The following is a 57,671-nucleotide window of genomic DNA, read 5'->3' on the forward strand; positions in this document are numbered from 1 at the left end:
GACCGCGCCCCCACTCCTGCCAGGGCAATCGCGGCTGCACCGCCAAATCCGGCAGGTCGCCCACCTCGACGGTGTCACCATCGCGCGCCAGACAGCGACCGGCCGCTGCCACCAGATAGTCACGCAGCCCGTTGAAATTATCCGGCCAGTCGTGCCGTTTTAATATCGCCAGCGTTTCTTCACTCAGGTTCAGTGGTCTGGCCTGCGGCGTCTCCTGCCGCAGCATGGCCAGCGTGAAGCGCGACAGCGCCGGGCGCATAGTGCGCAGCGGCGGCAGTGTAATCGCGAGTGACGAAAACAGCTGTGCCAGGGCCGGTTCGAGTTTTTCGGCACTGCTACAGGTAGCGATGGGGCGCAGCTCCGGCGGCAGATCGCGCAATTGCCGCAACAGCGCGAGTTGCGCCGTCGCGGACAAGCGGTGCAGATCCTCGAGGATCAGCGTGCCGGCACCGCGCACATGGGCCGGCACTTGTAGCTGCCCGTCGCGCGGCAACAGGCGGTGACAATCGCCTGCGGCCGCGACCGGCGACAGGTGGTGGAGCGCCGCGGCAAAGGTGCTCTTGCCAACACCGCGCTCTCCGGCAATTAACAGTGGCGATCCCAAGCCGGCCAGCTCTTGCAGCCGCAGACAGCTCTCGCGGCGCCGATCGAAATCCCACAGTGCCACCAAACGCGGCAACTCTGCGGCATACTGATCCATCTCCGACGGCTGCAGCGTCAGCACGGCGCCAGCCAGGGAATCCACCGCCCCGGGGCTCTCTTCTACCGGAATCGGCGACCACTCCATGCGAAAGGCGCGGCCACGCACGCGCACCGGCAGGCCGTAACGGGGCACGGTAAAGTCTCGCAACAGCTCCGCCACCTGCATCAATGGCAGGAAGCGCTGCAGCTGCAGCCCCGGCACCCTGTCCAGACTGACGCCAAACGCGCGCGCAGCGGCCAGGTTCGCCGCTATCACGCGCCCTTCGCGATCCACCGACAGCACCGGATCGGCCACATGGCGTAATAGCGTGTCCAGTTCAAAGTGCCGTCTTTCCGACGGGATCAGCGCTATGCGTCGCACCCGCTGTACTCCCGGCACCTTCAGCAGGGACTTCTCGATGGCCTGATACTGTGTAGCCAGCATGTTCGGCGCCGACAGATAGACTTTGTCACCACTGTCGCCGCCGAGCTCCCCGGATGTCACATTTATCCGGTATTCACCAAAAATCTGCATGATTTCATGCAAAATGCCGACACGGTTAGCACAAGTTATCTCTACTCTCATCGATCATCTGTAAAGAATTATTTACAGAAAGTGTATCGCCGGCACACGCGCTACCGCAAGAGTGCGCATAACGCCCTCCCTTATCGCCGCCGCACTGACTAAAAATACGGGAGAGATAACAACAAAACAGAGCGGTAGACCGGCACCGCCCCTGGCGGGCAACTCGCTGCGCAACCGCAGGAGCAACTGAGTCATGAAAAAAGACGCGAAGAAACCCAGTAAATACGTGGCACGCCAGCCTGACGAGCAGGGTTTCATCCACTACTCCGAAATCGAGCACCAGACCTGGCAGCGCCTGATCGAGCGTCAGCTGCAGGTGGTTCCGGGGCGCGCCTGCGACGAATACCTGCACGGGCTGGAGCTGCTCGACCTGCCCCGTGATCGCGTCCCGCAGCTGGAAGAGATCAGCAGCGTACTGCGCCGCGAGACCGGCTGGGAAGTCGCGCGGGTACCGGCGCTGATCGGCTTCGAGACCTTCTTCGGCCTGCTCGCCGATCGCAAGTTTCCGGTGGCCACCTTTATCCGCACGCCAGAGGAGTTCGACTACCTGCAGGAACCGGATATTTTCCACGAGATCTTCGGCCACTGCGCCATGCTGACCAACCCGGCATTCGCCAACTTTACGCAGAAGTACGGCCAACTCGGCCTGAATGCGACGCCGAAAGAGCGCGCCTATCTGGCCCGCCTCTACTGGTTCACCGTGGAGTTCGGCCTCCTCAATACCAAAGACGGCCTGCGTATCTACGGTGGCGGCATACTGTCATCCCCGAAGGAGACCCTCTACGCCCTCGGCAACGAACCCGAGCGCTACGACTTCGACGTCCTCGATGCGTTGCGCACCCCCTATCGGATCGACATCGTTCAGCCGATCTACTACGTATTGAACGACCTGCAGCAGCTGCAGCAACTGACCGAAATCGACCTGATGGCCAAGGTGCGCGAGGCCATCGAACTGGGCCTGTTCGAGCCGCGCTTTCCGCCGAAAGACGCCGCATAAGGCACGACTGCCGGGCGGGCCAGCGGCCCCGCCCGGAATTCCCGCGGCCCCAATCCCCCCCTTCCCTACCTGCCTCCAATCCCGATACATAGCGAAGGAAATTCCACTACCAGCAGGAACATTCGGAGCCTATCGTTACATCAGTGGGTGAAGTGAGAGCCCAACTATCCCCGCGAGGCGGGTACGGCCACTACACTCAAGGCATAGGACTATCACAAGGGGTAACCGCGCCATTGATGGCGCACAAATCGTCGCTCAGGGATACACGGCCCCGCGGTTTTGGGAGCTTCGTAGAATTATGTCCTCACTCGATGCGATCGATAGACAACTTCTTGCCATCCTGCAAAATGACGTCAGCCTCTCTATCGAGGAACTGGCTGAGCGCGTGGGCCTCACCAAAACCCCCTGCTGGCGCCGGGTGCAGAAGCTGGAAAAAAGCGGCATCATCCGCCGCAAAGTGGCGCTACTGAATGCGGAGATACTGGGCCTGCCGGTATCGGTTTTCGCCCAGGTCAAAACGGACCAGCACACACCGGAATGGGCGGACTCCTTTGCCGCCCATATGGCGGAGCTACCGGAAGTGGTGGACTGCTACCGGATGGCGGGTGACTACGATTACCTGCTGCGCATCGTGGTCGGCGACATCGCCGCCTACGACCGCTTCTACAAGGAGCTGATTCGCCATGTGGGCATCAGCGACATCATTTCGAACTTCGCGCTGGAGCAGATCAAGAGCACCACGGAACTGCCAATTCCCCCCGGCGAACAGTGAAATTGCGGTGAAGGTGCGGGCACAGCTGTTCCGGCTGCGCCCGCATCTATGGATAATGGACCCGGTGCCTCATTACGCAAGGATGTCCAGTGGCAGAAACCTCTCTCTTCCAGTCGTTTTTCCTGATTTTTAGCGGCGCGGCCATCGTTGCCTCACTGGCACTCTTCGGAAGGCAGCCGCTGCTGGTCGCCTATATCGCCCTGGGCCTACTCCTCGGGCCATCGGGGCTGGCAGTTATCGACAATGTGCAGCTGCTGGCGGAAATGTCCAATATCGGCATTATCTTCCTGCTGTTCCTGCTCGGTCTCGACATGCAGCCGCAGGCGCTTCTCTCCGTATTGCGCAAGGCCACCTTCGTCGGGCTGGTAAGCTGCGCGATTTTCCTCGGTCTGGGTTTTGCCATTGGCCAGCTATTCGGTTTTACCAACACCGAATCCTGGGTCATCGGCATGGCGATGATGTTTTCCAGCACCATTATCGGTATCAAGTTACTGCCGACCACGGTTCTGCACCACAAGCACCTGGGTGAGATGATGGTGGGCCTGCTGTTGTTCCAGGATTTCGTCGCGATTACCTGCCTGATGATTCTGCTGTCCGGCAGCACTGGCGAGGTGGATGTGGCGCAGTTGGGGCTGTCCATTGCCGCCCTGCCGCTGTTGGTGTTTTTTGCCTGGGTGGTGGTGAAGTATCTGTTGCTGCCGCTGTTTACCCGCTTCGACCGCTTCCACGAGTACGTCTTCCTGCTAGCACTGGGCTGGTGCATGGGACTGGCGGAGCTGGCGGAAATACTCGGGCTGTCGCGGGAAATCGGCGCCTTTATCGCCGGTATTACCCTGGCGACCAGCCCGATCTCCCAGTACATCGCCCTGAGCCTGAAACCGCTGCGGGATTTCTTCCTGATCCTGTTCTTCTTCAGTCTCGGCGCGCAGTTCAAGTTGTCGATGGTGCCGGAAATTGCCCTGCCCGCGCTGATTACCGCGGCGGCAGTGCTGCTGGTCAAACCGGTAGTATTCCGCTACCTGCTCGGCAATCAGAGTGAACACAAGGTGCTGGCCTGGGATATCGGCTTCCGCCTCGGCCAGATCAGCGAATTCTCGCTGCTGATCGCCTTCCTCGCTTTTAACCAGCAGCTGATTGGCAGCGGTGCTTCGCACCTGATCCAGGCCACGGCTATCCTGACCTTCCTGGTGTCTTCCTACATCGTGGTGATGAATTTCCCCAACCCGATCGCGATCAAGGACGAGCTGCGCAGGGATTGATCGGAATGCGGAATGCGGAATGCGGAATGCGGAATGCGGAATGCGGAATGCGGAATGCGGACAATATTGTAGCCCATCCGGCGTAGGTTGGAGTGAGCGCAGCGATGTGCCCTTTTTTTGATCGGCACGCGGAGCTCAGCGCTACCTACGCCTTGGCGACTTTCCGATTGTTTTTCAGCATGCCGAACAGTCGTGGAATATCCTTGGCAAACATCAGGTACAGACACGGCACCAACAACAGTGAAATTGTGGTCGCCGCGAGGATGCCGTAACCGAGTGAGATCGCCATCGGAATCATAAACCGCGCCTGCACCGAAGTTTCGAAGATCATTGGCATCAGGCCGCAAAACGTTGTCACCGTGGTCAGAATGATCGGGCGGAAGCGCCGTGCCGCCGCCTGCTTGATGGCGTCGGTCAGGTCGGTGCCCCCTTCGCGCAAGCGGTTGCCGTACTCGATCATCACCAGGGTATCGTTGATCACCACCCCCGCCAGTGCCACCATGCCGAGCAGGCTGACCATGCTGAGTCCGTAGCCCATGATCAGGTGCCCCAGCAGCGCGCCGATAACACCGAAGGGTATTGCGACCATCACGGTCAGAGGCTGAATATAGCTTTTCAGCGGAATCGCCAGCAGCAGGTAGAGCGCGGCCATTGTCAGGGAGAAGGTCAGCCCCAGGGATGCCAGCCCCTCGCGCTCTTCGGCCTGGCGCCCCTCATAAGTAACGCTCAAACCGGGAAAGTCGGCCTGCAGTTGCGGCACCACGCTCAGATCGAGTTCGTTGGTCACCAGCGTGGCCTGATCCGGCGGGTCCACATTGGCCGTCACCGTCATGACACGGCGGCCGGCACGGCGGTTGATCGTGGCGTAGGCCCGCCCCTGCTCAACCTCAACCAGATCCGGCAGCGGCAGCCAGAGTCCATTGCCGGCGCGGATCATAATGCTGGATATATCTTCCAGTGTTACCCGCTCCTGCTCGGGCAGGCGCACCATCACCTTGACCTGATCGCGACCGCGCTGCTGGCGCATTGCCTCGGCGCCATAGAGCGATGCGCGCAACTGCCGGCCGATATCCTCCGCGGAAAGCCCGAGACTCTTGGCGGTCTCGGTCAGGGTCAGGTCCAGCTGCTGTTTGCCCAGCGACACACCCGCATCGATATCGCTGACATCGGGGAATTTTTCCAGCTCCGTCGCCAGCTGCTGGGCGGCCTGTTCCAAAATCTGTGTATCGGTATGGCGGAGCTCCACCGTCAGTGCGGCGCCGGCACCCGGGCCGCCGCGGTCGGACACGAAGCTGGAACTGAGGGCGCCCGGAACCGGCCCCACTGCACGGCGCCAATTGCGCACAAAGTCCCCGGTGGAGAAATCGCGCTGGTCCGACGGCACCAGGTAGACATCCACCTGCACCGAATTGTCCCGCACCAGGCCGCGGACACCGAGCACGACGTTTTCCCGATCCACCTCGGCGAGCACCCGATCAGCCGCGCCCATTATCTGCCTGCGCGCCTTCTCCAGCTGCTGCTCGGCAGTGCCTGCGGGAAAGGTGACTTCAACGCGCCCGGTATCCCGTTCGACCTTGGGCATCAGCGTAAAACCCATACGCCCACTGGCAGCGTAACCAGCGACCACCAGCAGGATCGCTATGGCAATCGCGATGGTGCTGTAGCGGTGGCGCACACAGAGATCCAGCAGCGGCTTAAAGCGCACCTCCACGAAGCGGTCGAGACTGCGCGCGACCATTTTCTGTCGCGCCGCGAAGCGCCGCGCCCAGCCATTCTTGTAACCGCGACGCGAGTGGGCCAGATGCGACGGCAGGATAAAAAGCGCTTCCACCCAGGAAATAATAAAAACTGAACCGACCACAAACGGAATAATGCCGAAGATCTTGCCCATGAACCCCGGCAGTTCCATCAGCGGGATAAAGGCGACGATATTGGTCAAGATCGCAAACGTCAGAGGCACCGCCACCTGCCGCGCACCGGCGACGGCCGCCTCCAGGTTGCTGTATCCGAGCCGGCGCCACTCGTGAATATTTTCACCGGCGATAATCGCATCATCGACCACGATACCCAGCGCGATAATAAAGGCGAACATGCTGACCATATTCACCGAAATATCGAGCGCCGGCAGGAACAGCAGTGCGCCGAGGAAGCTGGTGGGGATGCCGAGGGTCACCCAGAATGCCAGGCGCAGCTCCAGAAACGCGCCCAGCACCACAAACACCAGCAGCAGGCCGATAAATCCGTTTTTCAGCAACAACGACAGGCGCTCCTTGAATATCTCCGAATCGTCGTCGCGAATACTGATGTGCACGCCCGGTGGCAAGTTGCCGTCGAGATCGGCCAGCACTTCGCGCGCCGCATCACTGACACTCATCGGCGTCTGGTCGCCGACGCGGAAGATATCGATACCGACCGCCGGCTCACCGTTAAACACCATGTTGCGGGGTTCATCCACCAGCGCATCGCGAATAGTGGCGATATCGCGCAGGTACACGTTGCCGCCGCCGACACCCTGCACCACAACGATATTGCCGAATTCCCTTGCCCAGTCGCGCCGCTCGGTCACTCGCACGAGGATTTCGCCCGCTTCGGACTTCACACCGCCGGCCGGTACATCCACGGCGGCATTGCGCACTAGCTGTGAAACATCCGGCAGCGACAGGCCGTAGCGGCGCAGATCATCGCGCTGGACCTCGATCGCCACTTCAAAGTCGCGCACGCCGGAAGTTTCCAGCTGGGTAATTTCCGGATGCGCCTCCAGCTTGTCGTAGATCTGCATGGCAATATCGCGCAGGGTGCGATCGTCCAGGTTGCCGTGGATCACCAGATCCATCACGTCGCGCTTGCGCTCGGCCAGGCTGACCTGAGGTCGCTCGATATCCGAGGGGAAGGTGGTGACGCGGTCGATCGCCTGCTGCACGTCCTGATAGACCTGGTTTGCGTTGGCGTCCTCGTCCAGTTCCAGCGTCAGGCTGGCACTGCCCTCGGCGGCTGCGCCACGCATTTCCTTAATGCCCACGATCCCCTGCACTGCCTGTTCCGCGGCCACCAGCACGCCGCGCTCGACTTCCTCGGGGCTGGCACCGGGGTAGCTGATCTGTACGCTGACCATGTCCAGGCTGAACTCCGGAAAGACTTCCTTTTTCACCGTCAGCGAAAAAATCAGCCCGCCGACGATGAACACCAGCATCAACAGATTGGCCGTGACATGGTTGTGCGCCATCCAGGCGATCGGGCCCGAACGCGTATCCACAGTCGGCCGGGTTCCGCTACCAGAGCTCATCCGCGCTCTCCTTTTTCCGGCGCTTCAGCCGGATTCTTACCACCCGGTCTGTCACCTCGACCCGGTCGGTCCGGTTTCTCGCCATTGCCGCCGCCCGGCTTCTCCCGGCCGGCAATCTGCACCGGCATGCCTTCGGTTACCGCAGTCAGGCGCGTGGTGACGAGAGTCTCACCGCCGCTGAGGCCAGCCTCCAATACGGCGAAGTCCCCGTTCAGGAAGGCAACTTCTACGGGCCGGATGACAAGGCGGTTGTCCACCACCTGCCACACCCTATTCCCATCCTGGACGGCAGTGAGCGGAACGCGCACGCGTTCGCGCAGTGCCCGACCGGTAATTTCCACCCGCGCGAGATCGTTCAGCAGCAGCTGCGGTTCAGCCGGTTGCTCGATCGACAAGGGATCCGCCAGCTCGACGAGAACCCGCGCGAGCCTGCCCTGCTCCTCCAGCACCGGAATAACACGCACAAATTCACCACGCCGATACTGCCCCTTGGGCCACTGGCTGCCGTGTATGCGCACTTCCGCGTCCGGGCTGTTCAGGCGCTCCAGTTGCGCGGCCGCCACCTCCACTTCGATCTGGAAGCGCTCCGCACCGGCGAGCGTATACAGCACCGTACCCGGCGCCACGCGATCTCCGACATCGACGCTGCGACTGACCAGCAGCGCGGTAAAGGGGGCGCGAATCTGGGTCAGGCGCAGATCCCGCTGCGCCAGGCGAACCTGGGCTTCGGCGGAGTCGACCCGCGCCTTGGCGGCAGCCAACTGGGGCTCCCGCAGAACCAGCGCCAGGTCGGTCTCCGGTAGAGAGCTGCCCAATAATTCATATTCCTCCTGCGCCACCAGGCCCTGGCCCTGTTCCTGCTGCAACTCCGCGCGCCGTTCGGCCAGGGTACTGCGGGCGGTCTGCAGGGCCAGCTGGTAGGGTTCGGATTCGATACGCAGCAGCTGCTGGTTTTTTGCCAGCGTCGAACCCGGGCCAAGATCATAGTCCAGCCACTCGACGATCCCATCTACCTGCGGCTGCAACTCGGCGAGTTCGCGTGCGGTCACCTTGCCCAGCGCACTGACGGTCAGCGGAAACTTGCCGCGTTCGGCGACCACAACCTCGACGCTCGGCGGCGGCGCTTTGCGTTCGCCGCGACTCAGGGTCGGCTTCTCCCGCATCAACCAGTTTGAAACCAGCAGCGCGAGCACTATCAACGCGACCGGTACGACAAAATTCCAGTTGAGTTTTTTCAGCATTAACTTCCCCCCTCCCGGTACAACTCCAGCTCCACCGGCTGCGCCGCCGGAAGGTCTTCATAGGGCAGCCCCCCTGACAGTGCGCGGTAGAGGGCTACGCGGTTCTCAATCAGTTCGCGCCGCGCGCTCAGTATTTCCCGCGCCAGCGATTGCTGTTCATTGGTGGCTGCAAGCACATTGAGAAAATCGAGGCTGCCGCGCGCATAGGCTCGCCGCTGGCGCACCAGAATCAGGTCCGACAGGCGTTCCCGCTCGCGCAGGTGCACCAAGCGGTCTTTCACGGCGCGCTCGCTGATCAGCGCCTGCTCCACTTCGGATAGCGCCTGCATCACGGTGTTGCGATAGAGCGCCCAGCGCTCCTGTAACACAGCCTCCTGCTGGTCCTGCGCCGCCGCCAGCTGCCCACCGTCGAAGATGACGCCCTCCGCGGCCGCAGTGATCGTCAGCAGCCAGTCCTTGGTAATGGCACTGATGGAGCTGCCACCGCCACTGGCGATCGCCGACAGGCTGATAACCGGCAGTCGCTCGGCCCAGGCCTGGTCCGCCAGGTAGTAGCCCTGCAGCAGATCGCGCTGTGCCCGCTGTACGTCGGGACGGCGCAACAGTAACTGGGCCGGCACGCCTGTATCCGGCAGTGCCGGCAGATTCGGCATATCGGCGACCACCTGCAACTGCCCCTCCAGCGCCTGTTCGGCAACGCCGAGCAGTGCCGCGAGCTGCACCTTCAATGTTTCGATATTGAACTCGACCTGCTGCAGCTCCTGTTCAGATTGCTGCACGAGCTGGCGCTGCTGCAACACATCGGCGGCGACGGTAACACCGCGCCCGAAGCGCAACTCCAGCACCCGCAGGGTCTTGCGGTTGGTATCCAGCTGCTGGCGCAGCAGATCCCGCTGGCCCCACTGCTCCCGCAACTGTAGCCAGGCGACGGAAACTTCCGCCGCCAGGCTGAGGGCGGCGGTCTGTAGATTCTGCTCCTCGGCCAGGCGCCCGGCCTCGGCCGCCCGCGCGCCGGCGCGCACCCGACCCCAGAGATCGATTTCATAGCTGGCGGCCAGCCGTCCGCTCCAACTGTTGCCCTCATTCTCGCTGCCGGAAAAATCGAAATCACCCGAAGAGGAGCGGCGCTGTTCGGTATTTTCCAGGCCCGCGGTCAGGCGCGGCCAGAATCCGGAACGCGCGCCTTTTGCTGCGGCCGCCGCCTGCTCCAGACGCCACAAAGTGGCCTGCAGATCGGGGTTGTCGCGCAACGCCAGCTGCACCAGCTGATCCATTTGCGGATCGCTGAAACTGCGCCACCAGCGAATCTCGACCGCGCCGCTGCCGGACGCGCGAAACCGGTCCGGCAACCCCAGGCTCTCCTGCGCCAGATCCGGTGGCAGGGTCTGGCTCGCGCAGGCGCTCAACAGTGGCAAACAAATGGCTACAAGACGGAAAAAACGCAAGGAAATATCACCAAAGTCTCTGATTTAGCGTCAAGTTGGAAAATTATTGCGCCTATTATGGAATCCGTATTTGGACCTGCAAGGCAATTTACGGTTGTTTACGCTAAAAGCGGGAACCGGGAGGAAATTTTGCCTCCGGCGGGAGTGCTCCGACGCCCCTACTTAGGTATGATGCGCCACACTAAACTGATCGGTCACAGGGTACTGTCGCGAGGATCACCGGCGGCACCACTCCAGAAGCTGATCCGGGCCGCGCAATCGGCGCCGCCCGCACAATCGGACCGGCTGGACACGCCGGTTGAGATCAATAACGGAAGTAGACGAGACACACCATGAGTAAACATCAGCCCCTCGCCCACTGGGACGACATTCTGCTGCTGGACCGCCAGCTGAGTGACGAAGAGCGCATGGTGCGCGACACCGCGCGCGAATACTGCCAGAGCAAGCTCATGCCGCGCGTTCTGGAGGCGAACCGCCACGAAATTTTCGACCGCGAGATCATGCGCGAAATGGGTGAGCTGGGCCTGCTCGGTTCCACCATCGAAGGTTACGGCTGCGCCGGCCTGAACTACGTGTCCTACGGCCTGGTGGCCCGCGAGGTGGAGCGCGTGGACTCCGGCTACCGCTCCGCCATGAGTGTTCAGTCCAGCCTGGTGATGTATCCCATCTCCGCCTATGGCAGCGAAGCGCAGAAAGAAAAATACCTGCCCAAGCTGGCCACCGGTGAGTGGGTCGGCTGCTTCGGCCTGACCGAACCGGATGCCGGTTCCGATCCCGGTGGCATGAAGACCCGCGCCAAGAAAGTGGACGGCGGCTACCGCCTGAGCGGCTCCAAGATGTGGATCACCAACAGCCCGATCGCCGACGTGTTCGTCGTCTGGGCGAAAGATGAAGAGGACATCATCCGTGGCTTTATCCTCGACAAGGGTATGGAAGGCCTGAGTGCACCGAAGATCGAGGGCAAATTCTCCCTGCGCGCGTCCATTACCGGCGAAATTGTCATGGACAACGTGTTCGTGCCGGAAGAGAACAAGTTCCCCGACATCGGCGGCCTGCGCGGCCCGTTTGGCTGCCTGAACCGCGCCCGCTACGGTATCTCCTGGGGCGCCATCGGCGCAGCCGAATACTGCTGGCACGCCGCGCGCCAGTATGGCCTCGACCGCAAGCAGTTCAACCGCCCGCTGGCACAGACCCAACTGTTCCAGAAGAAGCTCGCCGACATGCAGACCGAAATCGCCCTGGGACTGCAGGGTTCACTGCGAGTCGGCCGCATCATGGACGAGGACAAGCACTTCGACCCGACCATGATCTCGCTGATGAAGCGCAACAACTGTGGCAAGGCACTGGACATTGCCCGCGTATCTCGCGATATGCACGGCGGTAACGGTATTGCCGACGAGTTCCACGTGATTCGCCACGTAATGAACCTGGAAGCGGTGAATACCTACGAGGGCACCCACGATGTCCACGCCCTGATCCTGGGGCGCGCACAGACCGGCCTGCAGGCCTTCGTTTAAGCCCGCCAACAGCGTATCCGTCAGCCACGACGGATACGCTGCACCCTACCCGCCAAGCTGCATATTGCATTCAAGGCCTGCTCGCATATAACCTCGGCAGCCGGGCCCACCTGACTCCCGGACACAAAAAGTTATGGAACATCTGCTGTACTGGTTCGATCTAATCGGGATAGTGGTGTTTGCCTTCACCGGTGTGCTGGCGGCAGGTCACAAGCAGATGGACCTGTTCGGCGCAGTGGTGCTGGCCTGTGTGACCGCGACTGGCGGTGGCACCACCCGCGACATGATCCTGAATATTCCGGTATTCTGGCTGCAGGACAGCTACTATCTCTGGATTGCTGCCGCCACCGGGGTTGTCAGCTTCTACCTGATTCGCTACCTGCAGGTGCCGATGCGCCTGCTGATGATCGCCGACGCCATGGGCCTGGCGGTCTTTGTAGTGATCGGCACACAGAAGGTACTGGAATTGGGCCACTCACCGGCAATCGCCATCGTGATGGGGGTGATGACCGGCACTTTTGGCGGACTGATTCGCGATATCCTGGCCGGGGATATCCCCCTGCTACTGCGCCGGGAGATCTATGCCACAGCGGCACTCAGTGGCGCCGCGGTGCTGGTGATACTCGATGCCAGCGGCAAGGTGCCGGGTGAAATAGTAGTAGCCATCGCAGTTTTGGTGACCCTCACGATTCGGCTCGCCGCCCTGCGTTGGAATCTATCCGCGCCCATCGCGCGTTTCGGCAACAACTGACCAGCCAGTATTCACAGGTATTACCGCAGTGTGTGATTTCCGTCTTCACAAAACCGCCCTATTTCTTCTCTGCATCCTGCTCAGCGCCTGTGACCGAAGCGCTCAGCAGGACGGCAGCGCGGGCCCCACGCGTCTTATTCCCAAGCCCTGCTGGTTCGAAACTGATAACAGCTGGCCGGTTACCCAGTGCTTCATGATGGAAGTACCGGAAGACTACGCCAAGCCATCGCAGCGCAAGATCCAGTTCCCGGTGGTGCGCTTTATTGCCAATGAACCGGATGCCGGCAAATACCCCCTGCTGCACCTGGGTGCCGGCGGTCCCGGCGCCAGCCTCGGCCTGGAGCCGGAAAACGCCAGCGACTGGTTGTGGATCAACTACGCCGCGATGACGGTAGACGACGGCCGCGACCTGATCATCATGGATCCGCGCGGCACCGGCATGGCCCAGCCGCGCCTCACTTGCAGCGAGTTTATCGAGGACGCGCAGACCGCTTTCCGGCGCAAATTGTCCTCGGACGAAGAAGCGCGGGTGTTTACCTTCAGCATGGAGCGCTGTTACAGCCGCCTGGACAAGGCGGCCGACCTGGCCCAGTACAACAGTGCGATCATTGCCCGGGATGTGGAAGCACTGCGGCAACAGATGGGGGTGGAGAAGTTCAATCTGTACGGCGTCTCCTACGCCTCCCGCTATGCCCTCACCATGGCCCGGGATTACCCGGATTCCGTGCGGGCACTGGTGCTGAACAGCGCCGTCTTCCCGAATATCGTCTACACCCAGCAGTTGGCCAAAGATTCACTGGCTGCCTATCAGCGCGGGTTGCAGGCCTGTATCGAAGACAAGCTCTGCAACAGCCGCTACCCGGACCTGGGCCGCCGCCTGGAGAACCTCGTACAGACACTGGATGAAAACCCGCGAACCATCCCCATTACCCACCGTTTCTCGGACGAGGAGTACCCGTTCGTACTGACCGGTCAGCGCTTGCTGCGCGTGCTCTTCCAGGCGCTATACAACGAAAATTTCTACAGCGACCTGCCGAAAGTCATCGAAGCGCTGGAAACCAGCGACAGCGCGGACCTGAAGCCTGTTCAGGCGGCGGTGAGCCATTTTATGGAAATCGTCCTCGATCCCTATTTCGGGGACGCCGCCGGTGTCAGCCATTTCTGTTATGAGGAAGCCCCCTTTGTCGATTTCGACAAGGCCCGCGCCAGTGCCGCCGACAGCGGGATTCTCGGCGGTGCAGTGCGCTCCGATATCGAATTGATGCAGGTGCAGTGCCGGATCTGGGCCATCCCGTCGGCACCCCTCTCGGAATCGAAGGCAATAGCGACGCCTCTGCCCGTCATGCTCCTGCACGGGGGGCTGGACCCGGTGCTGGCCGCCGACGATGTGGACAAAGCCCGGCAAAAGCTGCCAAACCACCAGTGGCTGCTGTTTCCGGCCCTGGCACACGACATCATCTCGGCCAGCAACTGTGCCGAAGAGGCCGCAGCGCGCTTCCTCGATAACCCGAAAGAAGACCAGACCGATGCCGTCAAGGCCTGCCGCCGCGAGGAGATCGCCAACAAGATTCCCGCTGACGGTGATGCCCCGCCACCCGGTCAATACAGCCATCAGGATTGACTCAATAGTCCCGCAGTGGACACAGATTGACCGTTTGCTAGTCCGGAATAGCAGCCGGAGGGAAAGCCACCCGAGTCGCTGGACAAAGTGCTCATATACGCTTAATTTCGCCGGTATAACGACGATAAATGCACCGGCGCGACGAGCATGAGCGAAAAGGCAATCATTGAAGTAAGCGAACTGGCAGACTTGGAGCCGACATCCGATGTGGTAATCCTGGATTGCCGCTATGACCTCGCCGATCCCGAAGCCGGCGCGCGGGCCTACTCCGCCGGCCATATTCCCGGCGCCCGATACGCCTGCCTGCATACGGACCTGTCAGGTCCCCTGGGCCGATACGGCGGCCGCCACCCGCTGCCGAGCCCGGCGGAGTTTCAGCAGTTTGCCCGCGAAAACGGTATCAATCGAGATTCACTGGTTGTCGTCTATGACGATAGCCGTCTCGCATTTGCCGCGCGCGCCTGGTTCCTGCTTCACTATTTCGGCCATGAAAAAATTGCCGTGTTGAACGGCGGTTTCAAGGCCTGGCGCGACGCAGGGTTGCCGCTCAGTACGAGCACCTCCTCGCCCGCGCCGGGCAACTTCGTCGCCACCCCCCGCAACGACATGTTGCTCGATCACCGACAGATATACAGAAATCTTGAAAACCCGCCCTGGCAGCTGGTCGACGCCCGCGATACGCAGCGTTTTGCCGGGATCGAGGAACCCCTCGATCCCATAGCGGGACACATCCCCACCGCCCTCAACAAACCCTGGCAGGGGGTGACCAGAGAGGATGGCAAGCTCAAGTCCGTCAGGGAGCTGCGAGACCACTGGCAAGACATTCCCGCGGACGACCGCCTGGTGAATTACTGCGGTTCCGGTGTCACGGCCTGCGTGAATCTGTTTTCACTCTACCTGATCGGCTGCACCGACGCGCTGCTCTATCCGGGCAGCTGGAGCGACTGGTGCGCGCATATCGTCTACCCGGAGACCGAAGCCGGATAACCGCCCTCATCCCTCTGAGCCGGGCGCCCCCTCCGGCGGGTAGTAAACCGTGTTGCGCAGCGCCGCACGCTGCTCGGGGCTGAAATTCGGGAAAGGCATTTCCTGGGCAGCAGCCCATTCGCGCACCTGCGCCTCCGCTGACTGCTGCCGCTCTACATCAATACCGCCATCTCGCGAGAAGTAGATCGTTTGGGAGCGGAAAGCGAAATCCGTACCTGACTGGTGCACAATCCTGAAAATGCGGAAGTAAATATCCTCACAGATGGCCCGATACTCCGGAAAGTCGTTGCTGTCGATATCAACCCGCAACTGCACAATCAGCCCCGAAGAACCAAAACCGGCAAATCGAACCGATGGCTCTTCGTCCACTACGCGCGGATGCCCTACCAGCATCTCGCGGATATTCACCAGCAGGAAACGCAACTGGTCTTCGCTGGTTTCAAAACGGAGCGAGAGCGCTGTCTTCAATAGGATGTGACGGCGCGTTGTGTAATTGACGATATGCATCTGACTGAATTCCGCATTGGGGATGGTCGTCAGGCTGTTATCGATCCCCCGCAAGCGCGTAGAGCGCATGCCAATACTCTCTACTGTGCCGGCACGCTGAAAGTCATCCCCCGCGTCCTCGCCGTAACGACAGAAATCGCCAACCTTGACGGGCTTGTCGCCGAACAGGTTGAGACTGCCAATAAAATTTTCGAAAGATCCACGCATCGCCAGCGCGATTGCCACACCGCCGATACCGAAGCCGGCCACCAGGCTATAGAGCGGTGCACCGAGACGACTGGTCAATAGGAATGCCACCGCAATCACGCCGACCAATCCGAGTGTACGCGCGATAAAACGCAGCAGATTGGCGTCCAGACTCTGATCGAGCACTCTCGAACGGTGAATATAGATCTCCATGATCGCCAAGGGCAGCGACCAGGCCAGCCAGGCAAGGGCAATATAACTGATGAGTTCCGCCACCAGGGAAACAGCGCCCCCCACGGCGTCGGTCAGGGTTAACTGCCGATGCAGGAAAGTCGCGAGAGGAAGAGTCGCGACGAGTAAAACCAGCGGCACCACAAATCGTGACAGGGCCACAAGCATATGCTCGCTCCGCCGAAACCTCGCCGACAGCCGGTAAAGGACAGCAAAGAACAGACCGTAAACGGCAATAGCAACGATAAGAGCCAACCACTTCCAGACAGCCTGCCTGAAAATACTGCGCTTCATCCAGTCCGGGAATGATTCAATCCGTTGCGGTGATACCAGCCAGCCACGCATTGCGAGATACGGCCTCATTTCCGCATAGTTTCGCAACGGCAACTCGCGCTGGTATGGAAGGTCCCGCACGCGTCGGTAAAACTCATGGGCGCGCGCAACCGTATCGGCGGAGAAAACAAACTTCCCCGACTGGGGACCATCCGTCAACCGAACCAGCGTGACTTCTGTGTGGGGCACCGTCCAGCTCGCCAGCGAAACCCCATCTTCGGCATCTTTGTTGCCACCCTCGATTGCGCCAACGGCGCCCGCAACGCCGGATTTCTTTTGCGAACCCCCAGTCTGCTCTACCGCTATCGGCGCCAGTTCGGCCACCTTCTCCCGGCCGGGAATCTCGTCCCACGGGGGCAGCTCGATGCGTGACAGGACGTCATAGAGGTAGATGGCAGCGTCGTTGCCAAAGTCATCGCGGGCGGCGGGCGGGATCTTGCTGAGATCCAGCATTTTGCGGATCTGCGCCTGTTTTTGCGCAAGGCGCTGTGCCAATTGGCGACTGGGGTCCGACCAATACTCGGTTCGCGCATAACGCGCGAGTTCGTCACCTCGACTCAGGAACGAACTAAGCGTCGCTCGCGGACTGGATAGATCGAGCGGTTCAAGAGGGTGTTGGCCTGGATCGGCCAGGCTAGCCTCCGGATCCGAAGACTGTGCGACCACCACCAGAGTGACCAACTGCAACAGCACGACTTTCATCCATCTAGAGCACACGACTTCCTCGCCCGAACGCGCCAAGCGCATTCGATCAATAGAGTTGGATAGCTGTTAAAAAAAGATAGACGAAACGGACAGGGCCCCATAACAGGATCAAAGCGATCAAAAGTTCCGCGGAATGGCGAGCGGCTGTAGCGCGGCAGAGGGCCAGGAGGCAGAAAGCAGAGAGCCGGCAGGAAGGGCCGGCCCGATCAGAGAATGCGCCTTGTCACCGCAGCAGACAGGCGCCGGTACCAGCCAGGCCGCAATAACCATCCGGGTTCTTCGCCAGGTATTGCTGGTGGTACTCCTCGGCGTAGTAGAACTCGGACGCCATCGCAATTTCGGTGGTTATCTCACCGTAATCCTTTTCAGCCAACGCCTGCTGGAAGGCTTGTTTGCTCGCTTTCGCCTCCTCAAGCTGCGCCTCGTCGAAACAGAAAATACAGGAGCGATACTGGGACCCCAGGTCATTGCCCTGGCGCATGCCCTGAGTCGGGTCGTGCTCCTCCCAGAAGCGGCGCAATAGCTCACCATAACTGACCTTCTTCGGGTCGAACACGACCAGAACAGTTTCCGCGTGGCCGGTGCGCCCGCTGCAGACCTCCTCATAGTTCGGGTTCTCGGTGGCACCATCTGCGTACCCTGCCGCAGTGGTATAGACGCCGTCGATTTCCCAGAACAGCCGCTCTACCCCCCAGAAACAGCCCATACCGAAGATGGCTTTTTCCATACCGTCTGGAAACGGCGCTTTCATTGGGTGGCCATTCACATAGTGAACCGCACTGATTTCCATCGGCTGTTCACGTCCCGGCAAAGTCTGATCTGCATCGGGCACCTGGAATTTGTCGTATTGCATCAATCACCTCAAGCGCCGGTTTCTCCGGCAACCAAAATACCGCCAGTAGCCTTCATCGGGCGCGACACTGCCCAGTCAAGGTACTCGGCCCCCAATTTCTCTTCCGCTCGCTGCGCCAGCCGGAAAAACGGCGATCGCCCCGGATCGGCCAGCACCACCCGCCCCACACCGGCCTGCAGCGCGCGGCGGGCCAGATTATAGAGTGTGGGCTCCAGATTATCCCAGAAACAAATATCAGTGCCGATCACCGCATCGTACTCGGCCAAATCAGACTTGGTCACCTTTTCATAGCGGCAGTGCCAGGTATCCACGCTGACGTCATTTAGCTTCGCGTGATATTCCAGGAACGGAAAAACACTGGGGTCAGCATCCAACCCCGTTACGCGCGCATGGAAGTGTTTTGCGCAGAAAATGCCTCCCAGGCCCCAGCCACATCCCAGGTCGAGCACCCTGGCACCCTGCTTCAGCGGATGGCGCTTCAGGTAGTCCATCATCAGGCACGAACTCTTCCAGAATTTGTTGCCGTGCAGAGTGGCCTCTCCCGCTTCACGGCGCAGCTTGCGCATATCCGGGTGGGCGTTCTGGCGGACGATCAATCCAAACAGGCGACGACTGTAGCTACTGGACGCCATGGCTCTGTATACATCTCCTCTATTTCAGAATTCGAATGTGAACGTGGCAATCGCTGCCAGCGCAGCTAGTCTACCGTCAATTTTTATAGGCTTCAGCCGGCCCGGTCGCCACGACTCACAAAAGCTCGTCAAAAACTGTCATCTGTGTCGCCGGTTAAAAGGTGAATCCGCCAAAATAGCACTTTCCGATTGCCTTTTGGTACGCCCATCCCAGTCACTGAGCTACCTTGTTATTCGAATAATCCGGAAATAACTGCCTAAGTAGCGCAGGGAAGATGTGAATAGTGCAATGCGTAAGTTCACTTCAGCAGGCTTAACACTCCTCTCCGTACTCGTCACGGTGAAAACCCAGGCCTTGCCGGTCTTTGAATCCAAGGAAGTCGCCCTGTACATACAGGGCTACATGACCACCCACCAGATAAATATTCAGGGGAACACCGAGTTGATCGATGGCGCCTCGCGCCTTGGCTTCAACCTCGATGTTCCCGCTTACAAAGACTGGAATGTTGGGTTCAATATTGAGTGGGGGTTGCGACTGGTTTCCCCCAACCAGCAGATAATTATCTCCGGTGACCAGCAGGCTGAGCCCGGAGAGCAGCAAGACCCGCTATTTGTTCGTCAGGGCCACGCCTACGCGAAACACAAATTCTGGGGCGATTTTGCCGTCGGCAAGCAATGGGCCGTCTATTACGACGTCGCGCACATTACCGACTGGTACAACGTGTCCGGCGGGCTGGCCAGTGGCGCCTTTGCCCTCGGTGGCGACGGCGGCATCACCGGTACCGGGCGCGCGGACGGGGCGCTTACCTGGCGCAAGCGCTGGCGCGCGCTGTGCGGGGAATTCCAGATCGGCCTGCAATACGCCGCGCACGTGGCAGACCTGAACATCCAGGCCGAGGGCGCCCGCGGTCCCGATACCCTGCTCGTCTGTCCGCCGGAAGACTGTGAATACGGCATATCGCGAGGTGCATCGCTGACCTACAAAGTCGATATCGGGGACGGCCTGTTTATCGGTACGGCCTATAACCGGGTCAACCTGGATCTCCATACGAAAAGGGGGTTGCTGTTCGATATTTCTGATCCCGCTTTTCCGGTCCTGATCCGGGATGACGAGGTGATCAATGCCAGCAGCAACGATTTCGCCTTTATCGGCGGCATCGCCTACGGCAGGGGCGCCTTCCAGCAGGGGCTCTACGCCGCCTATAACTGGCACCGCTCCCACAACAACGAGCTGGCGCCACCCAGTACCACCGCCGGTGCGACCAACTTCTTCAACGCCATCGGTTCGGAGAGTTTTATCAGCTGGACCTGGGGCAAATACAACTGCTATTCCTTCTACGGTGGCCACAACCTGCTGAAATCCCACGATGACGAGATTTTCGAACAGGCCCTGATTACCGGAGACAAGTATCGCCTGGGGTATCTTTTCCTGGGGTTCCAGTATCAGTGGAACGAGCGGGTGCGGCTGTACGTCGAAGGCGGCATAGATGACAGTAACGATGTGGCTCGTTCGCGGGGCGACTTTATCGCCGCAGGAATGAGAGTCGACATCTGATAAGCTAGCGGCTCCAAGTCTCACCGAGGAGTCTGCCTTTGGGCCGCATGATCCTGCTGATTGCCGTCGGCATATTTGCCTGGCTGGCGTGGCAAAAATTCAAAACCAGCGCACCGCAGGACAGGCGCAAGCTGTTGCTGCAGTGGCTGCTGATTGGCCTGGCGCTGGCTGCGGTATTGCTGGCCATCAGTGGCCGCCTGCACTGGGTGGCCGCCGCCATTGCGCTGGTGCTGCCCGTTATCGGCAGGACCTTGAGCTGGTTGAGCCGGCACCTGCCCTGGCTGGCGCCGCTGCTCGCCAAACACGCCCAGGCCCGACAGGAACAGAAAAAGAACGAGCACGCCGCCGACGCGGACAAGTCCGCTCCCCTGACCCCAGCCGAGGCGCGCCGCATACTGGGTGTCGACGAGAGTGCCAGCCGCGATGACATCATCGACGCCCACCGCAAACTCATCCAGAAATTCCACCCGGACCGCGGCGGCAATGATTACCTTGCCTCGCGCATCAATGCGGCCAAGGAACTGTTGTTGCGCGATTTGTAGTGGCCACGGTCTCCTATAGGCGACACAGCAGGTGCACGTAGCGCGCCAGCTGCCGATAGGGGTCGATGCGGGAAAACTCCAGCTCCTTTTCCATGATCGCCGCGGCGGGAAGCTTGTCGCGGATGACCGGGGTCATGAAGTCGTGAAAACAGCGGATGCCGCTGTGCGCGACAACGGTCAATCCAGCCTGCGCCAGCCAGTCCTGCACCCACTCAAGCAACAGCGGATTCTGCGGCGTCAGGCTGCCGGGATGACCGCCCCAATGACCGGTATCGATATTGCGATCCAGCTGGCGAAAACTGCCGCGCTGCAGCAGGCGGAACTCGAGCGCACGGCGGTTGTAGAAGGTCAGGGACAGGTAACCGCCGGGTTTGAGCAATGCCCGCAACTGCTCCACGGCTCGCTTCGGCTCCGCCAGCCACTCCATCACCGCGTGACAGATCACCAGATCGGCGCCCTGCAGCTCCGGCACCTGGTAAAGCTCCTGCAGCGACCGGTGCAACAGCGTGACCCGCTCCTGCAACTGGCGCTCCTTAACCCGCTCCGCGGCCTGCTCCAGCATCTGTGCAGAGATATCGGCCAGGTAGACCCGGTGCCCGCCCTGCGCCAGATCGATGGCAAACTGCCCCTGGCCGCCACCGGCGTCGACGATCTTCAGGGAGCCCGCCTCGGCCAGCAGCGGTGCCAAATCCCGGTTCAGAACAGCCAGGCGAATATCGCCCTTCAGGCCACCGTAAATGCGGTTGCGGAAGCGGTGCGCGAGATCGTCAAAATTACGATCTGAGTATTGATCGGATGCCATCTGGATTACAGATCCCGCCCCTGCTGAACATGCCGCCGGCGATTTTCTTCGATCTTGTCGCTCAGCGCGCTGTCCATATCCACACCCAGGGTTGCCGCCAACTTGCACAGGTACATCTGGATATCCGCAAGTTCCGCGGCCACCTGCCTGGACTCAACTGACTGCATCAATTCGTGGATTTCGGCATCGCTTTTCCACTGCAGGTGGCGACACAGCTCCGCCACCTCAACCGACAGCGCCATGGCCAGATTTTTCGGCGTATGCAGGGACTGCCAGCCACGACAGCGCGCGATATCGTCAAATGCCGCGAGAATATCGCCGGTTTCCATCGGTCTATTTCTCCAGTATCTGATCGAGGGAACGCCCCTCGGCGGCGAGGATCGACTGCAGCGTGCGGGATCGGAATTCACGTTGGAACAGGACCCAAACTACCGCCAGGTAGCCGACGACAAACAATAGCGGATGGATAAACCACCCCATCACTGCCATCGCAAAGTAATAGGAACGCAAGCCATAGTTGTAGCTGTGTCCGGCCTGGTCGATGACCTTGGCCGTGCTGATGGCAAAGCGGCGGCGCTCCTCCTGGGATAAGTCCTCGGCATCGGCGGGTGGCGCGGCACCAAGCAACACGTTGGCAAAAGAGTACTGGCGCATCGACCAGGTGAAATTGAAGAAGGCGAAAATAAAGATCAGTATCAGCAGCAATATTTTCAGCTCGAACTGCTCGACGGAGGTCTGCCCCGCAATCGGCAGAGTGCTCAACAGCTCGATTGCCGCCTTGTTGGCGCTCAGCGCCGTCACCAGGCCCGCCAGAATCAGAATGCTGGTCGAGGCAAAAAAACCGATAACCCGCTCCAGGTTGCCGATGATGGCGGCATCCGGCATACGCATGTCGCGCTCCAGCATGCGCAACATCCACTCGACCCGGTACCACTGCAGTGAGGACGACAGCGACCAGGTGACCTTGGCCTTCTTGCGCGCAAAGACGGTGTATCCCGCCCAGGTAATAAAAAAGCCAGTGACACTGATGATATCCAACCAGGACAACTTCTCTCTCCGTGTTCGTCTACATTTATGCCGGGGCCCCAAACTCACCGCAGTCTTTGCCCTGCTGGCACCCTTGTCAACACTGTTTTTGATCCACGGTGGCACCGTTTTTTCCATCGCGGCGCTGTTTACCCGGTGCGGACAGGCGGTAGAATAGCGCCCCCATGCGCCGGGCCCAGCCACCGGCTACAGAACTCGTATAACCCCAGGGAGCTGTCTTTTGAGCAACTCACATCCCGCCTTTGAACTGGTTACCAGCGCAGATATCGAATCCCTCGGCGTCCATGTCGAAGAATACCGCCATGTAGTTACCGGTGCACAGCACCTGCATATTGCCGCCGACAACCAGGAGAATGTCTTTCTGGTAGCCCTGCGCACAGTGCCGCAGGATTCCACCGGCGTCGCCCATATTCTCGAGCACACCGCCCTCTGTGGCAGTGACAAGTATCCGGTGCGGGATCCGTTCTTCATGATGATAAGGCGTTCCCTCAACACCTTTATGAATGCCTTTACCAGTTCCGACTGGACCGCCTACCCGTTCGCCAGCCAGAACCGCAAAGACTTCGACAACCTGCTCGATGTCTATCTCGATGCGGTGTTCTTCGCACGCCTGGACCCGCTCGACTTCGCGCAGGAGGGACACCGCCTCGAGTTCAAGGAAGTCGACAACCCGGACAGCGAGCTGGTATTCAAGGGCGTGGTCTACAACGAGATGAAAGGCGCCATGAGTTCGGTCTCCTCCCAGTTGTGGCAGACACTGAGCAAGTACCTTTTCCCGACCACGACCTACCATTACAACTCCGGCGGCGAACCGGCAGATATCCCCAAGCTGACCTACGAGCAGCTGGTGGCGTTCTACCGCAGCCACTACCACCCGAGCAATGCCGTTTTCATGACCTTTGGCGACATTCCCGCCGCCGAGCACCAGGCCGTGTTCGAGGAAAAGGCGCTGCACAAATTTGAGCCGCTGAACAAGTCCATTGCGGTCGGCCGCGAGGACCGCTATCAGGCACCACTGCGGGTTGAGGAACACTATCCGCTCAGTGATGAAGAGGGGTTGAAAGAGAAAACCCACATAGTGCTTGGCTGGCTGCTGGGCGACGTCACCGACCTGGAAGAGGCACTGACCGCCCACCTGCTGTCCGGCGTACTGCTGGACAACAGCGCCTCCCCACTGATGAAGTTGCTGGAAACCACCGACCTGGGCACCTCGCCCTCGCCGCTCGTGGGGCTGGATGACTCGCAGCGCGAACTGGTGTTTGTCTGCGGCATCGAGGGTAGCGAGCGAGAGCGCGCCGATGAACTGGAACAGCAGGTGCTGACCGTGCTGGAAGAAGTCGCAGAAAAAGGTGTGCCTTACGAGCAGGTCGCCGCCAGCTTGCACCAACTGGAGCTGGCGCAGCGGGAAATCGGTGGTGACGGTTATCCCTACGGGCTGCAACTGATCCTGACCGCACTGACCGGCGCCACGCATCGCGGCGATGCGATTGGCCTGCTGAATATCGACGCGACCCTGGAAAAACTCCGCGAACAGATCAAGGACCCCCGCTTTATCGCCGACAAGACCCGCAAGCTGCTGCTGGAAAACCAGCACCGGGTGCGCCTCATACTCACGCCGGACGACAGGCTCACCGAGCGCCGCGAAGCCGACGAGAAAGCCGTACTCGCCGAGATCAAGACACGGCTCAGCGAAGGTGAAAAGAAACAGATTATCCATACCGCCCACGCGCTGGCAGAGCGCCAGCAGCGCGAGGATGATGCCTCCATACTTCCCAAGGTCGGCGTAGAGGATATCCCGCCGGAGTTGCCCAAGGTTGACGGTGAAGAAGTCCAATTGGGCACCCGCAAACTGACCCGCTACAGCGCCGGCACCAATGGCCTCGTCTACCAGCAGATGGTAAGTGCACTGCCCGAGTTCAGCGAGGAAGAGAAACAGCTTCTGCCCTACTATTGCCAGGTGTTGAGCGAGGTGGGCCTCGGCGACAAGGACTACCTCGAAGTCCAGCAATGGCAGACCCGTGTTGCCGGCGCGCTGCACGGTTTTACCAGCAGTCGCACCGCGATCGACGACCTGCAGCACCTGAGCGGCCACTTTATCCTGTCCGGCAAGGCACTGGCGCGCAACCAACAGGCCCTCACCGAACTGATGCAGGCGACCATGGAAGAGGTGCGCTTTGACGAACTCCCGCGTATCAAGGAGCTTCTGCTACAGACGCTGGCGCGCCGCGAACAGGGTGTCGTTGGCAATGGGCACGCACTGGCAATGGCCGCCGCCAGCGCCGGCTATAACCGCGCCGCCTTCGAAAACCACGCCACTGGCGGCCTGCTGGGACTGCGCAACCTGAAGGCACTGGTGCGCGGGCTCGACACCGAACAGGGGCTGGAAAAGCTCGCTGGACAGTTCCAGGCAATTCACCGGAAAGTCCTTGCCGCACCTCGCCAGTTCCTGCTGATCGGCGAGGAGGACAAACTGTCGGAATTCAGTGACGCGCTCGCACCGCTGTCCGCCGACTCCTCGCTGCCGGCGGCCGATCCCAATGCGCCCTTCGAGACACAACATATCGAGCAGCTGTGGCTCGCCAACAGCCAGGTCAACTTCTGTGCCAAGGCCTATGCGACGGTACCCATGACACACCCGGATGCCGCCCCACTGGCGGTGCTGGGCGGTTTCCTGCGCAACGGTTACCTGCATCGCACCATTCGCGAACAGGGTGGCGCCTATGGCGGCGGCGCCAGCCACGACAGTAACATCGGCGTGTTCCGTTTCTATTCCTACCGCGACCCACGCATGGAGGAAACACTCAACGACTTCGACGCATCGCTGAAGTGGCTGGCGACGGAAAAACACAAGGATGAACAGGTTGAGGAAGCCATTCTTGGCGTCGTGGGCGCACTGGATAAGCCCGGCTCCCCCGCCGGCGAAGCCAAGAAGGCTTTCCATTCGAACCTCTATGGCCGCAGCCACGCTGTGCGCCAGGAATTCCGCCGCCAGGTGACGGAGGTAAACCTGGAAGACCTGAAGCGCGTCGCCACCAGTTACCTCAAACCGGAGAAGGCCAGTACCGCCGTCGTGACCGGCGCTCTCGGCAGAGAGGCGGGCCTGAAACTGAATTTACAGGAAGAGAAACTTTAAGCGCTCCAGCCGTTGTAGCCAGCGGACAGCTGAGACGGGGCCACTGCCGTTTGGCAGTTGGCCGCGCTCGCGCTTAGACCAGATACCGGCGCTGCCGGCACCAGCAGTATGACCAAACACGACAATATCTACGCAAACCCACTCGGCGATGTGGCCGGATTCAGATTCGATCAATCGGTGGTCGAGGTCTTTCCGGACATGATTCAGCGCTCCGTGCCCGGCTACACGACCATTGTGGCCATGATCGGCACACTGGCGGAACGCTACGCCCAGTCCGGCAGCCGCTGCTACGATCTCGGCAGCTCCCTTTGTGCTGCCACCCTGTCCATGCGCCACCGTATCCCCGCGGCGAACTGCGAAATCATCGCTGTCGACAATTCCTCGGCAATGGTGGAGCAGGCACGCAAGGTACTGGCGGCAGACAGTGGCCAGGTACCTGTGCAGCTCATTTGCGATGACCTGCAAAACGTGGCGATCGAGAATGCGTCGGTAGTCGTACTGAACTTTACCCTGCAGTTTGTTCCGGTGGAGCAGCGACTGGCCATCGCGCAGAAAATTCACGACGGCCTGCGCCCCGGCGGTATTCTGATTATTTCCGAGAAAGTCGACTTTACCGATCCCGACCACCGCGAATTGATGATCGACCTGCACCACTCCTTCAAGCGGGCCAACGGCTACAGTGAACTGGAGATAGCGCAGAAACGCACCGCGCTGGAAAATGTGCTGATCCCGGAAACCCTCGACACGCATCGCGAGCGATTGAAAGCGGTCGGTTTTACCAGCGTCGATGTCTGGTTTCAGTGCTTCAATTTTGCCTCACTGATTGCCATCAAGGGCAAAGCCGACAAGTGATTACAGCGTGATTGACTACACCCATCTCTACGCCGCCCTGCTGCATATCCCTGCCCTGCGCCCCTGGCTGACGCAATTGCCGGAACAGGTCGCTGCCGGCCTGAGTCCGCATCGCTGGGGCGACCTGCCAGACTGGCAGGCCGCCCTCGCCAGCCTGCCCGATATAACGCCGTCCTATATCGAGCTGGTCGACAAAGTGCGTATCGGCTGCAGCGCCGACGCGTCGGAGGCACAGCTGCAACAGCTGGAACAGCAATTGCGCAAGCTGCATCCATGGCGCAAGGGACCCTGGGAAGTGTTCGATATTTATATCGATACAGAATGGCGTTCGGACTGGAAATGGGAGCGGGTATTGCCGCACCTGGCACCCCTGGAGAATCGCCTGGTACTGGACGTCGGCTGCGGCAACGGTTATCACTGCTGGCGCGCCCTGGGTGCCGGGGCGCGGCGCGTTATCGGTATAGACCCCTCGGCAAAGTACGTGGCGCAGTTCTATGCGCTGAAAAAATACCTCGGCGAAGAACAGCCCGCGGATATACTGCCGCTGGGTATCGAGGCCCTGCCGCCAAACCTGCAGGCCTTTGACACCACCTTTTCCATGGGCGTGCTCTATCACCGCCGCTCGCCGCTGGACCACCTGCGCGAACTGCGGGAAACACTGCGCCCCGGAGGGCAGCTGGTACTGGAAACCCTGGTGATCGACGGCGAGCTCGGTGACTGCCTCGTTCCCGAGGGTCGCTATGGCAAGATGCGCAATGTCTGGTTTATTCCCAGCTGCGCCACACTGGAGAGCTGGCTGAGAAAATGCGGCTTCGAAGATCCGGTCACCGTGGACGTGAACGCCACCAGCTTTGGCGAGCAGCGCCGCACCGAGTGGATGCGTTTCGAATCCCTGGCTGATTTTCTGGATCCAGAGTCACCCAATCAGACTGTCGAAGGTCACCCTCCGCCCAAACGCGCCGTAGTGGTCGCTAAAGCACCGTAGCTTCTATTACCTGAGCGGCATAAAGACGCATTAATTCCGCCAGATTCCGGACCTGTAGCATTTTATCTGGAATGGCGCAGAGCATCTTGATTGTTACGCCTTGTTCGGCAAAGTTCGCCCTCAATTGGTGCAACTATATCCTATAAGCATCCTGCAGGAACGCACGTGCCATCGCCCGCTTTACGGCAACGCACACAGTGCTTCCAACGGCAAACTGCGGTCCAGAGACTTCCTATGAGCATTAGCGTTTTCGAACTATTCAAGATCGGCGTCGGCCCTTCCAGCTCTCACACCGTGGGCCCCATGGTTGCCGCGCGTCAATTCGTGCAGGACCTGGCCAGCCGCGAGCAGCTGCAGAAAACCGATCGGGTGCGGGTGCACCTGTATGGCTCCCTCGCCCTTACCGGTATCGGCCACGGTACCGATATGGCGGTATTGATGGGCCTGCTTGGCGAAGCCCCCGACACCATCGACGTGGACACCATCGACGAGAAGATGGCGCAGATCGAGCAGGACCACAAATTGCTGCTGAGCGGTGACCACAATGTCGAGTTTATTCGCGATCGCGATCTGCTTTTCCACAATGACGAATTCCTCCCCCAGCACGCCAACGGCATGACCTGCCAGGCCTACCGCGGCGAGGAACTGTTGTTTGAGCGCAGCTATTTTTCCATTGGCGGCGGCTTCGTACTGTCCGAAGAGGATTTCGCCCACAAGGATCAGATAGCCACCCTGCTCCCCTTCGACTTCAGTTCCGGCACACAGCTGATGGAACTGTGCGACAAACACGGCTGGAGCATCGCCGACCTCGCCATGGAAAATGAAAAGGCGTTCCGCAGCGAACAGGAGGTCAAAGACAACCTTTGGCAGATATGGGAGGTGATGGACGCCTCGATTCAACGAGGCTGTCGACAGGGCGGTGTATTGCCGGGCGGCCTGAACGTGCGCCGGCGCGCATCAGAACTCTACCGAGAACTCAGCAAGCAGACGGAAGAAGAGCGCAATCACGGTCTCGCCATCCTCGACTGGGTCAGCCTGTTTGCACTGGCCGTCAACGAAGAAAACGCGGCCCGCGGCCGCATCGTTACCGCCCCGACCAACGGTGCTGCCGGTGTCATTCCCGCGGTGGTCGCCTATTACGTGCAATTCGTACACGATCCGAAGGAGCACGGCGACCTGAAGGACCAGGTGGTGAAATTCCTGCTCACCGCCGGTGCCATCGGTATGCTGTTCAAGAAGAATGCCTCGATTTCCGCGGCGGAAGTGGGCTGCCAGGGAGAGATCGGCGTCGCCTGCTCCATGGCCTCAGCCGGTCTCGCTGCCGTTCAGGGCGGCAGCAACCAGCAGATCGAGAACGCCGCCGAGATCGGCATGGAGCACAACCTGGGCCTGACCTGCGACCCAATCGGTGGCCTCGTACAGGTGCCCTGCATCGAACGCAATACCATGGGCGCAGTGAAAGCCATCAACGCCGCGCGCCTGGCCCTGCGCGGCGACGGCGCACATATTGTGCCGCTGGACAGCGTGATCGAAACGATGCGCCAGACCGGCATCGATATGCAGAGCAAATACAAAGAGACTTCGCTGGGCGGCCTGGCGGTGAACGCCGTCAACTGCTGATATCTTGCTATTGAGTGCCGCGGCAGCGCGTGCGGCGGCACGGCCCCTAACCTCCGGGAACGTCGATTGACCGACTCGCCCCCTGCCCGGCCGGCACCCGCATTTTCAGTGTTCTGCCCGCTAGAACAGCAACGGCGAATCGCAGCGGACACAGCGGCTGATTGCGAACAGAGGGCGGGCGAACCGTTTAGTGGGGTATACCGTGCTTGGTGTAGATATCGAAGCGCCCCGACTTCCCCTCCAGCGATAGCGAAGGTTTTTTACCAGCCAGCAATGGCGCTAGCCGCGGCCGCTTGACCACGGTACGGTAATAGCAAGCGGCAAAAGCCGGTTCCAGCAGCGCGTCGGCATCTTCATCGCCGCCCACCAACTGGTGGAACGCCGCCATTTCCTTTTTGACCTTGGCGCTCTTGCCCCGCTCTGGAAACATCGGATCCAAATACACCACCGGTAGTGATTCCGCGGCCTGCTGCGCAAGCCAGTCGACTGCGGAAATATCGGTCTCGCAAAGGTGTAGGCGTGAGGCGATTTCAGCCAGCTCGCGGTCTGTCTCCGCAGCTTCCCCGAGCCGGCGCAAGCCATCGGCCAACAGCGCGCGCACCACCCGGTTGCGCTCCAGCATCATTACGTCGCAACCGAGCGAGGCCAGCACGAAGGCGTCGCGGCCAAGTCCCGCTGTCGCATCCACTACGCGCGGATAGAAGCCGCTGCGAATACCTACGGCCTTGGCGATCTGCTGCCCCTTGCCGCCGCCGTACTTGCGTCGGTGTGCCAGTGCGCCACCGACAAAATCCACTGTCACCGGACCCGGCGCCTTGCGGCCGGTGGCCTGCAATTGCAGCTGATTTCCACACAGCAAAACGTACGGCCGATCGTCAATCCCTGCCGGATTTCGACAATCGAGACAGGGAATATCCAACTGACTCGCCAATGATTGCGCTGCTGTCAAATACTCTGCCGCGCTCGCGACAGTTGCCAAAGCGTTTTCCAAAATAATTCCAGGGAGAGGCTCTAGGATGGCGCGATGCTAACCCGCTTCAGCGAGCCATGCCAGAGCTGGCTGGTAGTCGACCGAAGAGAAGGGACGGACCTCGGCGCTGACAAAGTGGTCGACCAATCGCGGCATATAGCCAAGTAGCGGAAGATCGGAAACTACGGCGATTCGGCGGATGTGTTTGTGATGGTCCCGTACGAATCGACAATGGGACACCAGCGCGGCAAAACTTTCCCAACCGGCGAAGTTCTGCGCATCGACCAACAGCCCTGTCAGCGGGCCGCGCTCACTGATTACCGGGTCGACCTGCGCCTCCAGTGATTGGAAATCATCTTCGGTCAGCGGCCCCAGTGGTCTCACTTCCAGGATCCGGTGCCCGCGGTGCCAGTTGTGGTCGATCATTATCAATAGAAAAGCAGAAGCCGCTTTGAACCAGCGGACTCCTGCCTTAAAAGCAAATACAACCTTTCCTCAGCCCTGCGGCTCGTCGTCAGTGCTGCTGTCTTCACCGCGCAATTTATCAGTGACGTCTTCTGCAGCGTCTTTGGCTTTATCGCCCACATCCTCAAGCGCTTCGCCCGTTTTCTTCGCCGCTTCCTCAACGGTATCGGCAGCATCTCTAGCGGCATCTTCCACCGTGTCACCGACATCTCGCGCAGCATCTTCCGCTCTATCCATCATCGTGTCGGAACTTCCCGGAGGCGTGGTATCTGTCTCATCGGACTCCTGTGGCATCTGCGTATCCGGAGTACCCATACCATCGGGAGGAGTCGTAGTGTCATCCGGCGGAGTGGTCATATCGTCCATTTGCTGTTCACTCTCGGGCTGCTCGAGTGAATCGTAGGCATCCTTGGCCTTGTGATCGCCGCCGCGCGACATAAAGTAACCGATAATCAACAATAAAATGATCAGCGGAATCAATAACTTCTTCATAAACGCACCTCTAGACCCCTGGCTGTTTTGTGGATGGAGACATTAATCGCAAGACCTACTGTGTTGCACCAAGCCGGTTTGGAAACGATGAAATCGGCTGATTCCCAACGGCCTCGCGATACCAATATGCCTTACCCTAGCCTCTTGGCGCCCATACGTTCTCCACAACTTTGGGTCTACTGGAAGAAGACGACGCCAATATTGATAAGAATAACTCGCCATTTGGGTTCTTCAAGGAACAATATTCCCCTGTGACAGTTCGGATTGCTGTAAAAATTTACCGAATTAGAACCGGGAGTTTTAACGGGAACACTTGAAACGCTGACTGCGACACGCGACTGGGGAAGCCTTTCGCAATAGCAACGACGCGAATTTCTCAGCCCTGCTTGTCAAAGTCCCTGAGACGGGCAAGCAGCTGTGTCGCTTCGGGTTCGGCAACAGCTGAATCGCAGCCGCGCAACTGCAATCGGCCATAGCTGTCGGGACTGGCAAAAATGAGGTAACTCTCACCTTTCGTTAATTTCTTATCACAGGCCTCAAGGCCGAGACGAAAGGCAATCAGGCGATTGGCTTCACCCTTCCATACCTGGCGGGAAACGGCTGAATAGACATACCCGGAAATGGCAATCATGCCCGGTTCGGAGAGCGCATTATCGACATCGCGGTGCACACCGGTAATCTGCACCTGTGCCACCAACTCCGCAGCGGCGTAACGCAACGCCAAACTATCTGCACCTTCGTCCGCAGCGGCCGATTGCGCCTCCTGGGCCGACGAGGTCACGGCGCAACTCGCCGCAATACCCAAAATTGAACCATTAAAAAAGAGGCGCCAACTGCGTTTATTCCATGCCACCGCGCTATCTCCATTATTGAAACGCAAAGCTCACCGCCAGGCTTGTCACGGCAACTCACCCCAGCCGCACCTGCTGAACGTGCGCCAATCGGGCAACAAAAAAAGGGCACCGGAGTGCCCTTTTGTCACGAGAACCTTCCCTGGTCCAGCTGCAGTTATCCTGCAGTCGCGCAAAACGGCTTTCCGGCGTCCATGCCTTTGCGGCCCAATGGGCCAGCCGTTTTTGTCTCATATTATTTGAGCGGGAGCAACTCCAGCTCCACGCGGCGGTTCGCCTGGCGACCGGAATCGGAGTCGTTGCTCGCGATCGGGTAGCGCTCACCATAACCGACAGCCTGGACACGTCCGCTGGCCACGCCGCGGCCGGTAAAGAAGCCGGCGACGGAATTGGCGCGGCCTTCACTCAGATTCTGGTTGAAGACGTCAGAACCGGTGCTGTCGGTGTGTCCGCTCACGCGGATCGCAGTCTGGTCAAACTCTTTCAGCACGATGATCACGGAGTCCAGCGTATCGTAGAAGTCCGTGCGGATATCTGCGCGACCGGTGGCAAAGGTAATGTTGCCGGGCATAACCAGGCGGATGTTGTCACCCTCACGCTGCACGCGTACGCCGGTGCCTTCCAGACGCTGGCGCAGAGCCATTTCCTGGCGGTCCATATAGTAGCCAATGCCACCGCCAATCGCTGCACCGCCCACGGCACCGGTCAGAGCACCCTTCTTGCGGTCTTTCTTGCTGGCGGTAGCCGCACCAATAATCGCACCCGCTACCGCGCCGGCACCGGCACCCTTGGCCGCGTTACTGGTTTTGCTTTCACCTGTATAAGGGTCGAGCGTAGTACAGCCCACCAGTGAGCCCAGTGCGAGCATTGCTACCCATTTTTTCATGTAAGGTTCTCCTAACGCTTTGTCGATTGACGGGTGTCGAGAAACGCGGCGGCAAAGTAAGGCGCCGCGCTTTGAACAGTATTCTTGCCATCTTCAACTGACTGGCAGCTGAACCGGTCTTCTTTTCGGTTTCGAAGCCTAGGGCTAATTCGGTGTCAGGTCTACCGGTTGGCGCTCAATATTTACCGCGAAACCATCTTCTGGCTGCTGCGGGGAGCGATCGGTGAAGCCAACTCGCTCCGAAAGCTCTCGCCAAACTCTTCCACAGCTTCTGTGGATAACTCTGTGCATGAAGCGGTAAAAGAGTGCGCCAATGACCGCAGACTCTCACTCCCAGCATTTTGCATAATTTTTAATCTCCCTCTATTTTTTCTTTACAAAACAGATACTTAGAGGAAATTCAAGTTTTTACGTACCAATTATTTCCGGCCCCAAGGCGCGTCCCAATAGCCGGGCTCGGCATGTGGAAAAAAAATTGTCAATACTTGACTCGGGGCTGCGAAATATTTTTTTTAGAAGAATTTACGCTTAGCGCCTACACCTTGCAGACTGAAGAGCATTAGTGTACGCGGGTACCACTTAACAGATGTACTGCCATTCCGATATCAGTGGCCAGGACGCTCCGGTCAGGCCACCTCAATAGTGCGGTGGCTTTTCATCGGAAGCCTTGCTGCCCCCCTGCATCTCAAATGAGAGGTCTCCGTACTTTTCTCCGAGTTCCCGCAACGCCGCCGCCAGAGCCCGGATTTGGCTATCCTGTGCGGCAATTACGTCGTTCAGCTGGGCCAGGGTATCCTCCTGAAAAGCCAGGCGGCTCTCCAGCTCATCGACTCGCGCGGACAACGCCGCCAGCTTCTGCTCCTGCTCCATCACAGCAACCTATATAGATGTTCTACCAGGCTCACTGAACGCCGGTCCATAAACAGGCTCTGGCCGAGACGCGTAGTGACATAGCCGAAGCCGAGGCCCCGCTCGGGATCGGCAAAGCCGACACTGCCACCCGCTCCCGGATGACCGAAGCCCTGCTCGCCGCCAAAGCGCAAGTCGGCGGCCCTGCCACTGCGGATAAAGCCGCAGCCAAAACTCACTTCCGCCTGAAGCACGGCGTCACGCCCGTGGCTCTGCTCTCGCCTCGCCTCTTGCACCAGCTCTGCAGGCAGAGTGGCGGGGCTGTCCGAAGCGAGATCACCGTAGACAGCGGCGAGATCCCGCGCGCTGAAGTGGCCGTTCGCAGCGGGGATTAGCGCCCCGCGCCACTCGGTGCTGTTGGTGCCCATCATCAGGCTCACAGGATTGGTGAATGCCATTGCCACGGGGCCATTACGGTCCTCTTTGATCGCGCGACCTACTGCGTTTTCGCGTAACTCCGGCAGTGGTTGCTTGAGAGGCCCCACATCGGCAATACGTGTGGACATGTGTCCAATGGCACCGAAACCGCCATCGAGCTCGAGGGGTTGGGCCAGCTGCCGGCGGTAAAGTTCCGGCAGCTGTGTGGACGATACCTGTTCCAGCAGGCCGCCCAGCGCCCAGCCGTACAGGAAGGGGGCATAGCCCTGGTGGCTGCCGGGTGTCCACCATGGCTCTGCTGCCGCGACCTGGGCACAGGCACCCTCCCAGTCGTAGATCAGTCCATCAGCCACCTTTTGCCGGAAGGCTACCAGGCCCGCCCGGTGACACAGCAGCTGTCGGGCCGTGATTTCCCCCTTCCCTGCCGCGGCAAAATCTGGCCAGTAATTCGCCACCGGCCGGTCGAGATCCAGCTTGCCGGACGCAACCTGCTGCATAACGAGCAGTGCCAGTACACCTTTTGAGGAAGAAAACACGTTGGCGAGGGTATCTTCCGTATAGGGCGTCTCCCCGTCCCGGTCCGCCGCGCCCGCCCATAGGGATACGATCAGCTCGCCGTGCTGGCGTACCGCAAGGGCTGCGCCGCTGTCTCCGCACTCGCGGAAATTGGCGGCAAAGGTGTCGTAGAGCGACTCAAAACCGGGGGCGCAATAGCCGTATAAATCCATGGGTATCCGTCCAACGACTTCCAGCAGGGTAACAAAGGGAGCGCAAGGGTAAATTCTTCCCCTCCCCGGCGCAAATAGTTAGCATGGCGCCAACGATAAAGAGGGGACAAAACATGACTGAGCAACCGGCAATCCAGGACCTGATACCGGCCAACCATTGCTTCGGCTGCGGCCCGGACAACGACCTCGGCCTGCAGATCAAAAGCTATTGGACAGGGCAAGACAAGAGCCTCTGCACTTTTGCCCCGCAGCCACACCACAGTGCCGGACCCGTCCAGTATATTAATGGCGGCATCATTGCCACCGTTATCGACTGCCACACAATCTGTACGGCCATTGCCGACGGCTACCGGCAGGCAGGCCGCGAGGTGGGTACCGGGGACAAAATCTGGTACGCAACCGGCAGGCTGGACGTCAGCTATCGTGCCCCCGCAGCCATCGACAAACCAGTCACCCTCGAGGCAACCATCGTCGAGCGCAGCGAGCGCAAGACACTTCTACACTGCGAACTCAGCAGCGAAGGCCGCCTCTGTGCTACCGCCGACGTAGTGGCGGTCCGGGTGCCCGACGGCTGGTAAACAGGTGACGTGGCAATGCCACGTCAACGCAACTCCTCTAACTCCGCAAGTTTGTAGCCGCAAAATTTGCAGTACTCGGCATCCTTGTCATGGCCGGCGCGGCTGCAGTTGTCACAGCGATGCAAGGCCTTTTCCCGCCCAAGTTCCGAAGCCAGCTCCGCGGTGACGATCCCGGTAGGCACGGCAATAATCGAGTAACCGATCAGCATCGTCATAGCCGCAATGGCCTGGCCAAGGGGGGTTTCCGGAGAGATATCGCCGTAACCAACCGTGGTAATGGTCACGATGGCCCAGTAGACGCTCTTGGGAATACTGCTGAAGCCGTGCTTGGGCCCCTCGACGAGAAACATAAACGCACCGAAGATCACACACAGCACCAGCACACTGGCGTAGAAAACCAGGATCTTACGCCGCGCCAACCCCAGGGAACGCAGCAGTACATTGGCATCGCGCAGATAGCGCACCAGCTTCAGGACTCGGAATATGCGCAGCACACGCAACAGACGGATGACCAACAGGTAGCTGGCCCCGGTATACAGGAGGGCGAGGTAACTCGGCAGAATCGCCAACAGGTCGACGATACCGTAAAAACTGAAGATATAAGAACGGCGATTGACGGCACAATAGATACGCAGCAGGTATTCGACGGTAAACAGGCCAGTAAAGATCCATTCCAGCAGAAAGAGCACCTCCCCATAGCGCCCCGCGACACCCTCCACCGAGACCAACAACACCAGCCCGACGCTGATTAGAATCGCCCAGATCAAAAAGACATCAAAGTTCTTTCCTGCAGGGGTATCAGTGCCGAATATCACTTCATTGAGCCATTTACGGCGGCTGCTCAATGCCATCCCGTTCTCCATCTCTTCAATCAAAATCCTGATGAAATTCTATCCGTTAGTCCAAACCGGGTCGCCCCCAATTTCAGCGCGCATCAAGCGGGCAGCAGGCAGTTCATACGAGTAAATTTCCCCGGTCCTCTACGCAAAGAAGTCACATTCTCCGTAAAGGAAAATAAAGTCAGGTCAAAAAACTCCAAAATCTTCAGATCAAACGCAGAAATTCGCCAAATGACAACGCCCGCCTATTGTGATTGATACGAACGTTCTGTTTACTAGCATCACATTCTACTTGTGAACTGCATCACGCTTTTATGTGCCTCGCAAGGAGATTTTGAAAAACCAAAAAAGCACCACCGGCTTCGATTCCGGGGAATACTATTTTTAGGGGGAATTCTCTTGTTCAACCGCAAACTTGTAGTCGCTGTACTCGCCGCCGGTGCCCTGGCCGGCTGTGACAATGATTCGTCTCGCAAACAGCAGGAGACCCTGCCGGAAGCGATAAATACCGCACCGAGCGTCTCCATTGACGGCATCGAGGCCGTCGCACCGGGTGCTGTCGTCACTGTGGAGTCCATGGCCACAGATGCCGAAGGCAATATCGCCACTTTCCAGTGGTCACAGACAGCTGGCAGCGCGGTTCAGCTGTCCGGCGCCGACACCGACACCCTCAGCTTTACTGCACCCGCCGCTGAAACCGCCACCAAGCTCACCTTTACGTTGACCGTCACCGACGAGGAAGGTGAATCCGACTCTGCCGAAGTTACCGTCGACGTCCTGGCCAATGCCGCTCCGACCGTGTCAATTGAGTCCGTGGATCCGGTTGCAACTCAAACGACCGTAATATTGAGTGCAACTGCCAGCGACGATTATTCCGAGGGCCTGACGTTTGCCTGGGAACAGGTAGACGCTGAAGGTGGCTTCGAGGTTGCGATCACCGAATATGACGAAGATGCCAGCTTCGTAACCCCGGCGACCAAGTTCAATAAATCGTTGAAGTTCAAGGTCACCGCCACCGACGAACACAACGCATCCGGCACTGCCGAAACCGAAGTCGATGTAACCGGTGATATCCACGCACAGATTAAAGCTCTGACCGACGCTATTGTCCTGCAAGACTTCGAAATTATTCACGCGGAAGGCTTCCTGGTCGATGATCCGGCCACTGCCGGCATATTTAAATGGAAGCGAACCGATACTGGCGAAGCAGCAAATATCACCGCTCCGATTGCGGTGTACCTCGACCGCGCCGGCTACTCCGAGATAGCGAAGCGTGCGTTTGACAGTATGTATGAGCGCACAAACGCGGATCCCACTAATAACAGCAACTTTAACAGTGCTGATCTGGGCGCATTCCTGTACGCCTATGAGGCAACTGGCGATCAAAAGTACCTCGATGTAGCTACCGCCATGTGGCCCGCGGCTCAGGCAAAGTATGGCCCCAACGGCCTGTACCCCCCGCGTGACCAATACCCGCAATATCCGAACCTCTGGGGCTACGATAGCCATCTCCAGTTGATGGGAGCATACCTCGCGGCCAAACACGAACTTGCCGGAGCCCAGGGTTACCTGGATGATTTTGTGGCCTGGTATGAAAGTGAACTGCCCGAGCAGCTGGCAACCAACCCGTCGAATGCCATCTATACGAACCTGATTTCTCAAGAGTTCGAATTTGGTATCCGCGATGATTCCTACGTGTTGACTACCGATGCGACCGAGGCCGATATGCAGACCATTTCTTTTGCTCTTATGAGCAATACCATTGAAAAGGAAGCTGCTGTCGATTATCTGATGGACGCCCTGAGCACCAAGTCTGACGACCACTACTCAGAAGGTGTTGCCGAGGCAATTGGCGCGCTGCACATTTTCGCGGATAAGTAACCCTTTCGCAGTAGGCGCAGCCATTGGGCTGCGCCTCTTTTCCCACCCCTCACGTAGCCCACCTCCTCCCGACCAACTGACTTTGCCAGTGGCCGCAATCTTCTCCTGCTTTCATTAAACTTGCATTTACGACACAATCGAGCCACTCGTAGCCAGTCAACTCACAACTATCAGGATTTCTGGATTGATGTCTAAGGAGAATCGCCTCGTCTATTCCACTGATAAGGGCCGTGTCAAAGAGGAGCCCAAGCTCGCAGAACGTCACGAAGGCGACGGTATCGTGCGTATCCAGCGGGAGACCAAAGGCCGCAAGGGCAAGGGTGTGACCTGCGTGCGCGGCCTGGCCGGCACCGATTCCGAGCTGAAGCTATTGCTGGCAGAAATGAAGAAACGCTGTGGCTGTGGCGGCACCCTGAAGGACGGGATCATCGAAATCCAGGGCGACAAGCGCGAAGAGATCAAGGCCTTGCTTGAGGCCCGCGACTTCAAGGTGAAACTGGCCGGGGGCTAAACCGCCCCCAGCAGTCGAAGCGGTTTCACTTTCAGCTTCCGCTCCTGCTTCAAGCAGGGTTGCAAAAGCCTGCAAAGCAGGACGCGATAGTGCTCGGCGATTGCCGCACTGGCATTCTTGCATTTGAGCTCCAGCGTCTGCAGTGTATCAACCAGCGCCGGACGCTTATCCGGCAGCTTCGGCGCCGGTGCTAACTCTACGCGCTGCTCCAGCGCGGCGCCCAGGCCGAGCCGGCGCAAGTCATCGGAAGCATCCACGACAGAGAAAAGGCTTTCCAACTCCCTCACTGCCAGGGCGAAATATTTTTGCACCAGGTCCCGCTGAGCGGGCTCCAGTGACAATCGATCGATCATCAGTCCGAGCATATCCGCGTAGTTCTCGAGCCTGTCCAGGTGTGGAGCCAGAGCCTGGTATGCCGACAGCTGCTGCAGAATTTGCGCAGCGGCCTGTCGCTCGCCAGCGGGCATAAGCTCCAGAGCACGCCGCAGACGCAGGTTGAAGACACCGAAGATCTGCTGGATCTGCTGGCCCATTTCCTGCCTGCGAACCCGATTATCTCTGACACTCTCATCTGCCATCGACGGCGTGGTGCCGGACAGGAAAAACTCCTGCGGCTGAATGTCGCTCTGTATCCGGATCAATGCCGCCCCCAACTGCATCGCCGCGCCGCGTGTGCGCAGGGTATCGTAGCGCTGCTCGAGCTCGCGGAGTTCCACCAGCCGCCCGCGCAGCCAGTTGATGGTTTCCTGCAGGTCCATTGCCTGCAGCTCCTCGCTGGCGGGCGCCTTCAGTGGCAGGAACCTTCGCGGCGGCAATTGATTGAAATACTCGGCAAGTATCTGCAGCGCCTGTTCCGCCTCTTTGCTGACGCACAGCAAGCGCTGGTTTTCTGCCGGGCGGGTCCCCTCTGCGGCAATGCCTGCGCTGACGGAGCGCTCCAGCTCAGCCAGATCCTCGAACAACTTCTGCACGGCGAACTCCCGCGATAGCAATGGCTGCAGAGCCAGCTCTTCCGCCCAGCCGATGCGCTCATTGTCTGCAGCCTGCGCGCTATCCCAGGCATCACTTTCCTGCGCCATCGCCAGCTCGATATTGGAACGGGTCTCGTCATCGAGGTTACTGAACATCCACAACACCGCGGCCGGGTAATTTTGCAGGTGCTGACCGGCGACCGCCGCTTCGCGGTTGATTTCCGCTACCAACAGTTCCGCGTGCACCAGTTGGTGCCACTTCTCCGCAAACACCGTGAACTCGCGGCTCCCCAGCAGTTGCGCGGCCCAGGCATCACCGCGCCGCTCAAGTCGCCTTGCGACAGTGGCAGTCAGCGCTCGGTGCAGACCGTAAAGACGGTCGAGCAACGGTAGTACTGCCTTGCCGCAACTGCTGAGCATAAGGTGCAAGGGCCGTCGCAGCGCACTGGCCTCACCGCTGGGAGACACGATGCTGCGATCATTTTCCAGCGCCCACTGCATGTGCTGAATGCGCCGGGCTGTATCCAGTACCAGCCAGGCACTGACACCGCCGAGCTTGCCGCGATAAGCGCCACATGCTCTGGCCACGAGAGCCAGCAACTCATTGCCATTGAGTGAGCGCACTGCGCTCAAGCCAATACGCAGCGGCAACTGCTGGGAACAGACATCGGCAAGTGTTGGTTCTACGACCACGTCCACACCCGCGGCAACAGAAACCTGACGCACTTCAGGCAATCCGGTCTTGTCGGCCAGAACCTGCAACAGCAGGCTCAGGCCTTTGGCATCAGTAGGCTGCAGCGGAATGACATCGGGATCCTGCGGCACCAGGCGTCGCGCGGCGAAAAAGGGCAAAACAAGCAGAGCGGCGACAAACGCTGCCAACAAAACGGAAAGTAAACTGCCGATGGCCGTAAAGGCGCCGAATTCTCCGCTGACTATCGCCTGGACAAGCTGCCAGACGGCTCGCAATACGCTGTAACCACACAGCCCCAGAAGAATGACGAACAGTGCGGGCACCAAGGCACCGGCGAAGATACCGGCCACCAGCTGTGCCCGCTCGACACTCGAGCTTTTGACGGTCGGTGTCACGTCATTAAACAGTGACTCGACCTGTGCCCGTGCGCCGCCTTTGCGCGTACTCGCCGCCTCTGCAACCTCAGCCGTCACCGCCGCCGTCGCGGCTTCTCTGGTCTGGGCAGGCAAATGCGCCACGACCTCCCTGCCCACCTCGGTCGATACCGGCGCGGAGGTAGTGGCGCCCTCATTGCGCGCGCGACGCTGCTGCGCGAACTGCATTTTCGCAATCAGGGCGCGATTATCGAATTGTCCCGCGGGAAATACGTCCACCCGCAGGCCGATTTTCTGCAGCCGTGAGCGGTACTCCAGCACCTGTTTCGAAGACAGCTGATCCTTGATCACCCAGCCTTTGACCAGCAGGCGGCGGGCCTGCGAGAGGGGTATGGAAAATGCCTTGGCCGCGTCCTGCACAACAGCTTCCGGTGCTCTGGCGCGCAGGGTCTTTCCCGCTGAAACGACTTGAAACTTCTCCTGGCCAGACATTTGGCGCTCCTGTCAGATTGTGACATCCAGTGTCACTTTGTGAACGGTTGGAGGAGGGAGACTAAAAGATTCGCAGCAACCACGGTGGGGACTGGTTCTCACAGCTGCGGTCAATAACTGACATTTCTCTAAAATAGTGGTGACGCGCACAATTTTCCAGGAAGGTCACGCCACCCGGTTTGGCCGCAGGTGACAGGGCTATTGCGGTGCAAATATCAGCAGCACCCGGTCGGCCAGGTCTGACAGAGACAACCCGCGGCCGCGGGGCTTGAACCAGCTGTAGGTGTGGCTGAGGGCGCCCACCAGCAGGCGGCGAACCAGCGCCGGCTCATCACCGGGACAGTGCGCCCCGGCAATCGTATCCAGCCAGATCTGTTCGTATTCATCACGCAGGCGCAACACCTTCTTCTGGCTGTCTGGTGACAGGCTGCGCCACTCCACCACCAGAATCGAGAAGCCCGGAACGGCCAGCCCGTGAATCGCCTCCAGTTCGCACACAATACAGGCGCGCAGCTTCTCGCGCGGGGATTCTGCCGCGGCCACCGCGTGCGCCATACGCGCCCGCGCATAGACGGTGACTTCCTGCATCACCGTGCAGAGAATATCTTCCTTACTGGCAAAATGATGGAAGATACTCCCGGACAATATCCCCACCTCTGCGGCGATTTCCCTCACCGTGGTGCGCGCAAAGCCTTTCTGCTCAAAAAGCCGCGCAGCGGCATGCAGCAGGCGCCCCCTGGGCGATTCCGGATCCGTCAGCACACCCTCCGCCACCAGCGACGCAATCAACTGCTGCGTCGAAGGGTCACCGTTTCCCTGCGCCGATACTTGCGCGTTTGTTTGCACGAGACTCCCCTATTTCCAAAACCTGTGGGACCGACTATTGAATACCAAGCGCTTGCTTGGTAGCGTTAGGGTATTCTGCGCTTTCACCCCCCGGGGCGCAAGTGCCGCCAGAACGACAACAAACCGGACCACGCCGATTCTGGCCAGGGGTCCGTGTAAAGAGAACCGCATAAAAGGATATCCCCATGAGCTATCAGAGCCAGCTCCGCCCCGGCAGCTTTGCAGGGCAAACACTTCTGGTGACCGGTGGTGGCAGCGGCATCGGCCGCTGTATCGCCCATGAACTGGCGAGCCTTGACGCCCATGTCGTACTGATCGGCCGCAGCCCCGAGAAACTCGAAAAGACGGCGGAAGAGATCCAGGCTGACGGCGGCGACTGCAGTCTCTACAGCCTGGATATCCGCGATGAAGAGCGCGTGCGGGAAACCGTCGCGACTATCCTGCAGGATCGGGAGAGGATTCACGGCCTGGTCAATAATGCCGGCGGTCAATTCCCAGCGCCGCTCGAACAGATCAAGAGCAAGGGCTTCGAGGCGGTGGTGCGCAGCAACCTGCTGGGCGGCTTTCTGATGGCCCGCGAAGTGTTTGTGCAGAGCATGAAGAATAACGGTGGCAGCATCGTCAATATCACCGCCGACAACGCCGGGGGCATGCCGATGATGGGCCACTCAGGGGCGGCCCGTGCCGGCATGGAAAACCTTACCCAGTCCGCGGCAATCGAATGGGCCGCACACGGTGTCAGGGTCAATGCCGTGGCACCCGGCTATATCCTCTCCAGCGGCTTCGACACCTACGATCCGGATTTCCTGCGGGAATTGTTACCGGGCTTCCGCGACAGCATCCCCCTCTACCGCCTTGGCGAAGAGGCGGAGATCAGCGGTGCCGTGTGCTTTCTTCTGTCCGATGCCGCCAGCTATATCACCGGCCAGACGCTCCGCATCGACGGGGGCTCAAGCCTGAATCACCACTCGCCGCTCTGGCGCCCGGTGCCATCGCGGGGCAGCAGGCGTTTCACCGGTTTTCACCGCAGCAACAAGCCGCAGGTCGTGAGGGAGCTGGAAGCCGAGGGCAAGCTCTGATGCAGCCCGTCGATTCCCAGCTGGACACCCACTCGCCCGAGTTTAATGACAACCGCGAAGCCATGCTCGCCAGCATCGCGCGTTTTCGCGAGGCGGAACAGCGGCCGATTATTGCCGCGCAGGAAAAAGCAGATCGCTATCGTGAGCGCGGCCTGTTACTGCCGCGGGAGCGCCTCAACCGCTTGCTGGACCCCGGTGCGCCTTTTATCGAGCTGTGCGCACTGGCCGGCTACAAATTATATGACGACAGCGATGGCACCGGTGCCGGTGGTGGCGCTATCTGCGGTATCGGCCAGATCAGTGGGCGACGCTGCCTGGTGCGCGTCGACAACTACGCCGTCAAGGGCGGCACCATCTCACCCGCGGGCATGGACAAGGCCCTGCGCGTACAGAAGATCGCACTGGAAAACCACCTGCCCTTTGTCACCCTGGCGCAGAGCGGTGGCGCCAACCTGATGTATGCCACCGACACCTTTGCCCCGGGTGGGCGCGGCTTCGCCAATCAGGCGCGCCTTTCAGCGGCGGGCATCCCGCAGATCACCGTGGTGCACGGCGGTGCGACAGCCGGCGGCGCCTATCAGCCGGGTCTCTCCGACTACGTCGTGCTGGTGCGCGGCCAGACCGGCATGTACCTGGCAGGTCCCCCGCTATTGAAAGCCGCAACCGGCGAAGTGGCCAGTGAAGAGGTACTCGGCGGTGCAGAAATGCACTGCCAAGAATCCGGCAGTGGCGACTACCTCGCGGAAAGCGATGCGGATGGCATTCGCCTGGCACGGGAAATCATCGCCGGCCTGCCAAAATCAGGCGTCGAACAACCGGTGCGGGAGTATGCGGAACCGCGCTATCCGATCGAGGAATTGTTGGGGCTGATACCGGCAGACAGCAGGAAACCTTACGACGTGCGCGAAGTCATTGCGCGTATCGCCGATGCCTCTGCCCTGCTGGACTTTAAACGGGAATTCGATCGCCAGACTTTCTGCGGACATATCCGGGTCGAAGGGCACCCGGTCGGTGTCATTGGCAACAACGGCCCGATCACACCGAAGGGCGCGAATAAGGCCGCGCAGTTCATTCAGCTGTGCGAGCAAAGCGGAACGCCGCTGCTGTTCTTACACAACACCACCGGATTTATGGTTGGCACGGAGGTCGAGCGCCAGGGCGTTATCAAGCACGGCTCCAAAATGATCCAGGCTGTGGCCAATGCGACAGTGCCGAAAATCAGCATTGTCATCGGCGGCTCCTACGGTGCGGGCAACTACGCGATGTGCGGTCGTGGCTTCGATCCGCGCTTTATCTTCGCCTGGCCGAACTCGCGCACCGCCGTTATGGGCGCGGCCCAGGCAGGCAAGGTGCTGCGCATCGTCAGTGAACAGAAAATGCAGCGCGCAGGTCAGGTAGACGAAGGGGCGCTGAATAAACTGGAGTCGGATACCGCCACTTTCATGGAAGCAAACTCCGATTCACTGGCGTGCAGCGCCCGCCTCTGGGACGACGGCATCATCGATCCGCGCGATACGCGCAAACTGCTGGGGATGCTCCTGGAAATCTGCCGGGAGGAAGAGCGGGTAAAACTCCGGAAAAACTCGTTCGGCGTGGCGAGATTCTAACCGCCGCGACCGAACACCGGAACATCAACAGGTACTCAACGGGGACAACAATAATGATACTGACCGACGAACACCGGGAACTACAGCGCACGGTGCGTAACTTTGTGCAGCAGGAAATCAATCCCAATGTGCCCGAGTGGGAAAAGGCCGGAGCCTTCCCAATTCGCAAAGTATTCCAGCAACTGGGGCAACTGGGACTGCTCGGCATCAGCAAGCCGACAACCTACGGCGGCCTCGGTCTCGATTTCAGCTATGAGACGGTCTTTCTCGAGGAACTCGGTGGCGCGCACTGTGGCGGTGTGCCCCTGTCTATCGCAGTCCAGACTTCGATGTGTACGCCTGCCCTGGCCAATTTTGCCAGCGATGCGCTGCGCGAGCAGTTCCTGGCACCGGCAATCCGCGGCGACATGATCGGCGCTATCGCGGTATCCGAACCCGGCGCCGGTTCCGATGTGGCCGCCGTCAGGACCACGGCGACGGCCGACGGCGGCGACTACATCGTCAACGGCAGCAAGATGTGGATTACCAACGCCCCCTGTGCGGATTTTTTCTGCACGCTGGTCAATACCGGCGAGGGCAAGCCACACCGCAACAAATCCCTACTGATCATTCCGGCCAAGACACCGGGCGTGCGCGTGGGCCAGAAGCTCGACAAGCTCGGCATGCGCTCGTCGGAAACCGCACCGGTTTTCTTTGACAATGTGCGGGTTCCACAGAGCAACCGCATCGGCGACGAGGGCGCCGGCTTCCTGCTGCAGATGCTGCAGTTTCAGGAGGAGCGACTCGCTGGCGCGGCGCTGACCATCATGGGCCTGGAGAACTGCGTTACCAGTACCATCGACTACGTGCGCGAACGCCACGCCTTCGATGCGCCATTGCTGAACAACCAGACGGTGCACTTTGCGCTGGCGGAAATGCAGACGGAAGTGGAATGCCTGCGGGCGCTGACCTGGCAGGCGGTGGAAGCCTATGTCGCAGGCCAGGATGTCACGACGCTGGCCTCTATGGCCAAGCTCAAGGCCGGCCGCCTGTCCCGCAGCATTCCCGACCAGTGTCTGCAGTTCTGGGGTGGCATGGGTTATATCGAGGAGACGCCGATCAACCGCTCCTACCGCGACTCGCGCCTGACGGCGATCGGCGGCGGTGCCGATGAAGTGATGCTCGGCATTATTTGCAAGCTGATGGGCATATTGCCCAACAAGCGCAAACCTTCCGAATGAGGCCGGCTCCCAATGCAGACGATCATTAGTGAAAAGCGCGGTATCGCACAGATCGTGACCCTGAATCGCCCGGAGCAGCGCAATGCCATCAGCCTGCAGATGGTGGACGAGCTGCTGCAGCAACTGGCCGAGGCTGAGAGGGATCCCGATCTGCGCGCACTGGTAGTTCGCGGCGCCGGTGGAAATTTCTGTGCCGGTGGCGATATCGGCGATATGCTCGCCGCGCAGCAGAGTGCCGCCGACGGCGGCAGCGATGCTTTCTACAGGCTCAATCGCCGCTTCGGCGAACTGTTGGAACACTTCAACCGCACACCGCTGGTGGTCATTGCCGCGCTCGAAGGTGCGGTCATGGGAGGCGGAGTGGGACTCGCCTGCATCGCCGACATCACCATCGCCGAAAGCAACACGACAATTTCCCTCCCGGAAACTCGGCTGGGCCTGCCGCCCGCACAGATAGCCCCGTTTGTCGTGCGCCGCATCGGTCTTGCCCAGGCCCGGCGCCTCGCCCTCAGCGCGGCGAGAATCGACGCGCAGTTGGCGCTGGCACTTGGCCTCACACACCAGGTCGCCGAAGGAACGGAAGCCCTCGACCGGGCGCTGGAAAAGCAGTTGCAGGCGATCGCCGGCTGCGCACCCAATGCGCTGGCGGCCACCAAACAACTGATGCTGGCAAGTGCGAATCTCCGCGGAGACGAGGATCTGGGCCGGCTGCTCGACAGGGGTGCCGAGTTGTTTGCGGCGGCCGTGCAGGGGCATGAAGGGCGCGAGGGCGCCCGCGCGTTCATCGAAAAACGGGCTCCGGAGTGGCAGTACTGATGTCGACACCCCCTACCCTACTGGTCGCCAACCGCGGCGAAATCGCCTGTCGCATCCTGCGCACTGCCCGTGCCGAGGGCTACCGCACCGTCGCAATTTACAGCGAAGCCGATCGCCAGGCGCCGCATGTCCGCAACGCCGACAGCGCCGTTGCCATCGGCGGCAACACACCCGCCGAATCCTATTTGGATATCGACAAGATAATCGCCGCGGCGAAGCGCAGCGGCGCCACGGCAGTTCACCCCGGTTACGGTTTCCTCGCCGAAAATGCCGACTTCGCTCGCGCCTGTGCGGAGAACGGACTGCAATTTATCGGACCGTCAGCCGACGTCATCGAGCTGATGGGCAACAAGCGCAAGGCCAAGGATTTTGTCGCCGGTGCCGGCGTGCCCTGTATCCCGGGGTTTCAGGGGACTCAGGACGATGAGCGGTTGACCGAAGCGGCCGATAATATCGGCTATCCGCTAATGATCAAGGCGGCTGCCGGTGGCGGCGGGCGCGGAATGCGCCTCGTACACGACACCGGCAATCTGGCCGCGCAGCTGCGCTCGGCGCGCAGCGAGGCCCTGAGTGCCTTCGGCAGCGACGAAATCATTCTGGAGAAGGCGCTGCTCGGCGCGCGGCACATCGAAATTCAGGTCTTCGCCGACAGTCACGGCAATGTCATCCACCTCGGTGAGCGCGACTGCTCCATTCAGCGCCGCCACCAGAAGATTGTCGAAGAATCACCCTCGCCCGCCGTCGGCCCAGAGCTGCGCCGCAAGATGGGCAGCGCCGCCGTCGCCGCGGCGAAGGCGTGTGGCTATGAAGGCGCGGGCACGGTGGAATTCCTGCTGGATAACGACGGCGAGTTCTATTTTCTCGAAATGAATACTCGCTTGCAGGTAGAGCACCCGGTCACCGAAATGGTAACGGGCTTCGACCTGGTCGCCTGGCAGCTGGCCGTAGCGCGCGGCGAATTACTGCCGGTTTCACAGGAACAGGTGCTACAGCGCGGCCACGCCATCGAGGTGCGCCTCTACGCCGAAGACCCGAACAACCAGTTTCTCCCGCAAACCGGGCGCATTCACCACTGGCAACCACCGCGTGGCGAAGGTATTCGCATTGACCATGCGCTGGCATCCGACATCGAGATATCCCCCTATTATGACCCGATGCTGGGCAAGCTGATTGCATGGGGAAATGACCGCGAAGAAGCGCGCCGCAGACTGTCGAATGCCCTAAGCGGGCTGCAGCTGATCGGCCCGAAAAATAACATCCATTTTCTCAGCCAACTGCTGCAGCAAGCGGATTTTGTCGCCGGCCGCGCGGACACCACGTTTCTGGAAAAGTCGTTCTGCCACGCTGCTGCACCGGATCCCACCGCCAACGTCGTGGCAATAGCGACCGCACTTTTTCACGAGGGGAAGCTGTCCGCACATGACCGCCGCAGCAGTCGAGCCAACTGGCGCAGCGGCGACAACAGCCTGCCGATCCACTATCACCTGCAGTGCGAATCCCTGGAGTATGATTGCCAGCTTTACTGTCTCGGCGGGCATCGTTACCGAATCAGCGTAAACGACACGGCAAGCGATATCGAAATCCTGCAACGGAGTGATCACTCTGCACGGTTGCTGGTCGACGGCATAGAACACGACCAGACCTGCCTGCAGATCGACGATGCGCAGTACCTGCTGCGCGGCGGTCGCCAGTGGCAGTTTGTCGATATCACCTACGCACCGGCGCGGACAGTTCAGGGACAGGGCAGCGGCAGGATCACCGCACCGATGGATGGCTGTATCGTCGACATCTGTGTGCACGCGAATCAGGCTGTCAGCCGCGGCGAAACCATCGCCGTTATGGAGGCCATGAAAATGGAGCACCCGCTGAAGGCTGATCGCGACGGCACCGTCGTCAAGCTTGCAGCAACGGCCGGCGAACAGGTCCGCAGCGGCCAGTTGCTGGTGCAGATTGAAGCGGTAGGGATAACAACAGACGCCACGTCCTAGAGGATCACGCAGTGTACGATATCGATGCCACCCGCCCCGCCAGTCCTTTTTACAATGACAGCCACCGGCAGTGGCGCGAACAGCTGCGCCGCTTTGTCGACCGGGAAATCATGCCCTTTGCCAACGCCTGGGACGAAGCCGGCGCGCTGCCGGCAGACCTGTGGCATAAGGCTGCCGGTGTCGGGCTGTTACAGATGGGCTATCCGGAAAACTACGGTGGGATTGAAGCGGACTGCTTCCACACCATCGTCGCCGCCGAGGAGCTGGCGCGCTGCGGTGCCGGTGGCCTCTATGCCAGCCTGATGGTCCACGGTATCGCCCTGCCGCCGCTGGTGCACTATGGCAGCGAAGCACTGAAAGACCGGGCTATTCCGCCGGTCCTCAGGGGCGAAAAGCATATTTCCCTGGCCGTCACCGAGCCTGGTGCCGGTTCCGATGTCGCCAACATTCAGTGTCGTGCGCTACGAGATGGCGACGATTATATTGTCAGCGGAGAAAAGACATTCATCACCGGCGGCATGCGCGCCGACTGGTTTACGACTGCCGTCAGGACAGGCGGTGAAGGGGTCGGCGGTATCTCGCTGCTGCTGATTCCTGCCGACGCTGCGGGCGTGAGCCGACACCAGCTGGATAGGAAACAGGGCTGGTGGTGCTCGGATACCGCGAGCATCTTCTTTGACCAGGTCCGGGTACCGGCGACAAATCTGATCGGCGACGAAAACCAGGGATTCCTGCCAATCGTCCACAATTTCAATCGGGAGCGCCTGGGCATTGCCGCCTCCTGCGTCGAGTACAGCCGCGTATGCCTGCACGAGGCTGTCGAATGGGCACAGCAGCGCGAGACGTTTGGCAAGCGGCTGGCAAACCACCAGGTGATTCGCCACAAATTTGCCCAGATGTTGCAGCGAATCAACGCCGCCCAATGCTACCTGGACATGTGCGCCTGGGCGGAGGAACAGGGCCAGCTGAAAATCGCCGACGTGGCGCTACTCAAGGTACAGGCTACCGAAACCCTGGAATTCTGTGCCCGCGAAGCGATGCAGGTCATCGGCGGCGCCAGCTATATACGCGGCGGGCGCGCGGAGCGGATTTACCGGGAAGTCAGGGTCAATGCCATCGGCGGCGGTTCCGAGGAAATACTGCGAGACCTGGCATCGCGACAGATGGGCATTTAATTTCAGCGCTGCCGCCAGCGGGAAACTGTCGCCCCCGCACTATCGTCAGAGGACGTCGTCGTCAGCGGGCATCGCCGTCCCAAACATCGTGTTCCACGCCCTTGATATCGTACTTGCGCGCATCGAACACCGGTTCGTCGATACCCTTTGCCCGCTGCTCCTCATAGTCCCCCAATACCTTGAAAGCCACGCCGGATAACAACAGGATCGCCAGCAGGTTGGCGGTGGCCATAAAGCCCATGGACATATCGGCCATATTCCACAGCAGGGCGAAGTTATCCGAGCTGCCACTGTAAGCCACCCATGCACCAAACAAAATGAACAGGATATAGAGCGCGCGGTAGCAGAAAATCGAAAGACGCGTATGCCACAGATAGAAGATGTTGGTCTCCGCGTAGTAGTAGTTGGCGATAATCGAGGTGAAGGCAAAAAACAACAGCGCGATCGCGATAAAGCCTCCACCCCAGGCACCCAGCTCGCTGGCCAGGGCGTCCTGCGTCAGGGTCACACCTTCGATGTTGCCCACCATATGCACATCGGCCAGCAGGATTATTGCCGCCGTCGCCGTGCAGATCAGGATGGTATCGAGAAACACCGAGGCCATCTGCACATAGCCCTGCACCACCGGGTGCTTTACATCGGCCGCCGCCCCGACGTTCGGCGAAGAGCCCATACCGGCCTCATTGGAGAACAGACCGCGCTTGATACCATTGGCTACCACGGCACCGAACGCCCCCGCCCCGGCCTCTTCATAGCCAAACGCGTTGCCGAAAATTTCCGCAAAGACCTTTGGCAATTCACCGAGGTTCATCAGAACCACCACAAAGGCAACACCGAGATAGGCCAGCGCCATAAAAGGCACGACAATACCCGCGAAGCGGCCTATCGAGTGGATACCGCCAAACACAATGATCGCCGCCAGCAACGCCACCACGACGCCGACCAACAGCGGGTTGATACCCCAGGCACCGTGAATGGCCGCGGCCATTGCATTGGACTGCACGGCGTTGAAAAAGAACCCGAAGCAGACGATCAGAAATACGGAAAACAGCACCGACAGCCACTTCCACTGCTTGCCGAGCCCCTTTTCGATGTAATAGGCGGGGCCCCCTCGAAACGTGCCATGCTGCTCGCCCCTTTCCTTGAAGGTCTGCGCCAGGGTGTTCTCGATAAAGCTGGTGGCCATCCCCACCCAGGCAACCATCCACATCCAGAAAACCGCACCGGGCCCGCCCGCGGTAATCGCCACCGCCACGCCGGCAATATTGCCGGTGCCCACGCGAGCCGCGGCGCTGGTGGCAAAGGCCTGAAAGGCGGACACCGAATCGTAGTGCTCCTTGTGAAAGCTTCGCTTCATCACCGTGAGCATATGACCGAAATGCCGAAACTGAATAAAGCGGCTGTGCCAGGAAAAATAGAGCCCTGCCGGCAACAACCCGGCAATCAATATGCCGAGCCACCAGATGCCGCCCAAGCCACCCCAGGTAATGGAGTTGCCCCAGCCGATAAACGTGGCGAGGGTGTCGAGAAAGCCTTGCATCGCATGCTCCCGGGCAGGATTACACCGCAAACTGCGCACCTGGCGCAGAAAATCACGCTCCGTATAAAGACTAGTCGAGAACCGGGAAAAGGAATGAAATAGGCGTGGACCAGCGGTCGGCAAAACGCGACCGCCGGCAAACCAGAAGACTAAAGGAAGATTTCACGGGCCCGCTGCGGAGACACCACCTTGCGGCCGCATTCCTCGGCGACACTGACCAGTGCCTCGATCAACTGCCCGTTGCCACTGGCACGCTCGCCGCCGGGAAGATAGAAAGTGTCCTCCACACCGCTGCGCAGATGGCCACCCAGTTCCGCGGTCCTGCGGTGCACCGGCCATATCTCCTCGCGGCCGATCACGGTGCTCTGCCACAGGGCGCCGGCCTTCATATATTTCGGCAGCAGCTGCAGTAATTCCACATCGGCCGGCATACCGGAAGCCACACCCATCACCAGGTTGTAGTTGGGCTGCTCCACCATGCCCACTTCGCTGAACATACCCACCGAGCGCACTATACCCAGATCGAAACACTCGAATTCCGGCCGGGTACCGGTTTCGCGACAGACCGCCAGCAGCTCTTCCACCTTTTCCACCGGATTCTCGAACAGCAGCGGCGGCCAGGCCCAGGTACCGTTGGAGCGCACCTTGAGGTAATTCAGGCTGCCGGCGTTACAGGCGGCGATTTCCGGGCGACCTGCGCGAATGCAGTCGAGTGCACCCTGTTGATCGCGGCCGATGGTGCCGGTGGTGAAATTCAGAATGACATCGGGGCAGGCCGCGCGAATTGCATCCGCGATTGCCAGCGCCACCTGCGGATCCCAGCTGGGCAGGTAGCCCTTGCCCGGCTCCTGGGCACGGAAATGCACGTGCATGACCGAGGCACCGGCGTCATACGCCTCCCGTGCTGACTGTGCCATCTGCTCCGGCGTTACCGGTACCGGATGTTGCTCCGGGTTGGTCAGTACCCCCGTCAGGGCACAAGTGATCACCACTTCATCCGACATCGCAGGCTCTCCTGGCTTATCTTTATTCGTTGCATCGTGTCGTTCCGGCGTTCCGGCGTTCCGGCGTTCCGGCGGACGCTCGACAAGCACCAAGCGCTTGCTTGGTTTTTGCAGCCTAGCACAGGCAGCGGCGCAGAAAAAGGCACCTTGTATCGCCCCCTGGGCCCCGGCAGAATGCGCCGCTAACCCACGGGAATCTAGTGAAGGAAGTGAATCCATGAGTGAGTCCCCGGCCGACCAAATTGCGCCCTACGGCAGCTGGAAATCCGCTATTCGGGCTGAACTGCTGGTAGAGGGCAGTGTACGACTGAGCGAAGCCAGCCTGGTGGATGGGTGCTGCTACTGGCTGGAATCACGGCCGGCGGAAAAGGGCCGCTCGGTTCTAGTGCAGTTCTGCCCGCAGCGCGGCCGTCGCGATCTGCTCCCCGCCCCTCTCAGCATTCGATCCAAAGCCCATGAATACGGCGGCGCCAGCTATCTCGTCTGTGGCAATAGTGTTTTCTTTGTGCTCGCCGAGGACCAGCGCATATACCGCATGGATCTCGAAAAACTGGTGCCGGAAGCCATTACTGTCGAGGGTGATTTTCGCTATGCCGACCTCTTTGTGGACCGCGTGCGACAGCGATTGATTTGCGTTCAGGAAGATCACGCGGCGGCAGAAACCGGCGGTGAAGCACGAGCCCGCATTCTCTCGATCGACCTGCAAGCACCGCTGGACAGTAGCCCACAAATCCTGGCCGAGGGCGCCGATTTCTATTCGAATCCCAGCCTGAGCCCGAATAGCGGACGGCTCAGTTTTCTCCGCTGGCACCACCCAAACATGCCGTGGGATGCCACCGAACTCTGCCTCGCAGAGCTGGATAAAGCGGGCACCGTACTGGCTACCACGGTAGTGGCCGGCGGCGACAACGAGTCCATTTTCCAGCCGCAGTGGTCACCGGAAGGCGAACTCTTCTATGTTTCCGACCGCAACAACTGGTGGAACATTTACCGGATGGGGCACGACGAGCCGTTGTGGGACAAACACGCCGAATTTGCCACGCCGCAGTGGGTGTTCGGCATGTCCACATATGGGTTCCTGAATTCCGACGAGATGCTCTGTACCTTCACCGAGGAAGGGCGCTGGCACCTGGCCAGGATCGATATTCACAGCGGTGAGCACCGCGTTATCGAGCAACCCTTCAGTGATATAGAGAGCCTGCGCTGTGAGAGCCACCGGGCCGTCATGATCGCGGCCGGCGCCGATAGTTTTCCAGCAGTGGTCACCTACGACAACCACAGTGGCACACTGGAAATCATAGCCAGCAGCAACAGCAATCCACTGCCGGAAGCTGTCTTTTCCCTCGCGCAGGAGATCGAATTCCCCGCCGGCGAACGCCACGTCTACGGTTTTTACTACCCGCCGCACAATCCGCAATTCACGGCGCCGGCCGGTGAGAAGCCGCCGCTGATAGTCTTCAGTCACGGCGGCCCTACCGGGGCCACCTCTGCCGGCCTGAATCTCAAGATCCAATACTGGACCAGCCGCGGTTTTGCCATCCTCGACGTCAATTACTCCGGCAGCACCGGCTACGGGCGCGACTATCGCGAACGCCTTACTGACAGCTGGGGCATTACCGACGTGGAGGACGTCTGCGCCGGCGCCGAGTATCTGGTCGCCAAGGGGTTGGCAGATCCCGACCGACTGCTGATCAAGGGCGGTAGCGCCGGCGGCTACACGGTGCTGGCCGCCCTCACCTATCACAATACCTTTAAGGCCGGCGCGAGCCATTACGGGATCGGCGACCTGACGACACTGGCGCGGGACACGCACAAATTTGAGTCCCGCTACCTGGACAAGCTCGTCGGCTCCTGGCCGGACTCCGAGCATATCTACCGGGCGCGGTCGCCGATCAATCACGTGGAGCAACTGGACTGCCCGGTGATATTCTTCCAGGGACTGGAGGACAAGGTGGTGCCGCCGAATCAGGCGCAGACCATGGTCGATGCGCTCAAGCGTCGCGGCATTCCCGTGGCCTACATTACCTTTGCAAATGAGGGCCACGGCTTCCGCAGCGGCGACAGCATCAAGCTGGCGCTGGAAGGCGAACTGGAATTCTACAGCCGCATTTTCAAATTCCCGCTGCCGGAGCCCGGACCGGGCATCACCATCGAGAACCTGGATTAACAAGAAGAACGCATCAGTATGGGCAGATGGAGACCACCGCGCCCGCGCGGTTCCCGCTATATTACCCCGGAGGGCGCGCAGCGCATGCGCACCGAGGTCAAGCACCTTTGGGAAGTGGAACGTCCGCGCGTCACCCAGGCCGTCAGCGACGCGGCCAAACTGGGAGATCGCTCAGAGAACGCCGATTACATCTACGGCAAAAAGCGCCTGCGCGAGATCGACAGCCGCGTGCGCTTCCTCACCAAGCGCCTGGAAGAAGTCACTGTGGTCGACCGTATTCCCGAGGACCGGGACAAAGTCTTTTTCGGGGCCTGGGTGACCCTCGAGGACGATGATGGCAAAACCCTGACCTATCGAATCGTCGGCCCCGACGAGTTCGACGTGAAAGCCGGCCTGATTTCCATGGACTCGCCCGTAGCCCGCGCCCTGCTCGGTCGCCGCCTCGATGACGAAGTGGAACTGCGGAGTGGCGAAGAATGGGTAACTTATTACCTGGTGGATATCCGCTACCAGGATTAGCAACCGCAATCGCGCAAATCCCAAGCAACGCCCGCGACAGCCGTTACGGGCGGACAATCTTTCTCTTGCACTTCTGCCCGGGTCAATCGTCTGCATCGCGCATCAGGCGGGTCCTATCTTCATTTTTTAAGTTTTTTATAACAATATTGGCCAGCCAGGTATGTGCCCTTTATCCGCACATGGTCGATGATGTTTGTTGCCGGGCAACCAGTTACACGAAAATAACACCAATCTCCAAACTGGCGCACCGATAAGCGCCACCCGGACAAGGAGCAAACTGCATGGATCGTTCAACTTGGGTCGAAAGTGCCATCGCTAACGCGGACACTCTATGGGCTAGATCAAAGTCCAATATCATCGGCAACACCTACAGCGATATCCGCGATCAACAAGGCCACCAGTACGTGGACCTGGTTATGGAAGGCGGTGGAATGCTGGGTATCGCGCTGGTGGGTTATACCTACATTCTGGAAAAGGCCGGTATCCGTTTTCGCAAGATCGCCGGCACCTCGGCCGGGGCGATCAATGCGCTGTTCCTGGCCGCGGCCGGCACTCCGAGCGAAGTCAAAAGTGAAACACTGCTGACCATCATGTCCAATGCGGACTTTGCCAGTTTCGAGGATGGCAGGGACTTTTCCAGGAAAACCGTCGCGCGACTACTCAGTGGCAAGGGCTCCTTCCGCAGCTTCGTACTGCACCCGATAGATGCACTCCGCACACTGAATCACCTGCTCAAATTCAAGGGCCTGAACCCGGGCAATACCTTCAAGCAGTGGCTAGAGGAGCAACTGAAAGAGCTGGGTATCGAAAACACGGCGCAACTGAACACGCGCATCAACCAGTTTCCAGACCTTGTCTATCGCGACAGCAGGGACACCCAGGTAGGCAAGGCGGAGGTCGCGCTGGTCGCCGCGGACATCACCACAGAGACCCGGGCGGTTTTTCCACGCAAGGCGCCGCTCTATTTCGCCAGCCCTGACAGCGTCAATCCGGCGGAATTTGTACGCGCATCCATGTCGGTACCCGGTTTCTTCGAGCCTCATGTCGTCGGGAAAATCCCGCAGCTCGATGACGGCGAAGCCGTGGCGGAAAACTGGCGAAAAATCAAAGGGATCAAAGATCCCCGCGCCTATTTCAAGAATGCCTTCCCCGAGGACGTCCAGTTTGTCGACGGCGGTATGGTGTCCAATTTTCCCTTCGACATATTCCATAGCCGCAGCGGCACACCCAAGCTGCCAACATTCGGCGTCAAACTGGAACTGGATCTCTACCAGCCCAAAACCAACAAGCTGGGCCGCTTTACCACGGGCCTGATCAATACCTGCCGCCACATGCTCGACAATCACTTTCGCGCGACGCTCAATGCCGAGTACAACGAACTGGTGAAAGAGATTGCCATCACGCCGCTGGCGAACGGCGAGCGGCCCCACTGGCTCAACTTCTCCATGCCGGATCGCCATTGCGAACACCTGTTCCTCTGCGGCGCCGAGGCGGCCATCGACTTCCTGCGTACAGACCCGGACGATCCGGAGCAGGGATTCAATTGGGCCGAATACCTGCAGATCCGCCAGTCGCAATCGATCCCGTCGGTGGAGCACAGAGCGGTAGTCGAGGAGCCGGGACACTAGCGCCCCGCGACCGGCGCCAGTTCTTCACCGGCCCCGTATCGTGCGGGGTCCAGCTCGCCGGCCAACGGCACGCGGGACTGGCCGCCGATTAAACTTCTTCCCTGCCATCTTCACTAGAATTAGGGCATAGCGATACGAACCACAGGCGCCACCGGACACGGAATCAATGCAAGACGCCCCCTCGGCCAGCGCTGCGGGTGGAATTCCCGACCCCTTGCAAGTCTTTATCGACCCGGAAAGTGTCGTCGCCCTCACTATCGCCCTGGGATTGGGTCTGCTGATCGGCCTGCAGCGCGAACGCACCGCTGATCGCCTCGGCGGTATCCGCACCTACCCACTCATCGCGATTTTTGGCGCCCTGACCGCGCGCATCAGTGAACTGCACGACACCTACTGGATCATGGCCGCGGGACTGCTGTGCATGACGGTGCTGATCGTGATCGGCAACCTGGAACGGCTGCGCGGCGAGCAGGAGAGCAGCGGTATCACGACGGAAGTATCGGCACTGCTGATGTACCTGCTGGGCGCTTTCCTGGTTTTGGGCGAAAAGTCCGTGGCCGTCGCGGTAGGTGGTACCGTCGCGGTGCTGCTGCACCTGAAGCCCAGCATGCACAAATTTGCCCAGCGGCTGCCCGAGCAGGATCTCCGCGCAATCATGCAGTTTGCCCTGATCTCCCTGATCATACTGCCGGTGCTGCCCAACCGCACCTTTGGTCCCTACGACGTCCTCAATCCGTTCAAGATCTGGCTGCTGGTGGTACTGATCGTCGGCATCGGTCTCGGCGGCTATGGCGCGTATAAACTTGTGGGGGCGCGTGCGGGCACCCTGCTCAGTGGCCTGATCGGCGGACTGATCTCTTCTACCGCGACCACCGTGAGTTATGCGCGCCGCGCCAGGGTCGAGAGAAGTGTCGCCGGTATAGCGGCGCTGGTGATCCTG

Annotated in this window: 48 protein-coding genes (2 of these 48 only partly in view); 26 read left to right on the forward strand and 22 right to left on the reverse strand. The window is 60.0% G+C overall.

Annotated features, from left to right (window positions below; all coding sequences use genetic code 11):
• Positions 1-1,216 carry the 5' portion of a TyrR/PhhR family helix-turn-helix DNA-binding protein gene (locus tag BUC36_RS02175; protein WP_073270992.1) on the reverse strand. Its footprint begins 161 nt before the window's first position, so only the first 1,216 of its 1,377 coding nucleotides appear in the window; the start codon lies at positions 1,214-1,216; the stop codon falls past the left edge of the window.
• 244 nt (positions 1,217-1,460) lie between these two features.
• Here BUC36_RS02175 and phhA point away from each other — a divergent pair, with 244 nt between their 5' ends.
• The 3 genes from phhA to BUC36_RS02190 all read left to right on the forward strand — a co-directional run bounded on the left by phhA (position 1,461) and on the right by BUC36_RS02190 (position 4,295).
• A complete protein-coding gene (gene phhA / locus BUC36_RS02180; RefSeq protein WP_073270994.1) occupies positions 1,461-2,264 on the forward strand; it encodes a phenylalanine 4-monooxygenase in 804 nt (267 codons plus the stop codon).
• A gap of 298 nt (positions 2,265-2,562) precedes the next feature.
• Positions 2,563-3,036, forward strand: coding sequence for an Lrp/AsnC family transcriptional regulator (locus tag BUC36_RS02185; RefSeq protein ID WP_073270997.1), 474 nt, complete (start codon positions 2,563-2,565; stop codon positions 3,034-3,036).
• An 89-nt stretch (positions 3,037-3,125) separates the two neighbouring features.
• Positions 3,126-4,295: a cation:proton antiporter domain-containing protein gene (locus BUC36_RS02190; RefSeq protein WP_073270999.1), complete on the forward strand. Its 1,170-nt coding sequence runs from the start codon at positions 3,126-3,128 to the stop codon at positions 4,293-4,295.
• A 145-nt stretch (positions 4,296-4,440) separates the two neighbouring features.
• On the opposite strand, the gene BUC36_RS02195 is transcribed toward BUC36_RS02190, so the two are convergent.
• The 3 genes from BUC36_RS02195 to BUC36_RS02205 are packed head-to-tail and all read right to left on the reverse strand — an operon-like array spanning position 4,441 to position 10,234.
• Positions 4,441-7,578, reverse strand: coding sequence for an efflux RND transporter permease subunit (locus BUC36_RS02195; RefSeq protein WP_073271001.1), 3,138 nt, complete (start codon positions 7,576-7,578; stop codon positions 4,441-4,443).
• A complete protein-coding gene (locus BUC36_RS02200) occupies positions 7,575-8,819 on the reverse strand; it encodes an efflux RND transporter periplasmic adaptor subunit (protein WP_084535497.1) in 1,245 nt (414 codons plus the stop codon). Before BUC36_RS02200 ends, BUC36_RS02195 begins: the two co-directional genes overlap by 4 nt.
• On the reverse strand, positions 8,819-10,234 hold the full coding sequence (locus BUC36_RS02205; RefSeq protein ID WP_234994864.1) for an efflux transporter outer membrane subunit: 1,416 nt from the start codon (positions 10,232-10,234) through the stop codon (positions 8,819-8,821). The genes BUC36_RS02200 and BUC36_RS02205 overlap by 1 nt, the downstream gene beginning before the upstream one ends.
• Positions 10,235-10,596: 362 nt before the next feature.
• On the opposite strand from BUC36_RS02205, the gene BUC36_RS02210 reads away from it, so the two are divergent.
• The 4 genes from BUC36_RS02210 to BUC36_RS02225 all read left to right on the forward strand — a co-directional run bounded on the left by BUC36_RS02210 (position 10,597) and on the right by BUC36_RS02225 (position 15,140).
• Complete coding sequence (locus tag BUC36_RS02210; protein ID WP_073271005.1) at positions 10,597-11,781, forward strand: acyl-CoA dehydrogenase; 1,185 nt, start codon at positions 10,597-10,599, stop codon at positions 11,779-11,781.
• 133 nt (positions 11,782-11,914) lie between these two features.
• Positions 11,915-12,532 (forward strand): trimeric intracellular cation channel family protein, encoded by a 618-nt coding sequence (locus tag BUC36_RS02215; RefSeq protein ID WP_073271007.1) that lies wholly within the window; start codon positions 11,915-11,917, stop codon positions 12,530-12,532.
• Positions 12,533-12,725: 193 nt separating this feature from the next.
• Positions 12,726-14,153, forward strand: a complete 1,428-nt coding sequence (locus tag BUC36_RS02220) for an alpha/beta fold hydrolase (RefSeq protein WP_234994865.1) — start codon at positions 12,726-12,728, stop codon at positions 14,151-14,153.
• 147 nt (positions 14,154-14,300) lie between these two features.
• The gene (locus BUC36_RS02225; protein WP_073271009.1) at positions 14,301-15,140 is read left to right on the forward strand and encodes a sulfurtransferase; all 840 of its coding nucleotides are present in this window, start codon (positions 14,301-14,303) and stop codon (positions 15,138-15,140) included.
• 6 nt (positions 15,141-15,146) lie between these two features.
• Here BUC36_RS02225 and BUC36_RS02230 read toward each other — a convergent pair whose 3' ends face one another.
• The 3 genes from BUC36_RS02230 to BUC36_RS02240 form a co-directional block, all read right to left on the reverse strand.
• Positions 15,147-17,099 (reverse strand): mechanosensitive ion channel family protein, encoded by a 1,953-nt coding sequence (locus BUC36_RS02230; protein ID WP_159435968.1) that lies wholly within the window; start codon positions 17,097-17,099, stop codon positions 15,147-15,149.
• 226 nt (positions 17,100-17,325) lie between these two features.
• Positions 17,326-17,955, reverse strand: coding sequence for a peptide-methionine (S)-S-oxide reductase MsrA (gene msrA / locus BUC36_RS02235; protein WP_073271012.1), 630 nt, complete (start codon positions 17,953-17,955; stop codon positions 17,326-17,328).
• Between the two features lie 8 nt (positions 17,956-17,963).
• The gene (locus tag BUC36_RS02240; RefSeq protein ID WP_234994866.1) at positions 17,964-18,521 is read right to left on the reverse strand and encodes a class I SAM-dependent methyltransferase; all 558 of its coding nucleotides are present in this window, start codon (positions 18,519-18,521) and stop codon (positions 17,964-17,966) included.
• 355 nt (positions 18,522-18,876) lie between these two features.
• Here BUC36_RS02240 and BUC36_RS02245 point away from each other — a divergent pair, with 355 nt between their 5' ends.
• Positions 18,877-20,142: a porin gene (locus BUC36_RS02245; RefSeq protein ID WP_143186858.1), complete on the forward strand. Its 1,266-nt coding sequence runs from the start codon at positions 18,877-18,879 to the stop codon at positions 20,140-20,142.
• A 47-nt stretch (positions 20,143-20,189) separates the two neighbouring features.
• Positions 20,190-20,684: a DnaJ domain-containing protein gene (locus BUC36_RS02250; RefSeq protein WP_200797225.1), complete on the forward strand. Its 495-nt coding sequence runs from the start codon at positions 20,190-20,192 to the stop codon at positions 20,682-20,684.
• 13 nt (positions 20,685-20,697) lie between these two features.
• Here the strand turns inward: BUC36_RS02250 and BUC36_RS02255 are convergent, their stop codons facing one another.
• From BUC36_RS02255 to BUC36_RS02265, 3 genes are read right to left on the reverse strand one after another with little or no spacing between them, the layout of a single operon-like run.
• Positions 20,698-21,486 carry a methyltransferase gene (locus tag BUC36_RS02255; protein WP_073271021.1) on the reverse strand — a complete coding sequence of 263 codons (789 nt, stop codon included), beginning with the start codon at positions 21,484-21,486 and terminating at the stop codon, positions 20,698-20,700.
• Between the two features lie 5 nt (positions 21,487-21,491).
• Entirely contained in the window at positions 21,492-21,815 is a 324-nt protein-coding gene (locus BUC36_RS02260; protein WP_073271023.1) for a nucleotide pyrophosphohydrolase, read from the reverse strand.
• 4 nt (positions 21,816-21,819) lie between these two features.
• Positions 21,820-22,533 (reverse strand): DUF599 domain-containing protein, encoded by a 714-nt coding sequence (locus BUC36_RS02265; protein ID WP_073271024.1) that lies wholly within the window; start codon positions 22,531-22,533, stop codon positions 21,820-21,822.
• A gap of 220 nt (positions 22,534-22,753) precedes the next feature.
• Here BUC36_RS02265 and BUC36_RS02270 point away from each other — a divergent pair, with 220 nt between their 5' ends.
• From BUC36_RS02270 to BUC36_RS02285, 4 genes are all read left to right on the forward strand, one after another.
• Entirely contained in the window at positions 22,754-25,666 is a 2,913-nt protein-coding gene (locus tag BUC36_RS02270; protein WP_073271026.1) for an insulinase family protein, read from the forward strand.
• A 108-nt stretch (positions 25,667-25,774) separates the two neighbouring features.
• Positions 25,775-26,518, forward strand: a complete 744-nt coding sequence (gene cmoA / locus BUC36_RS02275; RefSeq protein ID WP_073271028.1) for a carboxy-S-adenosyl-L-methionine synthase CmoA — start codon at positions 25,775-25,777, stop codon at positions 26,516-26,518.
• A gap of 7 nt (positions 26,519-26,525) precedes the next feature.
• Positions 26,526-27,503 carry a tRNA 5-methoxyuridine(34)/uridine 5-oxyacetic acid(34) synthase CmoB gene (gene cmoB, locus BUC36_RS02280; RefSeq protein WP_073271031.1) on the forward strand — a complete coding sequence of 326 codons (978 nt, stop codon included), beginning with the start codon at positions 26,526-26,528 and terminating at the stop codon, positions 27,501-27,503.
• A 234-nt stretch (positions 27,504-27,737) separates the two neighbouring features.
• A complete protein-coding gene (locus BUC36_RS02285; protein WP_073271033.1) occupies positions 27,738-29,123 on the forward strand; it encodes an L-serine ammonia-lyase in 1,386 nt (461 codons plus the stop codon).
• 187 nt (positions 29,124-29,310) lie between these two features.
• On the opposite strand, the gene BUC36_RS02290 is transcribed toward BUC36_RS02285, so the two are convergent.
• The 7 genes from BUC36_RS02290 to BUC36_RS02320 form a co-directional block, all read right to left on the reverse strand.
• Positions 29,311-30,114: a class I SAM-dependent methyltransferase gene (locus BUC36_RS02290; protein ID WP_143186859.1), complete on the reverse strand. Its 804-nt coding sequence runs from the start codon at positions 30,112-30,114 to the stop codon at positions 29,311-29,313.
• 36 nt (positions 30,115-30,150) lie between these two features.
• A complete protein-coding gene (locus BUC36_RS02295; RefSeq protein WP_234994867.1) occupies positions 30,151-30,477 on the reverse strand; it encodes a SpoIIAA family protein in 327 nt (108 codons plus the stop codon).
• Between the two features lie 111 nt (positions 30,478-30,588).
• Positions 30,589-31,050 (reverse strand): hypothetical protein, encoded by a 462-nt coding sequence (locus tag BUC36_RS02300; RefSeq protein ID WP_073271039.1) that lies wholly within the window; start codon positions 31,048-31,050, stop codon positions 30,589-30,591.
• A gap of 376 nt (positions 31,051-31,426) precedes the next feature.
• The gene (locus tag BUC36_RS02305; protein ID WP_143186860.1) at positions 31,427-31,903 is read right to left on the reverse strand and encodes a hypothetical protein; all 477 of its coding nucleotides are present in this window, start codon (positions 31,901-31,903) and stop codon (positions 31,427-31,429) included.
• A gap of 233 nt (positions 31,904-32,136) precedes the next feature.
• Positions 32,137-32,787: a YiaD family glycine zipper/OmpA-like lipoprotein gene (locus BUC36_RS02310; RefSeq protein ID WP_073271045.1), complete on the reverse strand. Its 651-nt coding sequence runs from the start codon at positions 32,785-32,787 to the stop codon at positions 32,137-32,139.
• 636 nt (positions 32,788-33,423) lie between these two features.
• On the reverse strand, positions 33,424-33,657 hold the full coding sequence (locus tag BUC36_RS02315) for a SlyX family protein (RefSeq protein ID WP_073271047.1): 234 nt from the start codon (positions 33,655-33,657) through the stop codon (positions 33,424-33,426).
• The gene (locus tag BUC36_RS02320; protein WP_073271049.1) at positions 33,657-34,802 is read right to left on the reverse strand and encodes a serine hydrolase domain-containing protein; all 1,146 of its coding nucleotides are present in this window, start codon (positions 34,800-34,802) and stop codon (positions 33,657-33,659) included. The genes BUC36_RS02315 and BUC36_RS02320 overlap by 1 nt, the downstream gene beginning before the upstream one ends.
• A gap of 113 nt (positions 34,803-34,915) precedes the next feature.
• Between BUC36_RS02320 and BUC36_RS02325 the strand changes: the two genes are divergently transcribed.
• Positions 34,916-35,380: a PaaI family thioesterase gene (locus BUC36_RS02325; RefSeq protein WP_073271054.1), complete on the forward strand. Its 465-nt coding sequence runs from the start codon at positions 34,916-34,918 to the stop codon at positions 35,378-35,380.
• 23 nt (positions 35,381-35,403) lie between these two features.
• Here the strand turns inward: BUC36_RS02325 and BUC36_RS02330 are convergent, their stop codons facing one another.
• Positions 35,404-36,231, reverse strand: a complete 828-nt coding sequence (locus tag BUC36_RS02330; protein WP_073274450.1) for an ion transporter — start codon at positions 36,229-36,231, stop codon at positions 35,404-35,406.
• Positions 36,232-36,618: 387 nt separating this feature from the next.
• Here BUC36_RS02330 and BUC36_RS02335 point away from each other — a divergent pair, with 387 nt between their 5' ends.
• Positions 36,619-38,100, forward strand: a complete 1,482-nt coding sequence (locus tag BUC36_RS02335) for a PKD domain-containing protein (protein ID WP_073271056.1) — start codon at positions 36,619-36,621, stop codon at positions 38,098-38,100.
• 187 nt (positions 38,101-38,287) lie between these two features.
• On the forward strand, positions 38,288-38,611 hold the full coding sequence (gene yciH, locus BUC36_RS02340; protein WP_073271058.1) for a stress response translation initiation inhibitor YciH: 324 nt from the start codon (positions 38,288-38,290) through the stop codon (positions 38,609-38,611).
• Here the strand turns inward: yciH and BUC36_RS02345 are convergent.
• Complete coding sequence (locus BUC36_RS02345; RefSeq protein WP_073271060.1) at positions 38,608-41,142, reverse strand: hypothetical protein; 2,535 nt, start codon at positions 41,140-41,142, stop codon at positions 38,608-38,610. The genes yciH and BUC36_RS02345 overlap by 4 nt on opposite strands.
• A 198-nt stretch (positions 41,143-41,340) precedes the next feature.
• Positions 41,341-41,988, reverse strand: a complete 648-nt coding sequence (locus BUC36_RS02350; protein WP_073271064.1) for a TetR/AcrR family transcriptional regulator — start codon at positions 41,986-41,988, stop codon at positions 41,341-41,343.
• 185 nt (positions 41,989-42,173) lie between these two features.
• On the opposite strand from BUC36_RS02350, the gene BUC36_RS02355 reads away from it, so the two are divergent.
• The 6 genes from BUC36_RS02355 to BUC36_RS02380 are packed head-to-tail and all read left to right on the forward strand — an operon-like array spanning position 42,174 to position 49,873.
• Positions 42,174-43,067 (forward strand): SDR family oxidoreductase, encoded by an 894-nt coding sequence (locus BUC36_RS02355; RefSeq protein WP_073271066.1) that lies wholly within the window; start codon positions 42,174-42,176, stop codon positions 43,065-43,067.
• Positions 43,067-44,674: an acyl-CoA carboxylase subunit beta gene (locus BUC36_RS02360; protein ID WP_073271068.1), complete on the forward strand. Its 1,608-nt coding sequence runs from the start codon at positions 43,067-43,069 to the stop codon at positions 44,672-44,674. The genes BUC36_RS02355 and BUC36_RS02360 overlap by 1 nt, the downstream gene beginning before the upstream one ends.
• Before the next feature lie 53 nt (positions 44,675-44,727).
• Entirely contained in the window at positions 44,728-45,894 is a 1,167-nt protein-coding gene (locus BUC36_RS02365; protein ID WP_073271070.1) for an acyl-CoA dehydrogenase family protein, read from the forward strand.
• A gap of 12 nt (positions 45,895-45,906) precedes the next feature.
• A complete protein-coding gene (locus BUC36_RS02370; protein ID WP_073271072.1) occupies positions 45,907-46,710 on the forward strand; it encodes an enoyl-CoA hydratase/isomerase family protein in 804 nt (267 codons plus the stop codon).
• Entirely contained in the window at positions 46,710-48,698 is a 1,989-nt protein-coding gene (locus BUC36_RS02375) for an acetyl/propionyl/methylcrotonyl-CoA carboxylase subunit alpha (RefSeq protein WP_073271074.1), read from the forward strand. Before BUC36_RS02370 ends, BUC36_RS02375 begins: the two co-directional genes overlap by 1 nt.
• Before the next feature lie 11 nt (positions 48,699-48,709).
• Positions 48,710-49,873 carry an acyl-CoA dehydrogenase family protein gene (locus tag BUC36_RS02380; protein ID WP_073271075.1) on the forward strand — a complete coding sequence of 388 codons (1,164 nt, stop codon included), beginning with the start codon at positions 48,710-48,712 and terminating at the stop codon, positions 49,871-49,873.
• A gap of 61 nt (positions 49,874-49,934) precedes the next feature.
• Here the strand turns inward: BUC36_RS02380 and BUC36_RS02385 are convergent, their stop codons facing one another.
• Both BUC36_RS02385 and BUC36_RS02390 read right to left on the reverse strand, forming a co-directional pair.
• Positions 49,935-51,413 carry an alanine/glycine:cation symporter family protein gene (locus BUC36_RS02385; RefSeq protein WP_084535503.1) on the reverse strand — a complete coding sequence of 493 codons (1,479 nt, stop codon included), beginning with the start codon at positions 51,411-51,413 and terminating at the stop codon, positions 49,935-49,937.
• A 149-nt stretch (positions 51,414-51,562) separates the two neighbouring features.
• Positions 51,563-52,417 (reverse strand): beta-keto acid cleavage family enzyme, encoded by an 855-nt coding sequence (locus BUC36_RS02390; RefSeq protein WP_073271077.1) that lies wholly within the window; start codon positions 52,415-52,417, stop codon positions 51,563-51,565.
• Between the two features lie 217 nt (positions 52,418-52,634).
• Here BUC36_RS02390 and BUC36_RS02395 point away from each other — a divergent pair, with 217 nt between their 5' ends.
• From BUC36_RS02395 to BUC36_RS02410, 4 genes are all read left to right on the forward strand, one after another.
• Positions 52,635-54,584, forward strand: coding sequence for a S9 family peptidase (locus BUC36_RS02395; protein ID WP_073271079.1), 1,950 nt, complete (start codon positions 52,635-52,637; stop codon positions 54,582-54,584).
• An 18-nt stretch (positions 54,585-54,602) separates the two neighbouring features.
• A complete protein-coding gene (gene greB, locus BUC36_RS02400; RefSeq protein WP_073271082.1) occupies positions 54,603-55,103 on the forward strand; it encodes a transcription elongation factor GreB in 501 nt (166 codons plus the stop codon).
• Positions 55,104-55,384: 281 nt separating this feature from the next.
• The gene (locus BUC36_RS02405; protein WP_073271084.1) at positions 55,385-56,731 is read left to right on the forward strand and encodes a patatin-like phospholipase family protein; all 1,347 of its coding nucleotides are present in this window, start codon (positions 55,385-55,387) and stop codon (positions 56,729-56,731) included.
• A gap of 166 nt (positions 56,732-56,897) precedes the next feature.
• Positions 56,898-57,671: the 5' portion of an MgtC/SapB family protein gene (locus BUC36_RS02410; protein WP_084535505.1), read on the forward strand. Its footprint extends 534 nt past the window's final position; 774 of the gene's 1,308 nt are visible here — the first part of the coding sequence; its start codon is at positions 56,898-56,900; the stop codon falls past the right edge of the window.

The sequence above is a fragment of the Microbulbifer donghaiensis genome (genome assembly GCF_900129095.1).
GTDB classification, from domain to species: Bacteria; Pseudomonadota; Gammaproteobacteria; order Pseudomonadales; family Cellvibrionaceae; genus Microbulbifer; species Microbulbifer donghaiensis.

Bases quoted from the DNA above. Each gene is read 5' to 3' on its own strand.
- phhA (WP_073270994.1), top strand. From the start codon at position 1,461: ATGAAAAAAGACGCGAAGAAACCCAGTAAATACGTGGCACGCCAGCCT.
- BUC36_RS02185 (WP_073270997.1), top strand. From the start codon at position 2,563: ATGTCCTCACTCGATGCGATCGATAGACAACTTCTTGCCATCCTGCAA.
- BUC36_RS02195 (WP_073271001.1), bottom strand. From the start codon at position 7,578: ATGAGCTCTGGTAGCGGAACCCGGCCGACTGTGGATACGCGTTCGGGC.
- BUC36_RS02200 (WP_084535497.1), bottom strand. From the start codon at position 8,819: ATGCTGAAAAAACTCAACTGGAATTTTGTCGTACCGGTCGCGTTGATA.
- BUC36_RS02210 (WP_073271005.1), top strand. From the start codon at position 10,597: ATGAGTAAACATCAGCCCCTCGCCCACTGGGACGACATTCTGCTGCTG.
- BUC36_RS02215 (WP_073271007.1), top strand. From the start codon at position 11,915: ATGGAACATCTGCTGTACTGGTTCGATCTAATCGGGATAGTGGTGTTT.
- BUC36_RS02220 (WP_234994865.1), top strand. From the start codon at position 12,726: ATGATGGAAGTACCGGAAGACTACGCCAAGCCATCGCAGCGCAAGATC.
- BUC36_RS02225 (WP_073271009.1), top strand. From the start codon at position 14,301: ATGAGCGAAAAGGCAATCATTGAAGTAAGCGAACTGGCAGACTTGGAG.
- BUC36_RS02230 (WP_159435968.1), bottom strand. From the start codon at position 17,099: ATGAAAGTCGTGCTGTTGCAGTTGGTCACTCTGGTGGTGGTCGCACAG.
- msrA (WP_073271012.1), bottom strand. From the start codon at position 17,955: ATGCAATACGACAAATTCCAGGTGCCCGATGCAGATCAGACTTTGCCG.
- BUC36_RS02240 (WP_234994866.1), bottom strand. From the start codon at position 18,521: ATGCGCAAGCTGCGCCGTGAAGCGGGAGAGGCCACTCTGCACGGCAAC.
- BUC36_RS02245 (WP_143186858.1), top strand. From the start codon at position 18,877: ATGCGTAAGTTCACTTCAGCAGGCTTAACACTCCTCTCCGTACTCGTC.
- BUC36_RS02250 (WP_200797225.1), top strand. From the start codon at position 20,190: ATGATCCTGCTGATTGCCGTCGGCATATTTGCCTGGCTGGCGTGGCAA.
- BUC36_RS02255 (WP_073271021.1), bottom strand. From the start codon at position 21,486: ATGGCATCCGATCAATACTCAGATCGTAATTTTGACGATCTCGCGCAC.
- BUC36_RS02260 (WP_073271023.1), bottom strand. From the start codon at position 21,815: ATGGAAACCGGCGATATTCTCGCGGCATTTGACGATATCGCGCGCTGT.
- cmoA (WP_073271028.1), top strand. From the start codon at position 25,775: ATGACCAAACACGACAATATCTACGCAAACCCACTCGGCGATGTGGCC.
- BUC36_RS02285 (WP_073271033.1), top strand. From the start codon at position 27,738: ATGAGCATTAGCGTTTTCGAACTATTCAAGATCGGCGTCGGCCCTTCC.
- BUC36_RS02300 (WP_073271039.1), bottom strand. From the start codon at position 31,050: ATGAAGAAGTTATTGATTCCGCTGATCATTTTATTGTTGATTATCGGT.
- BUC36_RS02310 (WP_073271045.1), bottom strand. From the start codon at position 32,787: ATGAAAAAATGGGTAGCAATGCTCGCACTGGGCTCACTGGTGGGCTGT.
- BUC36_RS02315 (WP_073271047.1), bottom strand. From the start codon at position 33,657: ATGGAGCAGGAGCAGAAGCTGGCGGCGTTGTCCGCGCGAGTCGATGAG.
- BUC36_RS02320 (WP_073271049.1), bottom strand. From the start codon at position 34,802: ATGGATTTATACGGCTATTGCGCCCCCGGTTTTGAGTCGCTCTACGAC.
- BUC36_RS02325 (WP_073271054.1), top strand. From the start codon at position 34,916: ATGACTGAGCAACCGGCAATCCAGGACCTGATACCGGCCAACCATTGC.
- BUC36_RS02330 (WP_073274450.1), bottom strand. From the start codon at position 36,231: ATGGCATTGAGCAGCCGCCGTAAATGGCTCAATGAAGTGATATTCGGC.
- yciH (WP_073271058.1), top strand. From the start codon at position 38,288: ATGTCTAAGGAGAATCGCCTCGTCTATTCCACTGATAAGGGCCGTGTC.
- BUC36_RS02345 (WP_073271060.1), bottom strand. From the start codon at position 41,142: ATGTCTGGCCAGGAGAAGTTTCAAGTCGTTTCAGCGGGAAAGACCCTG.
- BUC36_RS02355 (WP_073271066.1), top strand. From the start codon at position 42,174: ATGAGCTATCAGAGCCAGCTCCGCCCCGGCAGCTTTGCAGGGCAAACA.
- BUC36_RS02360 (WP_073271068.1), top strand. From the start codon at position 43,067: ATGCAGCCCGTCGATTCCCAGCTGGACACCCACTCGCCCGAGTTTAAT.
- BUC36_RS02365 (WP_073271070.1), top strand. From the start codon at position 44,728: ATGATACTGACCGACGAACACCGGGAACTACAGCGCACGGTGCGTAAC.
- BUC36_RS02370 (WP_073271072.1), top strand. From the start codon at position 45,907: ATGCAGACGATCATTAGTGAAAAGCGCGGTATCGCACAGATCGTGACC.
- BUC36_RS02375 (WP_073271074.1), top strand. From the start codon at position 46,710: ATGTCGACACCCCCTACCCTACTGGTCGCCAACCGCGGCGAAATCGCC.
- BUC36_RS02385 (WP_084535503.1), bottom strand. From the start codon at position 51,413: ATGCAAGGCTTTCTCGACACCCTCGCCACGTTTATCGGCTGGGGCAAC.
- BUC36_RS02390 (WP_073271077.1), bottom strand. From the start codon at position 52,417: ATGTCGGATGAAGTGGTGATCACTTGTGCCCTGACGGGGGTACTGACC.
- BUC36_RS02395 (WP_073271079.1), top strand. From the start codon at position 52,635: ATGAGTGAGTCCCCGGCCGACCAAATTGCGCCCTACGGCAGCTGGAAA.
- greB (WP_073271082.1), top strand. From the start codon at position 54,603: ATGGGCAGATGGAGACCACCGCGCCCGCGCGGTTCCCGCTATATTACC.
- BUC36_RS02405 (WP_073271084.1), top strand. From the start codon at position 55,385: ATGGATCGTTCAACTTGGGTCGAAAGTGCCATCGCTAACGCGGACACT.